This window comes from Limosilactobacillus mucosae DSM 13345 (genome assembly GCF_001436025.1).
Taxonomy (GTDB): Bacteria; Bacillota; Bacilli; order Lactobacillales; family Lactobacillaceae; genus Limosilactobacillus; species Limosilactobacillus mucosae.
Genome location: NZ_AZEQ01000012.1, coordinates 1 through 57,671 on the forward strand (window position 1 = coordinate 1; position 57,671 = coordinate 57,671).

Below are 57,671 nucleotides of genomic sequence, written 5' to 3' on the forward strand. Positions count from 1 at the left end.
TTCGATCCCCTGACTGCCCATCATGTCGCCATCGGCTGTTAGTCGGTGGCTTTTTTGTTACCCAAATCCACCCATCAAAAAAAGATCGCGTTTTAGGTGACGCGATCTTTTTTGTTTAATCTGCTAAATCTGCTGTGGTCGGAACAACCTTGGCATGTTTAAGCCGACTGATTTTATTTTCCTGGCCGGCGTTGACCTCAAACTCATCCACAAAGCCGCAGTTGGCGCAGGCCACTATGATCTGATAGCGCTGTGAATGATCCGGATTGGTTGCTTCCCAGTTGCGCTCGGCAATTACCAGCGGCTTTTGATGACACTTGCTGCAGGCGATCTTTAAACTACAATCTTCGCGAAAGGGATCACCAACCTTGCCAACCATTCCCCCACGATCCTCACCATAAACCTGATCAAAGTTATTGTAAAACATAATCTCACCTTGAATTATCAGAACTGTTCGGTAGCATGCTGGCGAGCCATTACCACTGCAATGACTACGGCCTCAACTACCAAAATCGAAACCGCACAAATAACAAATAATGGCCGATATGAAAATCTTTCAATGATCAAACCGCCAAACAACGGTCCAATTGCCTTGCCAGTCGAAGCAAAGGCGTTCAGCATTCCTTGATACTTTCCCTTATCGTCAACCGGCGACAAAAGGTTGATGATTGCGGGAATCGTCGGAAAGGCGGTTGCCTCGCCCAAAGTCAGAACAACCATTGCCAAAACAAACATCCCATAGCTTTTGGCAAACAGGAGCAGAACAAACGACAGACCGCACGTCAGAATACCAAAATAGACAAAATAATAGTCGTTGGTAATTTTTTTGGTCAGCCAGCTGATCACGGCCTGGAACAAAACGATCAAAATTCCATTGATCGTCCACAGCATACTGTACAGCGTCATTGAAATCCCCATATCCGTCATGTAAACCGACATGTTGCTTGACCATTGTCCATACATGATCCAGATGATGGCAAATGAGATAAAAAGCGTCCAGATGATCTGCGCGTTAGCAGCTGGTAGCTTGCCTTGGTGCGGGCCGAAATCGACATCGACCGTATGATGCTGCCGCGGCTTGATCGGCGTGATCTGGAAAAACATAACTACGACCAGCAGGAAAAAGGCATACATGACCACCGTAATGGCAAATAAAGGCGACACGCTGTTATGTGCCAATTGATAAAGCGGTCCGACAATCGTAGTTCCTAAAACCATGCCCAAGTTGTTGGCAAAATACAGCATGTTAAAGACGAAGCGGCCATCATGACTGCGGACACGGGTACCAAATGAGTTGACCATCGTAATGATCCAGCCATTAAAAAAGCCGATAATCGTCAGCATTACCGGATAGATCGGCCAGCCATTGCTAAAGATCAAGACCGCCATCGAAATCATCGCCAAAATCAGGCCGCCAATCATTAAATGACGCGGATTCTTTTGGTCAAACAGCAATCCTGCGATATAGCTGCCCACAACATTGGCGCCAGAATAAAAAAGCAATACGACCCCTGAAACGGTCAGCGATTGATGCAGCTGATCGTGAATATAGATCGTTGTCAACGGCCAGACAAAACTGTTGCCGATACTCCCCAAAAAAGATCCCAAAAGCAGCCACTGCAGTTTAAAGCCGGTTTTTTTCATTTATCTGCTCCTTTCCTTCTCAATAATCCTCTCTTAATTTTAGTGCGAATTTGCTGCAAGACAACAAACAAGCAGCTGCTGATCACTCAACTGCTGCTTGTCATTTAAGCCGGTTCGGTGTGTTGATAGTCAACCGCCGCGAACTTGTTATAGGCTTTGTTAAAGAGCAGCTTGACGGTTCCCCGCGGGCCGCTCCGGTTTTTTTCAATAATGATCTCGACTTCGCTAAGGCTTTGATCGGGATCATTAAAGGTTTTCTCTTCTTTTTCGTCATCATCATCGGCGCCTTCTCGTTCATAGTAGTCGGCTCGATACAAAAAGCTGACGATATCGGCATCCTGTTCGATCGATCCTGACTCACGAATATCAGAAAGCACCGGCCGCTTGTCCTGACGCTGCTCAACGCCACGCGAGAGCTGCGAAAGAGCAATTACCGGCACGCTGAGCTCCTTGGCAAGCTTCTTTAGCTGCCGCGAGATCTCAGAGACTTCCTGCTGCCGATTTTCCGGGTTGCTTCCTTCAATCAGTTGCAGATAGTCGATCACAATCAGACCCAGATTGCCGTTTTCCTTAGCCAGCCGCCGACACTTGGCGCGAATTTCCGGAACCTTGATGCCCGGCGTATCGTCAATGTAGATGTTGGCCTGCGCCAAGACACTTGAGGCAACCATAAAGTTGTTCCATTCATCCTGATTCAGCTGACCGGTTCTTAAATGATTGGCATTGATGTTTCCCTGTGCACAAAGCATCCGGTTGACCAGCGATTCAGCACCCATTTCCAGACTGAAGATCGCTACCGTTGCATCGGAGCTGGTTGCTACGTTTTGTGCGATGTTAAGCGCAAAAGCAGTCTTACCCATGGCTGGACGAGCAGCAATAATTACCAGCTCATCATCATGCAGCCCCGTTGTCATTTCATCCAATTGCGGATAACCAGTCGGCAAGCCCGTCACATCGCTTTCGTTTTTGGAAAGCTCATAGACATGATTGATCGAATCGTTTAAAACAGTATCAATGCGCTGAAAGCCGGCCCGATTGCTTGATTCAGAAACGCGCAGAATCGAGGTTTCGGCTTCATCCAACAGTTCATTGACGTTTTCTTGACCGTCATAGCTTTTTTGAACGATTTCCGTTGCCACATCAATCAGACGTCTGGCCGTTGCCTTATCGTGAACGATTTTGGCATAGTAGCCGACATTAGCCGCGGTTGGCACCGAGCCAGCCAGCTCCGCCAAATACTCAGTGCCGCCAATGTTATCTAATTGATGCTCGCTTTGCAGCTCAGACTGCATCGTCAAGACATCGATCGGCTTTTCCTGATCGTTAAGCTTAACCATCGCCGCAAAAACGATCTGATGCGCGCGCTGATAAAAGTCATTGGAGGAAACAAACTCCATTGCCTCTTCAATCGCGCCCTTTGACAAAAAGGCCGCACCCAAAACGGCTTTTTCCGCGGCCAGATCGCGCGGTGCGGTACGCGTTGAACTTAAACTGGCATTGTCCATTTATTGACGGCCTTTCATTTATTTAGCAGCCACATGCACGTCAATGGTTGCTTCAACGTCATGATGCAGTTTGATCGGCACGTGGACAAAGCCAGTTGCCTTGATTGGTGCCGGCAATTCGATCTTGCGCTTGTCGATCTTTAGGTTGAATTGATCCTCTAAAGCCTTGGCAATCTGCTTAGAAGAAACGGAGCCAAAGATGCGGCCATCAGTACCGGCTTTGGCACTCAGCTCAACTACCGTGTCTTCGCTTTCCAGTACTTCCTTTAACCGCTTGGCTTCAGCGAGTTCTTCAGCCTCATGCTTTTGAGCGGCCCGCTGCTGCCCCTTTAATTCGCTCATGGCAGCTTTGGTAGCTTCCTTGGCCAGGCCGCGCTTGATCAGGTAGTTTTGAGCGTAGCCATCTGGGACTTCTTTTAACTCACCGCGCTTGCCACGGCCACGTACGTCTTTAATAAAGATAACCTTCATAGTTTAGTACTCCTTTTCTGTTTCATCTTCTGACTGATCACCAGTCGTCAGCAGCCTGATCAGCTCAGCTTTTACCTCACTGACGGTTTTACCGGCAATCTGAGTTGCAGCATTAGCCAGATGACCGCCGCCGCCCATCTTCTCCATAATGATCTGAACGTTGATGTTGCCCATCGATCGAGCCGAGATCCCGACCTTATCGTTAGCACGCTTGGCAACAACGAATGAGGCATCGACCCCATCCATCTGCAATAAGGTGTCGGCTGCCTGCGCAACAATGACTGGATCATAGGTACGATCATCCTCACCGGCACATAACGCCATTTTATCATTATTCAAAAACTCAACGGTAGCAATCAAGTGATTTCTTTCCATAAAGCTATGGACGTTTTCTTTCATGAAATATTGAATCATCAGCCCATCTGCCCCCGCTGAGCGCAGATAGCTGGCAGCCTCGAACGTCCTGGTCCCAGCCTGCTGCGTAAACGATTTGGTATCAATTTGAATCCCCGTCAGCATGGCAGTGGCTTCCAGCTTATTTAGCGACTCGCTTTCCCGCGGCTGATACTCAAACATTTCCGTAATCAGTTCACAAGTCGAGCTGGCATAAGGTTCAATGTAGACTAAAAGCGGATTTTCAGGGAATTCCTCGCCGCGGCGGTGGTGATCGATAATGATCGTGCGGTCCGCCAAGCGCTCATAAAGCTGTGGCGAAATCGACATGCTTGGCTTGGAATGATCGACCATTACCAAAAGACTGCTGTCGGTTGCCTTATTGATTGCTTCATCTGGAGTAATGATCCGATCGCGAATGCTTTGATAGTCATTGATCTCCATCATCAAACGAGCAATATCGCTATGAACCTTCTCTTTGTCCAAAACGATCCAGCACTCGTGACCATTCATTTCAGCAATTCTTCTGATCCCCAGACAGGCCCCCAAAGAATCCATATCTGGGTTGGAATGCCCCATTACAAAGACTTGATCGGCCTGGGTCATCAATTCCTGCAGTGCCTGACTGATCATCCGAGCTCTGACGCGAGTACGCTTTTCCATTGGATTGGTACGGCCACCATAGAAACGGGCCCGGTGATCTTCTTCTCTGACCACGACCTGATCGCCACCACGACCCAGTGCCAGGTCAAGGTTGCGCTGCGCCATGTCGGCCAGTTTGATCAAATCACTTTGGCCATACGCGATCCCTACACTGAGCGTTACTGGCGAATTCTGCTTGGAGGTGTTTTCGCGAATAACGTCTAAAATCTTAAACTTCTGCTTTTCCAGTTCAACCAGCGATTGATAATGACCGATTACAAAATAGTTGTCTTCATTGATCACGCGCAGCAGCAGATGATTATCCTTTGCCCAGTGACTCAATTCCGAAGTAACGTAATTATGCAGGTTGGAGACGGCCGAATCGTTCATTCCTTGAGTCAGTTCAATGTAGTTGTCCAAATAGATATTTCCCAGGAAAATCTGCTCATGCTGATAACGCTCGCTGATCTGCTCATATTTGGTAACATCCAGCAGGTAACAGACATGATAACGGTCTTGCACTAAAAACTCAAATCGATGATCGCGCCACGAAACGACTGCTGGTCCTTTATCATGACGATGCTCATCAATCAATTTAGCCAATTCATCATCAGTCTGCGTCAATGGCTTGCCGACAACGTGCTCAAACTGAAAATAACGCGCCATATATGGATTGATCCAGCTGACGATGCCACGATGGTTCAGCATCACCATTCCAATTGGCATCTCTAAAAGCGCCTCTTGCTGGCCTCGTTGAACCTGATATGTCAGATTATTGATATATTCTTCAGTGTCAACTACCAGACGACGCAGCTGATGAGCACTGATCCAGATCCCCACAAAGGCAATTGCCAATAATACCGTTCCTAGAATCCAGCTGGTTTTAAAAGCCAGCATCAGACAGACAATCGTCATCAAAGCCAGATAGCAGAAATTCCAGCGAACTGCGTGATTCTTAATTAAAAAATTCCAATTGTTATGTCGAAAGAAATTACCCATATTTTTCTCCTATAACGACAATCTAGATATTCCTATCTTATCACAATCGGTTCGGCAACTCACCGTTCACGTTTTTCACCATTGTTTGAATAAAGGCAAAAAAAAACATGATGACACTGGCCATCATGTTTTAAATTATCAGCTGAATTAGTCTTCAGCAACGAATGGCAGCAAACCCATGATCCGTGCACGCTTGATAGCGACCGTCAGACGACGTTGGTTCTTGGCGCTGGTACCCGTTACTCGACGTGGCAAAATCTTGCCCCGTTCAGAGATGAAACGCTTCAGCAAATCAGTGTCTTTGTAGTCAATGTATTCAATGTGGTTAGCGGCGATAAAGTCGACCTTGCGACGACGACGACCGCCACGACGTTGTTGAGCCATGAAATTACCCTCCTTAAATCATGTATTTGGTTTTAAATTAAAATGGCAAATCATCTTCAGCCGTGCTGTCAGCAGACTTAGTGTCATTTGACTTTGGTGCTGCACTGGCATTCGTTGAATCAGCGGCAGGCTGGCCATTGGTTGGCAGAACGCTGTCGTTTAGATCAAACGTAGCGGCATCATTGTTTGATGGCGCAGCTGGCTGAGAATCTTCATTGCCGAATGGGAAATCATTGTGGACTGGTGTTTCTTGACCAGGCATTGGTGCATTTTCAAAGGGATTGTTGAATCCGCCTTGATTGCCAAATGATGAATTTCCCATTGGTTGAGAAGCACGACCGTTGTCAAAGCCTTGCTGATAGCCACCGCCATTATACTGTGACTGATTGTTGTTCCAGTTGCCTTGACCATTGCCAAAGTTTGACTGAGAACGACCGCCACTGTATGGCTGACCGCCATTGCGACGCGGTTCCAGCAATGCAAAGTTATCAACCTGTACTTCCGTTACGTAGACGCGCTGGCCTTGATTGTTTTCGTAGCTGCGTGTCCGTAAAGAACCGTCAATTCCTACCAAGGCACCTTTGTGGGTGAAGTTGGCAAAATTTTCGGCTGGCTTTCGCCAGATAACACAGTTGATAAAGTCGGCATCACGCTCACCTTGAGCATTCCGAAACTGACGATCAACGGCCAGCGTGAAGGAGGCCACTGATGTGCCGCCTTGAGTGTAGCGCAATTCAGCATCTCTTGTCAGACGACCGGTTAATACGACGCGATTAAGCATGGACCTCGTACTCCTCTCTAAAACTTATTCAATTTGGATTGCAACGCGACTTAGGCTTCGCGCTTAACAATCATGTGACGCAGAATGTCGTCACTGAACTTAGCCAGACGGTCAAATTCGTTCAGAGCTTCGTCACTGTCAGCAGTCAGGTTGACTACGTGGTAAGTACCTTCAGTGTACTTAGCGATTGGGTAGGCAAACCGACGCGTTGACCAATCCTTTGAATCGATGATGTTGGCACCATTGTCCGCCAGAATCTTGTCGAAGCGAGCTACCAGTTCGCTCTTAGCAGATTCTTCGATGTCTGGACGAATGATGTAAGTAATTTCATATTTGCGTGTTTCCATGAATGTTACACCTCCTTATGGACTCTGGCTCTTATTTTTAAGATTAATAAGAGCAAGGAGAGCAGACGTCTTTACGTATACTCACAGACAAAGATATTAGCATAAATAAAAATCAATTACAAGCGATTCAATCATCTAATCAAAAAAGCTGAATTGCGGCCCTCTGATTAAACTATATGCCGTAATTCAGCTTTTGCATTTTATCTTAGTTGTTTTCTGTTTCAGATGCTGCGGAATCTTCTTCAGCAGGTAAAGCATCATCTTGATCCGTCTGATCTTCCTTGGCCACTTTAGCCATCGTAGCTACCTTGGAATCATCATCCATTCGAATCAGGTGCACTCCCACGGCGGCACGACCAGTCTGTGAAACGGTCTCGATGCCAAAACGAATGATCACGCCTTTATCGGTTACCAGCATGATGTCCTCATCGCCCTTGACCGTCGTCAAACCAGCCAATGGACCATTCTTTGCCGTTACGTTGACGGTCTTGATTCCTTTACCGCCACGACCCTTAATTGGGTATTCAGCAGCTGGCGTCTGCTTACCAAAGCCATTCTCGCTGATTACGAAAACATTGCTGTCCGAATCAAGCGGTGCGGCGCCGATAACACAGTCGCCTTCCCGCAGCTTGGCTCCCCGTACACCGGCAGCCGAGCGACCCATCGAACGAACGTCTTCAGCATTGAAGCTGACTGCATAGCCAAGCCGCGTCCCCAAGATCATGTTCTGCTGACCATCAATAATGTTGACGTGAATCAGCTCATCGCCATCATGCAGCTGGATTGCCTTCAGACCATTGCTGCGAATATTACGGAAGTCATCAACTGGCGTCTTCTTGACCGTCCCCTGCTTAGTAACAAAGAACAGGAACTTGTCGGTATCATCGGCAGCGTTCGAAACGTTGATCACCGCGGTAATCTTTTCGTGATTGTCGATGCCAAGCAGGTTGATGATTGGAATTCCCTGAGCTGAACGGCCATACTCTGGAACCTCGTAGCCCTTCATAGAGAAGACCTTGCCTGAATTGGTAAAGAACAGCAGAATATCATGCGTGGAACTGGAGATCAGATGCTCGATAAAGTCATCTTTGTGTACGCCCATTCCTTTAACGCCGCGACCACCACGATTTTGCGACTTGAATTCGTCAACCGGCAGCCGCTTGATGTAGCCATTATGAGTCAGCGTGACGACGATATCTTCTTCTTCGATCAGATCCTCGTCTTCAATATCGGTAATATCGCCGACCTGCAGCTCAGTCCGACGTGGATCGCCAAACTTGCGCTGAATCTCTAACAGTTCATCGTAAATGATCTGATTGATGCGTTCTTCATGCGCCAAGATGTCTTGGTAGTCGGCAATTGCCTCGGTAAGCTTTTGATGCTCGTTTTCGATCTTTTCGCGTTCAAGTCCGGTCAGCCGCACCAGCCGCATGTCCAAAATCGCCTGAGCCTGACGATCATCCAGCGTATAGCGGTCAATCAGCTGCTCCTTGGCAATCTCGCTGGTCTGTGCCTCGCGAATGATTTTAATGATCTCGTCAATATGATCAAGGGCAATCAAAAGTCCCTGCACGATATGATCGCGACTCTGCGCTTTTTTCAGGTCAAATTCCGTCCGCCGCCGAACCACGTTGATCTGATGTTCAAGGTAGTGCTGCAGAATCTGCTTGAGGCTTAAGACTTTCGGCGCTCCGTTGACGATGGCCAGCATATTGAAATTGAAAGTCGTCTGCATCAGCGTCATCTTGTACAGATTGTTTAAGATGACCTCAGCACTGGCATCACGCCGAACGTCAATCACGATCCGCATCCCTTCACGGTCGGTTTCGTCATTGATATCGGTAATCCCCTCGATTTCTTTTTCACGAGCCAATTCGGCAATTCGCTCAATCAAGCGTGCCTTGTTGACCATGTAAGGAATCTCATGAACGACGATACGCTGACGACCATTCTTGGCCTCTTCAATGTCAACCTTGGCGCGGACAATAATCGTTCCACGTCCCGTTTCATAGGCCTTACGGATTCCAGACTTGCCCATGACTACGCCGCCTGTTGGAAAATCAGGTCCCGGCAGCACCTTCATCAACTCTTCAGTCGTAGCATCCGGATTCTGCATCAGCAGATGAATGGCGTCAATTACCTCGCCTAAGTTATGCGTGGGAATATTGGTTGCCATCCCGACAGCAATCCCAGAGGCACCATTGACCAAAAGATTAGGGAACCGAGCCGGCAAAACGGTTGGCTCCTTTTCGCTGCCATCATAGTTGTCTTGAAAGTCAACCGTATTCTTATTGATGTCACGCAGCATCTCAACGGCAATCTTGCTCATTCTGGCCTCGGTATAACGCATGGCGGCTGCCCCGTCGCCATCAACCGAGCCAAAGTTACCATGGCCGTCAACCAGCATGTAGCGATAGCTGAAGTCCTGCGCCATCCGCACTAAGCCTTCATAGATCGAGGAATCGCCATGGGGGTGAAACTTACCCATAACGTCACCAACGATACGTGCGGATTTTTTATATGGCTTGTCTGGCGTCACGCCCAGTTCATTCATCCCATAAAGGATTCGCCGCTGAACTGGTTTCAGCCCATCTCTAACGTCTGGAAGGGCCCGGGCAACGATGACGCTCATTGCATAATCCAAAAATGAATTTTTCATCAATCCAGTCAGATTGACATCGGTAATGCGCCCTGGCATATCTTGATCTGCCACGTTTTTTCCTCCTTAGCTGATTTTACAGGTCCAAGTTCTCGACAAACTTGGCATTTTCTTCAATAAACTCGCGCCGCGGACCGACTTTAGTTCCCATCAGCATTGGGAAGATCTTTTCCGCTTCAGCAGCGTCATCCAGGTCAACTCGCAGCAGATGGCGTTTTTCTGGATCCATCGTCGTTTCCCAGAGCTGTTCAGCATCCATTTCACCCAGCCCTTTGTAGCGTTGAATTACTGGCTTAGGGCTTGGCTGCAGCGTGTTCAAGACGTTTTGCAGCTCTTCGTCTGATTCGACGTACTTGACGAATTTGCCCTGCCGAACTTGATACAGTGGCGGCTGTGCAATATAGACATAGCCATTGGTGATCATTGGCTTCATATAGCGATAGAAAAGCGTCAGAAGCAGCGTCCGAATGTGCGCACCGTCCACATCGGCATCGGTCATGATGATCAGCTTGTGGTAGTTAGCCTTGGTAATGTCAAAATCACCGCCAAAACCAGTCCCTAGAGCAGTAAACAGCGAACGAATCTCATCATTGGCCAGAATGCGGTCCATCCCAGCTTTTTCAACGTTGAGGATCTTACCACGAATTGGCAGAATCGCCTGCGTCAAGCGGGAACGGCCCTGCTTGGCACTACCACCGGCCGAGTCACCCTCGACGATGAACAATTCTGAAATTTCTGGATCCTTGCTGGTGTTGTCGGCTAATTTCCCGGGTAATCTTGAAATTTCCAAGCCGCTCTTCTTACGCGTAACTTCACGAGCCCGTTTGGCGGCTACCCGCGCTTTGGAAGCCAGCATTCCCTTTTCAACGATCTTGTGCGCTGTGTCCGGATTTTCCATCAAAAAGCGCGCAAACATCTCGCTGAAGATGTGGTCGGTTGCCGTCCGTGCATCCGAGTTGCCCAACTTGGTCTTGGTCTGTCCTTCAAACTGTGGATCAGGGTGCTTGATTGAAACGACTGCCGTCAATCCTTCACGCACATCATCACCGGAAAGCGTCGTATTCCCCTTCAGCTGACCGCTCTTTCGGCCATAGTCATTGATAACGCGCGTCAAAGCGGTTTTAAAGCCGGTTTCGTGCGTTCCGCCTTCATAAGTGTGAATGTTGTTGGTAAAAGTCATCAGCGTGCTGCGGTATCCCGTCGTATACTGCAGGGAAACCTCAACCGTGATGCCCTTATCCTCGCCTTCCACATAGATTGGCGGATCAAACAGGACTTCTTGGCCTTCATTTAAGAATTCAACGTAGTGCCGAATCCCGCCTTCATAATGGAACTCTTGCCGGGTTGGCTTTTCTTCTCGCTTGTCCTCAATCGTGATCTTTAGGCCCTTGTTCAAAAAAGATAATTCACGAATTCGATCCGTCAGCGTCTTGATGTTGTAGACCGTCGTTTCACGGAAGATTTCTGGATCTGGCTTAAAGTGAACCCGGGTGCCGTGCTTTAATTCCGAGACGCCTTCTTTAACGACTTTCATCGGCGTCTTAACGTGGCCATGGTCAAAGTCCATATAGTATTCCTTGCCTTGCCGCGTTACGTAGACATCCAGCTCGGTTGACAGCGCGTTGACGACTGAGGCCCCAACCCCGTGCAGACCACCAGAAACCTTGTAGCCGCCGCTGCCAAATTTACCACCGGCATGCAGAACGGTAAAGACCGTTTCCAGTGCCGGTTTGCCGGTTTCTTTTTGAATATCGATCGGGATCCCCCGTCCGTTGTCGGTTACCGTAATGCTGTTGTCTGGTTCAACAACGACATTGATCTCATCACAAAAACCGGCCAAGGCTTCGTCAATACCATTGTCGACGATTTCCCAGACCAGGTGATGCAGCCCTTGAGCACTGGTGGAGCCAATGTACATCCCAGGGCGCTTCCGGACTGCTTCCAGCCCTTTTAAGACTTGAATCTGGCTGGCATCGTACTCACTGGCCAGTTCCGCTTTCTTTTCTGCTTCAAGTTCTTTATCGCTCACTTTTTATCCTCCTTGTCAATCGTTCCATGGGCAATCTGAAAAATCGTTGGGCGATTGATCAATTGTCGTGCTACGCCGCTTAAGCTGGTCGTTGTCAAAAACGTCTGAACCTTATCCTGAATGGCAGTCAGCAGATGGGTCTGGCGATCATCATCAAGTTCGGACAAGACGTCATCCAGCAGCAGCAATGGGTACTCGCCGGTCTGTTCATTCATCAGATCGATTTCTGCCAGCTTGACCGCTAATGCCGTTGTCCGCTGCTGTCCTTGGGAGCCAAAGCGATGCACGTCTTGATCGTTAACCAAAAAACGAATATCGTCGCGCTGTGGTCCATAAAGCGTCGTCCCCAGCTTGATCTCTTGCGACTGATGCTCGTGATACAGCTTCTGCAGCTGCTCGGCAATTTCATTTTCAGCCGTTTCTTCATCAATCATAACCTGGGAAATATATTTCAGCTTTAAGACTTCTTTTTGTTGGGAAATATGCTCATGCAGCTGAGCCGACCATGTCTCTAACCGCTTAAGCAGCTTAAAGCGCATTGCCGTTACTGCCGCGCCGCTTTCTGCCAGCTGATCGGACAAGACCTCCAACAATACCTGATCGACCTGGCTGCCATACTTCAACTGTTTCAAATATTCATTGCGCTGCTTTAAAAGACCTCTAAACTGACTGATAGCATACAGATAGCGGCTGCTCATCTGACTGAACTCCGTATCCATAAACTGACGCCGTTCCTGAGGGGCTCCTTTAACCAGTGCCAGGTCTTCTGGAGCAAATAAGACTACGTTTAGATTGCCGATATAAGTCGACAGCCGCGATTGGAAAAGATGATTAACCTTGACTCGTTTGCCACGCGTACCCAACAGCACTTCCAACGGTATCCGTCCCGTCTGCTTGATAACCGTGCCCTTAACCATGGCTTCTTTAGCCTGCCAGTTGATCAGCTCACGATCGTTAGCGGTTCGGTGGCTGCGCGTCATTGCCAAGACATAGATGGCCTCCAGCAGATTGGTCTTGCCTTGGGCGTTTTCCCCAATAAAGACATTGATGCCTGGGGAAAACTCAACTTGACGGTCCTCATAATTTCTAAAATTCCGCAGCTCGATTTCCGAAAGATACATTGATTATTCAGCTACGATCTCAACGTTTTCAATACCGCTGATCTCGATTTGATCGCCAACCCGCAGCTTGCGACCCCGACGAGCCTCTGATTCGCCGTTGACTTTGACTTCATGTTCACGCAAAAACCACTTGGCAGCTCCTCCAGTGGGAATAATGCCTTCTTCTTTCAGCAGCTGGCCAAGCGTAATGAATTCACTGCTGATTGCGACTTTTTTTGAATTTTGCATACTTTTCACCTACTTTATGCTTGCTGTTCTATTATAGCTTTTATAAGACGCAAAAACAAATTAAAGGGCATTTTTAGGCCGTATCAGCAAATCTTATCCCAATTAATCATTTTTATCTAAAACAGGTTATCTTTGCTCAGAAGGCAAATTTCAGTGATTTAAGCGCTATCTTAAACTAGTGAATGATTTATCCACCAAATTCCGCTAATTTAATCACTTTTCCACAATAAAAAAGCATCCACTGTGGATAAGTGGATGCTTTTTCAACAGTTTTATTTGAATCAGTAAGTCCGAACCGGTGTAATCAGCTGAACAAAATTGGCTTTTTCTTCAGTTGGTACCAGGGTAAATGGCCGCAGCGCCGTCGTAAATGAAATCAGAATCTTGGTTTGACCAAATGACTTTAAGGCATCACGCATATAGTCAGGGTTGAACGAGATTTCCAAGGGGTTGCCTACGATCTGGTCAGCATTGATTTCTTCTTCAACGTTACCAACATCAGCTGACGTGCCTGAAACCGTCGCAATCTTGTTTTCTGGGTTGACGCTCAGCTTAACGACATTATTGCGACTTTCGTGAGACAGCAGCGATGCCCGTTCGATCGAAGCCAACAGATCGCTGGCCGTGATCTCCAAACGTGTATCGGATGATTCTGGAATCAAGCGGCTGGTTTCTGGATAGTTGCCTTCCAGCAAGCGCGAGTAAAAATGCGTATTGCCAAAAATAAACAGGGCTTGATTTTCGGTAATCTGCATCTTAACGCCATCTTTTTCATCGGCAATCATTTTAGCCAGTTCCGTCATTGAGGCCCCTGGCAAAACGATGTCAAAATCACGATCAGCCGTTTCTGGCAACTCAACCTTGCGTTGTGCCAAACGGTGACTGTCGGTAGCCACTGCCGTTAAGATCCCATTATTTAAAGTTACGTGAATCCCAGTCAAAATTGGCCGACTTTCTTGTTTAGAAACGGCAATCCGTGTCTGGTCAATAACTTCACGCAGCATGTCAGAAGCCAGTTCAACCGTATTTTCACTTTCGACTTCTGGCAGGTGTGGATAATTGTTGGCATCCTGACCGTTGATCGTAAATTCAGCCGTCCCTGAGGTAATCCGCACCTGCAGACCATTAAAGACCTCAATCGTTGCCTGCTTGTCTGGCAGCTTTTTGATCACTTCATTAAAGAAACGAGCCGGCAAAACGATTGCCCCCGGTTCTTCAATTGACAGGCCATAGCTGCTGTCACTGGCATCCAGAGTTGATTCGATCGTAATGTCAGCATCACTGCCAGTCAAAATGACGCTATGATCAGTTACAACCATTTTCAGACCAGTCAGAATTGGAATCGTGGTTTTAGATGAGATTGCTCTTAAGACGTTGTTAAGCTGATTAATGAATGCTGGGCGATTAATGGTGAATTTCATAAATGAATCTCTCCTTGTTGCTTTATATATATTATATAAGTTTAGTAGTAGTAATAGGACCTGTGGATAATGTGGAAAAATGGCCTGGACCCAATAGCTATAAGTTTTCATAACTGTGGAAAAGCTGTGGATATCTTGGGGATAACTTTTTAGTTTTCCACAATCAAGGCTGCAGCTCCATTCTAAGGTTGCGGATGTCGTCTTGTAAATTATCATCCTCGGCCAGCTGTTTTTCAATCTTATCGATGGCATGGAGAACCGTGGTATGATCCTTGCCGCCAAATTCCTTGCCAATCTTAGGCAGTGAGCTTTCGGTCAGCTCTCGGGCAAGATACATGGCAATCTGGCGCGGAAAGACGATTTGCTTGACGCGTTTTTTTCCCACGATATCAGACTGGCGGATATTATAATAAGCCGCAACCTTTTTTTGAATCAAGTCAATCGAGATTACCGCCTCATCGGCAGATTCCATTCCCTTGAGCGTTTCATTGGCCAGTTCAATCGTGATGGGCGCGTGATGAAGCTGGGCGGCTACGCGAACTCTCAGCAGCGCGCTTTCCAACTCACGGACGTTGGTGTCAACCTTGCTGGCAATAAAGCTTAAAACGTCATTGGGAACGTTGATCTGCTCTTCTTCGGCCTTGCTGCGCAAAATGGCGGTCCGTGTTTCTAGATCTGGCGAGGTAATCTCGACTGGAACTCCCCAGACAAAGCGTGAGACCAGCCGATCAGTCAAATCGGGGATCTGCTTGGGATTTCGGTCAGCGGTCAAAACGATCTGCTTGTTGTTGTCATGCAGTGAATTGAAAGTATTGAAAAATTCCAGCTGGGTGCCTTCCTTATTGGAAAAGAACTGGACATCATCGACCAACAAAGCGTCCAGGTCACGATACTCGCGCCGGAACTGTTCTTGGTTGTTGTTTTTAATCGAATTGATGTAGTCATTGGTGAAGGTTTCGCTGGTAACGTATTTGATTTTGGCGTTGGGATTATGCCGCAGCATGTTGTTGGCAATGGCCTGCATCAAATGAGTCTTGCCAAGGCCGACACCGCCATAGATCAAGAGTGGATTATAAAGTCCGCCAGGCTGTTCAGAGGCAGCATAGGCGGAAGCATAGGCCATCTGATTGCTGCGACCTTCAACGAAAGCTTCAAATGTATATTCTGGATTTAAGGGTGTCTGTTTGGTCATGATTCCACCGGCTGGCGAAGATGGAGTCATGAGCTCTCTCTCAAGCGTGTAACGTGGCTCAATGTGAACCAGGGTTTCGTTGAACAGCAGGTCCTTGAGCTTAGCCGTCATCTCGTTTTGCCAAAAGTCCCGGTGAGATTTGGTTGGCAGCTCAATGGTCAGCTGATTGTTTTCGAGAGAAATTGCTTTGGCTGGTGCAATCAGGTTGTTGTAGGTTACGCTGCCAGTGGTCTTGCGAAACTCTTTTTGAACCGATTCCCAGAGCGAGTTTAGCTCAATCAAGTAAATTCCTCCTCATGCTAATTAAAAATCCAAAGAATATTTTAGCATTGTCTGGTAGTTTTCCACAAGGCTGTGTAAAAACTATTAACAAAATCCACAGACATGTTGATAAGTTTTCCACAAGGCTGTGGATTTGTGGAAAAAAGAAAGGAAAAATTAAGTTAATCACCGGCAATTTGTGGATAACTTTAGCGGACTAAAAGCGAAATAATCATGTTTTCATAATTATCCACAGAGCTGTTGATAACTTTTTCCACAACCTGTGGGGAACTCTTTTTGCTTTGGATAACTTTGTGGATAAATAAAAAAGTCCCCAGTTTTATTTAGGTACTTGTGGAAAAAACTGGGGATAACTGGCCGCTTTTGAGCAGTAAAAAACGCTAAAATAACGCAAGATAATCATTTATTCTTGGCGTAGGATGTGTTATACTTCAAAAGTATGTTTGAAGAGATTGTCTTTTTGGACTGTAAATAAAATAATAAATACAAGCGAGGAGGTGCACTCAATGAAGCGCACATTTCAACCAAAGAAGCGTCACCGCGCACGCGTTCACGGCTTCCGCAAGCGTATGAGCACGAGCAACGGCCGTAAGGTATTGGCTCGTCGTCGTCAAAAGGGCCGCAAAGTATTATCTGCATAAAATCGGCCACTATTTAATTAGTGGCTTTTTTTCTAAAAGGGGCCGGGGCATTCATCCACTGCATTACGTGCGGTTGTGCCTCAGTCCTTTTTGCATTTTTAAAGGTTGGAGCGAACATGCGAAAGTCATACCGAGTAAAAAAGGAAAGTGAATTTCAGCGGGTCTTTGAAACTCATGATTCCGTAGCCAATCGAAAATTTATCATCTATCAAATGCAAAAACCAGGTCAGAAGCATTTTCGGGTCGGCATCTCAGTCGGCAAGAAAATCGGTAATGCCGTACACCGCAACTGGCTGAAGCGGCGGATCCGCCAAACGCTGCTGGAGGTTAAGCCGGCAATCAAGCCTGACGTTGACTTCCTGATTATTGCGCGGCCAGCTGCTGATGGCTTGGAAATGGCAGAAGTTAAAAAGAATCTGGTTCATGCACTGAAATTGGCCCATCTGTTAAAAGAAGATTAAGAGAGGATCGCACTTTGAGAAAAGGACACAAGAAAATCCTAAGCCTGGCGGGGATTATGAGTCTGGCAGTCTTTTTGGCTGCTTGTTCCAATTCACCAATTACCAGCCACAGTACCGGCTTTTGGGATCATTACATCATCTATAACTGCTCACGGTTCATAATCTGGCTGTCCAACAATTTTGGCGGCTATGGAATGGGGATCATCATCTTTACGATTATCGTGCGGATTATCATTCTGCCATTGATGGTGTACCAGACCAAGATGTCGGTCAAGATGCAGGAATTAACGCCGCAGCTTAAGGAGATTCAAAAGAAGTATCCTGGACGCGATCGTGAATCACTGGAAAAGATGCAGGCAGCTCAACAAAAGCTTTATAAGGATGCTGGCGTGCACCCGTTTGCCTCGATGCTGCCGCTGCTGGTTCAGCTGCCAGTTATGTGGGCATTGTATCAAGCCATCTGGCGGACGCATGTTTTGCGCAGTGGGAGCTTCTTATGGCTGCAGCTGGGTCACAATGATCCATACTACGTGCTGCCGATTTTGGCGGCCCTGTTTACGTTTATCAGTTCCTGGCTGTCGATGGCCTCAATGCCGGAACAAAATGCCATGACCAGATCAATGACCTGGTTTATGCCAATCATGGTCTTTTTCATGGCATTGGGCTTTAGTTCGGCAATTACGCTTTACTGGGTAGTATCCAACGCTTTCCAGGTTCTGCAGGTACTGATCTTCCAAAATCCGTTCAAGATTCGTCGCGAACGTGAAGAAAAACAGGCTGCTGAACGTCGTCACCGCAACAAGATTGCCAAGGCTAAGCGCAAGGCCTACCGTAGCAAGCGGAAATAATTGAGCAACGAGGGCGGCTTGACCGCTCTTTTTTGATAATGATTAATGATTGAGGGGGAGCTTTATGGAAACTTTTGAGGCGCAGACAATTGATGAAGCAATCGCAGCCGCATCAGCTGCCTTTAAAGCCGATCGTGATCAATTAGACATTCAGGTTCTAGAGCAGCCGCGGCACGGCTTTCTTGGGTTTGGCCGTCGGAACGCCAAAATTCAGGCTAAATTAAAACGGCCGGTGCAGCCGCAAAAGCCAATCGAAAAAAAGCCGGCCGCTAAGTCCCGGCCAGCTAAAAAAACGGTCGTGGTCAAAACCGCCAAGCCGACAGACAAAAAACAAAACGTCAAGCCGGCAGCCGATGATTCAAATGAGCCAGATGCCTTGGAAATGGAGCGTCGTCATCAAGCCAACGTGCAGAAGATGAATCAAGCGGCCCAGGCACTTTGCGGCTATCTGAAAGACGTGCTGGCAGCGCTTGGGGTAACGGCCAAGCCTAAAATCGTCAAACTGCGGACTCATGAATTGGTCATTGATCTGCAGGCCAATAATTCGGGACGAGTCATCGGCTTTCATGGGCGACGGATCAATGCCTTGGAACAGCTAGGAACGGCCTTTTTAAGCTATCATGACGTCGATGATCCAGGGCTGATCCTGGATACGTCGAATTACCGTCAGAAACGGCAGCAGTCATTGGAAAAACTGGCTGCTCGCTGCGTCACCGAGGTAATTGCTACCGGGCAGGCCGTCTTCTTGGACCCAATGCCGGCTCGCGAACGCAAATATCTGCACCACGTCTTGGAAGACAATCCGCGGGTCAAGACCTATTCACATGGTCGCGATCCGTATCGCAGCGTCGTGGTAGCACCAAAGAATTAATTGATTGACAACCAAACGCTGAAAAACTAAAATAGCGATGTTAATTGAATTTACCGTTAGTTAGAGTAGTGAAAGTGCTTTGACCATGTTGATCCCAAAGTGGGGAGAGCGTGGACTCGGCACTTTTTTTATTGCGGCGGAAAGGAGCAGAAAATGGCAAATTCAGAATTTGATACAATTGCAGCCATCTCGACCCCAGTTGGCGAAGGGGGCATCTCAATCATTCGAATCAGCGGCGAGGAGGCCGTTGCCGTTGCCAAAAAGCTGTACCACGGCAGCAAGGATCTGGCAAAGGTGGCAACCAATACCATTAACTATGGGCATATCGTTGATCCCGACAGTGGTGCGGAAGTTGATGAGGTCATGGTTTCAATCATGCGGGCACCTCATACCTACACCAGAGAAGACGTTGTTGAAATCAACTGCCATGGCGGACTGCTGGCTACCAATCGGATTCTGCAGCTGACGCTTAGTCATGGGGCGCGACTGGCTGAACCGGGCGAGTTTACCAAACGGGCCTTTTTAAACGGTCGGCTGGATCTTTCACAGTCTGAGGCCGTGATGGATCTGATCCGCGCCAAAACCGACAAATCAATGAAGGTGGCTCTAAATCAGCTGGACGGCGATCTGTCTCGCTTGATCAAGGCTCTGCGCAAGGATATTCTGGATGTCTTGGCGCAGGTTGAGGTCAACATTGACTACCCAGAATATGACGCGGTTGAAGAAATGACGACCAAGATGCTGAAAGAAAAAGCCCAAGAGGTTCAGCAGCGTATTCAGGCACTTTTAAAAACCGCCAAACAGGGCAAGGTATTAAGAGATGGTCTGGCAACGGCAATCATTGGGCGGCCAAACGTCGGCAAGTCCAGCCTGCTCAACACGCTTCTGCATGAGGACAAGGCAATCGTAACCAACGTGGCCGGAACCACGCGTGACGTGATTGAGGAATACGTCAACGTAGAAGGCGTGCCCTTAAAGCTGATTGACACGGCTGGGATTCGCCATACTGAGGATACGGTCGAGAAAATCGGCGTTGAGCGCAGTCGCCAGGCAATCGATACGGCTGACCTGGTACTGCTCTTGATTGACAGCTCCAATGCATTGACTGATGAGGATCGAGAACTGATTAAGCTGACGGCTGGCAAGCCACGCATCGTCATCTTAAACAAAACCGACCTGCCGAACCGAATCGATCTAAACGAACTGCGTCAGCTGACGGCCGGCGATCGCGTCATCAAGACCTCGATCGTTGAGCATGAAGGAATGGAAGAATTAGGCCGTACGATCAGCCATATGTTCTTTGATGAAGGAATCGAAAGCTCGCAAAATACCGTTATGGTTACCAACGCCCGGCACATTGGACTGCTTCATCAAGCCAATGACGCCTTGAATGACGTTTTGAGCGGGATTGCAGCTGGAATGCCGGTCGACTTGGTCCAGATCGACATGACGCGGTGCTGGGAGCTGTTGGGCGAGATTACCGGCGACAGCTATCAAGACGAATTGTTGGATCAATTGTTCAGTCAGTTCTGTCTAGGAAAGTAAAGGAGAGAAAAATGCAGATTTCACAAGGTAAGCCGTTTGATGCCGGCAGCTTTGACGTAATCATCGTTGGAGCTGGTCATGCGGGATCAGAAGCGGCATTGGCGGCAGCACGCATGGGCAACAAGACGCTGCTTTTGACGATCAGTCTGGAAATGGTTGCCTTTATGCCATGCAATCCATCAGTGGGGGGACCGGCTAAGGGAATCGTAGTTCGCGAGATTGATGCCTTAGGCGGTGAAATGGGCCGTAATATCGACAAGACCTATGTTCAGATGCGGATGCTCAACACGGGGAAAGGTCCAGCCGTCCGTGCGTTGCGGGCTCAGGCTGACAAGCACGCCTATCACCGAGCCATGAAGCAGACGATGGAAGAAACGCCTAATCTGACGCTGCGGCAGGCTACCGTTGATCAGCTGGTGGTTGAAGATGGCGTCTGCAAAGGAGTCATTACCAATACCGGGGCCCGCTATTTTGCCAAGGCCGTGGTATTGGCAACGGGAACCGCGGCCCGCGGCAAGATCATCATTGGCGAGCTGATGTATGAATCTGGTCCAAACAATACGCAGTCAGCCACTAAGCTGTCTGAGAATCTGGAAGAGCTGGGCTTTGACCTGCAGCGGTTTAAGACCGGAACGCCACCACGCATCAACGGCAATACGATCGACTATTCGGTTACCGAGGAGCAGCCAGGTGACGAAAAACCGCATCATTTCAGTTTTGATACGCCGGACAGTCAATATATCGCAGTCACTGATCAGATTTCCTGCTGGCTGACCTACACCAACCCAACCACGCATCAGATCATTCGCGACAACCTTGACCGGGCGCCAATGTTTACCGGGGTGATTGAAGGGGTTGGTCCGCGCTACTGTCCTTCAATTGAAGACAAGATCGTGCGGTTTGCCGATAAGGATCGCCACCAGGTCTTCTTGGAACCAGAAGGCCGCGATACTGACGAATGGTACGTGGACGGTATGTCGACCTCGATGCCTGAAGAAATTCAAGAAAAGATGCTGCATTCCGTAAAAGGACTGGAAAATGCCAAGCTGATGCGGCCAGGCTATGCAATCGAGTATGACGTGGTTGCGCCATATCAGCTGCATCCAACTCTGGAAACCAAGCTGATCAAGAATCTGTTTACGGCTGGTCAGACCAACGGCACGTCGGGTTATGAAGAGGCAGCTGGTCAAGGGCTGATTGCGGGCATCAATGCCGGGCTGCGTGCTCAAGGCAAGGGGCCGTTCGTGCTGAAGCGCTCTGATGCTTACATTGGCGTAATGATCGATGATTTGGTAACCAAGGGAACCAAGGAACCATATCGGCTGTTGACCAGTCGTGCCGAATACCGGCTGATCCTGCGTCATGACAATGCCGACCTGCGCTTGATGGAAAAAGGCCACGCAATCGGTCTGGTTTCTGATGAGCGCCTGGCAAGAATGGAACATAAAAAGGCCTTGGTTGAAGCTGAGATTGCTCGACTCAAGAAGATTCGCATCAAGCCAACCAATGAGGCAGCCAACAATCTGATTGAGGCTCACGGCGACAATCCTTTGAAAGATGCCATCGCGGCTGCCGATTTCTTAAAACGGCCATATGTTGACTACCAGACGCTGATGAACCTGATTCCTGATCCAGATGAACCGCTCAGTCGAGAAGTAATCGAACAGGTTGAGATTCAATTGAAGTACGAGGGCTACATTAAAAAAGAAGAGGTCAAGGTTGAACGGCTGAAGCGCATGGAAGCCAAGAAGATCCCGGCTGACCTGGACTATTCGGCAATTGATGGACTGGCTACTGAAGGCCGTCAGAAGCTGGAGAAGATTCGGCCTGAAACTTTGGCGCAGGCATCGCGGATCAGTGGGGTCAATCCAGCTGACCTGGCGATTTTGAGCGTTTATCTGCGTCAAGGACGTTTAGCTAAGCTTAAGGATTAGAGAATATCTTGAAGGTGCCTTGGGTTTGGATTATCATTAAGGTTTCAGAGGGCGTTTTTTATAATCGCCGTTGACAGTATCACTAGGAAAATATGAGGATGATTTTAAAGTGAATGATCAAATTGATTTCCAGCCAATTCTGCTGGGAACGGACTTTAACTGCTATGGCATGGCACGTTCTTTTTATGAAGCCTATGGAATCAAAAGCATTGCCTATGGAGTTACGCACATGGCGCCAACTCGCTACACCAAGCTGGCTGATGTGCATGTAATTGAAGGCTTTAACGAAGATCCAGGCTTTATCAAATCAATGCGTGAGATTGCCAAGAACTTAAAGCCGGATAAAAAATACCTGCTGCTGTCCTGTGGGGATGGCTACACGGAACTGATCGCCAAGCACTTAGACGAGCTGAAGCAATGGTTTGTCTGCCCATATGTTGACTATGACATGTTCCAAAAACTGGGGACCAAAGAAACTTTTTACGCTGCTGCGGAAAAGTATGGCCTGCCTTATCCAAAGACCAAGCTGATTGAAGCGGCTGAATTTACGAAGCCAAAAGAAATTGAGCTGCCATTTGATTTTCCGATTGCCTTGAAGCCTTCCGACAGTATCGCCTGGCTGGACATTCATTTTGCTGATCGTAAAAAGGCCTATGTCTTGGACACGCGGGCTCAGTTTGATAAGCTGCTGCCTGAAATTGCTCAAGCCGGCTATACCGGAAAGCTGATCGCCCAGGACTTCATTCCCGGCGATGATTCCAACATGCGCGTGGTAAATGCCTATGTTGGTCAAGATCACAAGGTACGCATGATCTGCCTTGGTCATCCCCTACTGGAAGATCCATCGCCAGTGGCAGTCGGCAACTATATGGTGATCATTCCAGAAAAGAACATGGAAATCTACCAAACGATTCAAAAGTTCTTGGAAGAAATCAATTACGTCGGGTTTGCGGATTTTGACATGAAGTACGACCGGCGCGATGGCAAATTCAAGATTTTTGAGATCAATCTGCGTCAGGGCCGCAGCAGCTACTACTGCACTTTAAACGGCTACAATCTGGCTAAGTATGTGGTTGATGATGCCATCTACCATCGTCCATATGACCATACCGATTATGCAGACGGTAACAAGCTGTGGCTGAGCGTTCCTAAGAAAGTCTTCTACAAGTACGCTAAGGAAGGCCCAGATAAGGAGCGTGCCAAGCAGATGCTTGAATCAGGCAACTGGGGTACGACGGCCTTTGACAAGCATGATACGCTCAAGCAGCGGCTGCTGATGCACTACGCCTTTTCGTTAATGCCTAAGAAGTACAAGGAATACTTCGTGCAGCGCTAATTTAGTCAAGAACATAGGAGAGTCATTATGTGTGGAATTGTTGCATTTGTGGATAATGAAAAGCCACAAGTCAAAGAAAGCCTGATTCAAAAAATGATGGACCGGATCATCCACCGTGGTCCCGATGATGCCGGCCAATTCGTCGATGAACACGCGGCTTTGGGACATCGGCGCTTGAGTTTCGTTGACGTTAAGAGCGGTAAACAGCCGATCTTTAATGAAAACGAAAACCTGGCCATTTTATTTAATGGTGAAATCTACAACTTCCAGCCGCTGCGCGAGGAATTGATTGCTGCCGGCCACCATTTCTCGACCAAGACGGACACGGAAGTCATTCTGCATGGCTATGAGCAATGGGGTGATGACGTCTGCAAGAAGCTGCGGGGGATGTTTGCCTTTGTCATCTGGAACCGGCAAACCCAAGAAATGTTTGGGGCCCGCGATCACTTCGGCATCAAGCCGCTGTATTACGCCAAGATGAATGGGACGTTCTTTGTCGGTTCAGAAATCAAGGCCTTCTTGGAACACCCTAATTTCGACAAGCAGCTGAACAAAGAGGCCCTCAAGCCATATCTGACGTTCCAGTATCCAATTACCCGGGAAACGTTCTTTAAGGGCGTCTACAAACTGCCAGAAGGTCATTCGTTCCACTACACCAAGGATGGTCAGTTCTCAATGACCGAATACTGGGATGAAGACTTTGAACCAGCCGATGAAACCTTTGATCAAGCCGTTGATCGGATCGAGGCTGCCGTTACCGAATCAGTCAAGGCGCACTCTTTTGCTGACCAAGGCATTAAAGTTGGTTCATTTCTTTCGGCTGGGGTTGACTCCAGCTACGTTACGGCTATGATGCGACCTGACAACACGTTCTCAATCGGCTTTGACAGTACCTATGATGAAACCAAGGAAGCACGGGAACTGGCGGCTAAGCTGAATCTTAAGAACACGGATGCCAAGCTGACTAACGAGGAAGCCTTCCATACATTCCCATTGATTCAATACTATCTGGACGAGCCCGACTCCAACCCATCAGTCGTGCCATTGTACTTCTTGACCAAGCTGGCTAAGGACAATGGCTACAAGGCAATGCTTTCTGGTGAAGGTGCCGATGAGCTGTTTGCCGGCTACATTGATTATGGCTTCTATACCAAGTCCAAGCTGATTCGCTGGATTACCGATCAGCTGAAGAAAAAGCCGCGGCAAAAGCGCTATGAGATTGCCGAAAAGATCAAGAACAAGCATTTCCATGGTCAGGCGCACATGTATGCCAACCTGGCGCCAGCTCGCGATACCTTTATCGGTGAGGCCTACATCTTCAGTCCAGAACAGGCTCAAAGCATTCTGCAGCCTGAATTTGACTGTGGTCCAACGGTCAAGCAGATCGTTGACCCATACTATGACAAGGTTGAAGACAAAGATATTGATGAGGTTGCCAAAAAGCAGTACCTGGATCTGCACTGCTTTATGCCAGGTGATATTCTGCTGAAGGCCGATAAGATGAGTATGGCCAACTCGCTGGAACTGCGGGTGCCTTTGCTGGACCGGGAAATGATGAAGGTTGCTCAGACCACGCCAACCAAGTACCTGTTCAACGCTAAGGGTACCAAGTGGGCTTTCCGGATGGCGGCCAACCGTCACCTGCCAGAAGAATGGGCAACGCGGCCTAAGATGGGCTTCCCAACGCCAATTCGGGCCTGGCTGCGTGAAGACAAGTACTACCAAGAAGTTCGCGAATTGTTCAGCCAGGATTTTGTCAAAGAGTTCTTTGATCAAGACAAGATCTTGAAGATGGCCGAAGACAACTTCCAAGGCAAGACGGACGACCGGCGCAAGATCTGGACCGTCTACACGTTCTTGGTCTGGTACAAGCTGTACTTTATCGACAACTTCAAACCGGATGAATCGGCAATTGATCAAACCAAGCAAAAGGCGGCGAACTAAATGCTGACGGTTAAACAGACGGTAGCTGCTCTCAAGGAACGGGGCCTGTTTAAGGAAATTATCGTTGACGGTCAGTGGCTGTATGACGTACCGGAAAAAATTGCCGATCTGGAGTTCAAGCAGCTTTCGTATGACTCGCGTGCAATTGAGCCGCAGACGCTTTTTATCTGCAAGGGTCAGCGCTTTAATCCGCAATATCTGGTGGATGCAGTCAAAAAAGGCGCCACGGCTTGCCTGACTCAGCAGGTGTATGATGAGGAGCTGGCTGGTCAGACTGTCTGGCAGCTTGTCGTTACTGATGTCCAAAAAGCCATGGCAACAGTCGCGCGGTCGTTTTATGGCGATCCGGAAAAAGAACTGACGCTGGTCGGCTTTACCGGTACCAAGGGCAAGACGACCTCAGTCTACTTTACGCGGCATATTTTGGCGCATGTCTTTGACAATCAGGTGGCGCAGCTGTCATCGATTGCCGAGTGTCTGGATGGTAAAAACTTTATCGAATCGCACCTGACTACGCCTGAGTCATTGGATCTGTACCGGATGATGCGTCAAGCCGTTGATAACGGTATGAAGTATCTGGTGATGGAGGTTTCCAGTCAGGCCTACAAGAAGTCGCGCGTTGATGGACTGCATTTTGACATTGGTGTCTTCTTGAATATTTCGCGTGATCATATCAGTCCTGTTGAGCATCCAAGCTTTGATGACTATCTTTGGTGCAAGAGCCAGCTGGTAAAAAATGCCGATAAAGTAATCATCAACCGCGAGATTCCTTACTTTGAGCTGCTGGCCCAAAAGACGCGTGCGTTTGGCAACCAGCTGATTACCTATGGCAGCGATCAATCAGATGCCGATTATCGCTTTACCTTAGGCGAGCATGGTCATTTCCAGGTTGCCTCGTTCAATGACCAGCTGCCGGCAGTTGCAGGCGATTTTCGGGTCATGCTGCCGGGATCGTTTAACTGCAGCAATGCAACGGCCGCATTGGCAGTCGCCGCGCAGCTAAGCGATAAAACCAGTGAGTTTGCGGCGGGACTTTTAGAAACCAAGGTACCGGGCCGCATGGAGATCTTAAAGAACGAAAAAGGCTATGTAGCTTGTGTTGACTACGCTCATAACTACCTGAGCATGAGTGAGAGCTTTAAGTTCTTAAAGCATGAGTATCCAGACGGCCGCTTGATCGTGGTTACCGGTTCAGTGGGCAGCAAAGCTGAGTCACGGCGCCAGGATATCGGTCGCGCACTGTCAGAGTATGCTGACGTGGCCATCCTGACTGAAGATGACAACTACTTTGAGGATCCCAAAAAGATTATTCAGGCAATTCGCGATCATATCGTGGATCCCCACGTTGAGGTTCATGAGATTCTTAACCGTGAAGAGGCCATTAAAACTGCCTTTCAGATGGCGCGGCCAGGTGATGTCATGTTTATGGCTGCCAAGGGGCGGGAGCAGTTCCTGCGCGAAAATGGCCATGACAAGCCTTATGTCGGCGATTACCAGCTGACAGAGCAGTTGATGAAAGCGTATAATTAAATATGACTGTTAGGGAAGTCGATACTTTGACAGTTAATTGAAGATAAGGTCCAGTCTGCGGTGCGTTTGCAGACTGGACCTTATTGTCGTTTTTTTAAGACATCTTAAAAGCAAGTTCTTGATGCTTTCGTTGGGATTTCGCATTTTTTTCATAATCTTGTGTCAGAATACGAAACATGATCGAAAGACAATGAACGTTTAAATGAAAGGTGGGGGGAGAAATGCTGACGCTTAATCAAGCTGCCAACATTTTAAAACAGGATCAATTGCTGCGTGAAATCGTAATCGGTGATGATTGGCGCTTCGAGGTTCCAGCCAATCTCAAAGATCGCAGGCTCCAATTCTTATCTTATGATTCGCGCCGTATTGCACCTGATACGCTGTTTATGTGCAAAGGACTAAACTTCAACGAAAAATATCTGGAGGACGCAATTGATAAGGGAGCCGTTGCCTGTGTGACTGAAAACGTCTATGCCGGCAAAGACCAGAAGCAAGTCGTGCAGCTGGTGGTCAATGACGTTCAAAAGGCAATGGCTCTATTGGCGCGCGAGTTTTACAACAACCCGCAACAGGAACTGAAAGTGATTGGGTTTACTGGGACCAAGGGAAAAACGACTTCGGTATACTTTGCCCGCCATTTGATGAATGAGGTTTTTGATCATAAGGTAGCCCAATTATCCTCAATTGCTGAATGTCTTGATGGCGAGCATTTTGAAGAAGCTCATTTAACGACGCCAGAGTCACTGGACCTGTTCCGGATGATGCGTCAGGCTGCCGATAATGGCATGCAGTATCTGATTATGGAGGTTTCCAGTCAGGCCTATAAGAAGTCAAGAGTCTATGGTCTGCATTTTGATATTGGTGTCTTTTTAAATATTGCTGCCGACCACATTAGTCCGGTAGAACACCCAAGTTTTGAAGACTATCTGTACTGTAAGAGTCAGCTGATGATCAACTCATCCAAGGTGATCATCAATCGTGAGTGTCCTTATTATGATCTGCTGGCTCAAAAAGCGCTGGCTGCTGGCAATCAGGTAATCTCATTTGGCAGCAGTCAGTCCAATGCCGACTATCGCTATGTAGTTGATTCGCCGCATGAGTTTCACGTAGCTACGTTCAGCAGTCAGCAGCCGCAGTTGACTGGCCGCTTTAAGATCAATATCCCAGGTACGTTCAATGACAGCAATGCCTTGGCCGCGCTGGTCGTAGGGCGGCAGTTCAGTGATGATACGGCGGCTTTTGTCAAGGGACTGGAAGAAACCACCGTTCCTGGCCGCATGGAAATGCTGAGCAATCAGCGGGGACTATTGGCCTGCGTTGACTATGCTCATAACTATCTGAGCCTGAATGAAAGCTTCAAATACATGAAAAACACTTATCCCAATGGCCGTTTGATCGTAGTGATCGGTGCGGCTGGTGGTAAGGCTGAGTCGCGCCGTAAGGATATTGGCGAGGCGCTGGCCAAATATGCTGACGTGGCCATTCTAACCAGCGAAGACAATTTCTTTGAGGATCCGCATAAGATCGATGAAGAAATCAAAGCGCACATTGACAATCCTGATGTTGAGGTACATATCAACGTTGACCGTGCCAAAGCCATTCAAGACGCGTTTAACATGGCATGTCCTGGCGACGTCATGTTTATGGCTGCCAAGGGACGCGAGCAGTTTATGCATGAAAAAGGCCGCGATATTCCATATGTTGGTGACTATCAGCTGACCCAAAAATTGATGCGTGAATATGATGAATAAGTTGTTAGTTGCTGGTAAAGTGTATTAAAATTGCCGTTAGAAAACTAATCTGGGAGCAATTTTGATGAAAGCTTTTAAAGAATTAATGAGTTGGATCGTGCCGATTGCGATTGGTCTGCTGCTGGCATTGCTGATCAAGCAGTTTGCTTTTCAGTTTGTCCGGGTTGATGGTCCATCCATGCAGCCTAATCTGCAAAACAACGAGCGTGTGGTCTGCTTAAAGCAAGCCAAGATCCATCGCGGCAGCGTAGTGGTTTTTGATGCCAATGGCGTTGATCCGCAAGTTTCAGTAAAGACTGAGTACGTAAAGCGGGTTATTGGCCTGCCAGGCGATACGGTTGAGGCCAAAAACGGCAATCTTTACGTTAACGGCAAAAAGGTTGATCAAAGCTACATCAGCAAGAGCGAGCGTTCCAGCGGTACCGGAACCTGGACTTTGCACAGTATTTCCCAGGAAAACAGCTGGGTGCTGCATAATGGGGCCTATAAGGTGCCAAAAGGCGAGTACTTTGTCTTGGGTGATCACCGCAGCGTCTCTAACGACAGTCGCTACTGGGGATTCGTACCTAAGAGCAAGATCGTCGGCGTCGTCAAGGTAGGTTTCTGGAATCGTACGCAGCCGGCTAAAAACAATATCAATCAGCAATGGAAGCATTTCTTTGCCGATAACTAACCATGAGCAGCGTTCTTTAGCGAGGGCGCTGCTTTTGAGTTGCCGATGATTTTGCTTTAGAATAATTGACAAAAGACTGTAAGTGAGGAAGGTTCAACATGTCAGAGTTTGAAAAGTTAACGTTGCAGCAGCTGCAGGGCTACGAAGCCGATTTTAAAAAGCGACCAGATGCTGCTGTAATTACGCGGGCCGTGATGAAAAACGGCATCAAGGCAACCAGCGAGGACCAAAACGTCAGTCAGCGCAGCCACCGCGTTTTTTCGTATGAAGTCAAGACGGGCAAGGTATCCAATCAGCGGCATAGCGGTCGCTGCTGGTCGTTTGCCACGCTGAACACGCTGCGGCATCTTTTCGCCAGCCAGTACAACTTCAAGGATTTTGAATTATCGCAGAATTATTTATTTTTCTGGGATCGTGTTGAACGGGCCAATATGTTTTTGCAAAATATCATTGCTACGGCCGCACTGCCATTTCATGATCGGCTAGTCGATTTTTATGTGGCGTTTGCGGAAAATGATGGTGGGCAGTGGGCCAATGCTGCCTCAATCATTGAAAAATATGGCGTCGTACCGGAATATGTAATGCCTGACACCTACAATACCAAGAATACTGACGATATTGCCGGGGTAATGAAGGATCTGATGCATAAAGACGCGTTGGTACTGCGGAAGATGATCAATGAGCAGCATGCTGATCGGGCTGCGGTTCAGCAGGTCAAAGAAAAGATGGTCAGTGAGGTCTATCGGCTGGCCGTTTATGCTTTTGGGATGCCGCCTAAGCAGTTTGATCTGGAATATCAGGATGATGATCATCAGCTGCACCGGCAGGCCAATCTGTCGCCATTGGAGTTCTTCCATCAATATTGGAATCTGAATCTGCGTGACTATGTAGTTTTGACCAACGCGCCGGATCATAAGTTCAATCAGGTCTACTCAATGCCACAGCAGGAAAATGTCGTTGGCGGAATCCCACTGCAATTCGTCAACGTGCCGTTTGAAGAACTGCAGAACAGCGCGGTCAAGCAGCTGAAAGCAGGAGAAACCGTTTGGGTCGGCAATGACGTCTTACAGCAGATGGATCGCAAGCGGGGCATTATGGATGCTGAGCTGTACAAAACAGAAGCGCTTTTGGGCATTGATTACGTTATGGACAAAAAAGAACGGTTGGAAACCAGACAGGCCTGCGTTTCTCATGCCATGACGCTGACTGGATTTAATGAGGCTGATGGTCAGATTGATCGTTGGAAGATTGAGAATTCATGGGGTGAGGAAAATGGCGAAAAAGGCTATTTCGTCATGACGCAAAAATGGTTTGAAGACTATACCTATGAAGCCGTGATCAACAAGCACTACCTTAGCCCCGAACTGCTGCAGCTGACTGGGCAGCGGCCGGTTCAACTGACGGCTTGGGATTCGCTGCAGTAAAAAACAGCCCTGATCAGAATTTGATCAGGGCTGTTTGCTTGTCAAGAAATGCCTAAAGATTAGGATCCATCTTGAAGGTCAGCTTGGAGAGTTCAGCTCCCTTGGTCAGCAGGTCAAACAGGTGCTGCTGTGCACGGGTATTAAAATGCTTGGCAATATCATGATTCTGTGAGGTCAGATAGCTAGTCAGTCGTTGCCCGTCAAGCTGACTGATCTGATCGTCGACGGCTTTGATCTTGCGTCTTGCCCAGGCTTGCAGCTCATCTTGAAAGTCCAGATTGTCCTTGGCAAATTCAGCATAATGGCTTTCAACGACGCTGGCCAGGGCCTCATTTAGCCAATAAGCATTGTTCAGATCCATTTTTTCTGGAAACTCGCGGTATGAGGCATCGGTATCATCGGCGTTGGCAAAGAAGGGCACATAGGCGCAAAAAGTCGGGACGCCGAACTCAACCCACTGAATGGTCTGTGCATCACCATATGCATCATTGCGCGCCTGCAGAATATGCGACTGTGCCGTACGGGAAAGCGCGATGGAACGGTAGCGCCGCCGCTGTTCTAAAGTACCGCTGCCCAGGGGATCATAAGGTGTTTCATTGTAGTGTGATTTTAAAACGTATTGAATATCTTCAACGCTGATTTTATGATCGGGCTTGCGAATAAAAGGCATATCGGCTGACTCGGGCGTTTGATCCTTGGTCAGACTGGGACTCAGATAATGCTGGGCAAACCAGACGCGGGGCGTATTATAGTGGTGGTCCTGTTTGGTATTGGTGCCGAAGATGTGCCGAAAGTTCCAGCGCTCATCATCGGGATTGAGATGGTTCTTTTCCACAAACAGTCGAATGCCATCTGCCCAGGCGAAATTCCGGCTGTCGCCAAAGTCGATGTCTTCAATGGCAATTTGATTGGCCGCCACGGCATAGCAGTCATCAGGAATACGCACGGCAACCCAGTAGTGGCCAGTAGCAATTTCCATGTACCAGACCTCATCTTGATCAATGAACTGAATGCCGTTGCCTTCCGCTGAACCGTATTTGGCAATCAATCGTCCCAAATAATCAACTCCTTCGCGTGCCGAGTGGATATAGGGCAAAACCAGGGTTGTCAGCGAATCTTCGGCCAGACCGTTTTTGACGTATGGATCATAGGCCAGCACCTTTGGATTGGCATAGACAGATTCCGTGGCACTTTCGCCAACGCCAGCCTCGTTAAAGCCATCCTCTTCGTTGGGCCCCTGCGTCTGGTCAACGCTTGGCGTGGCCGTATAGCGCATACTGTCAGCTGGCAGCGGTACGGTCAATTGATTATAAGCTGAGACATAGGCTGCCTGGCGATTCTTGACGGCCGGCCGAACCAGGAAGCGTTTGGGCTCAATTGCCTTGACGCGATCCTCATTGCGCGAGATAAAAGTAGAGCCATCAGTTGAAGCATGCTTGCCGACCATCATTGACGTGCAGGCTGAATTTTTGAAACGATTCCATGGAGACATTTGATTCGCGACCTTTCTGATTTGAAATTTTCCCTATTATAACGCGTTTGATTCTAAAATGATGAAAGATCCATCTTGTCATTCAAGCGGCGAAAAAAAGCGCTTAATGAGGCTGAGAAGATAATAAAAAGCTGTCTGGCATCTGCCAAACAGCTTTTTTGATTAGTCTTCGCGTGAGTAGGTAGCAATGTCGTGCAGAATTTCATCCATGAAGGCATCTACAGTCATGCCGTTTTGATCTTTTTCACCATACTTACGAACGGAAACTGAGTCGTTGGCCATTTCATCTTCACCGACAACCAGCGTGTATGGAACTTTTTGCGTTTGAGCTTCCCGAATCTTGTAGCCCATCTTTTCGTTGCGGTGATCAACCTTAGCCCGAATCTGAGCGGCCTTGAACTTCTTAGCCAGTTCGTCAGCGTAGGCACCGTGCTTTTCATCAGAAACTGGGATGATTACGACTTGTTCAGGTGACAGCCAGGTTGGGAAGGCACCCTTGTAGATTTCCGTCAGGTAGGCTACGAAACGTTCCATCGTACCAACAACCCCACGGTGAATCATAACTGGCCGGTGCTGCTTGCCGTCTTCACCAACGTAGTGCAGATCAAACTTTTCAGGCAGCATGAAGTCCAGTTGAATCGTGGACATCGTTTCTTCGTTGCCCAGGGCCGTCTTGGTTTGAATGTCCAGCTTTGGACCGTAGAAGGCAGCCTCACCTTCAGCTTCGTAGTAGTCCAGACCCAGTGAGTCCATGGCAGCCTTCAGCATGGATTGCGAACGTTCCCACATTTCATCGTTGGCAAAGTACTTTTCCGTGTTCTTAGGGTCACGGTATGACAGACGGAACGTGTAGTCGGTAATGTCAAAGTCTTTGTAGACGTCCATGATCAGTTTCAGAATCTTGGCAAATTCGTCTTGAATCTGTTCCAGAGCAACGAACGTGTGGCCATCATTCAGCGTCATTTCCCGTACCCGCTGCAGACCGGAAAGCGCGCCAGACTTTTCGTAGCGGTGCATCATACCCAGTTCGGCAATCCGCAGTGGCAGTTCACGGTAGGAGCGAATGTGGTGCTTGTAGACTTGAATGTGGCTTGGGCAGTTCATTGGCCGCAGTTCAAGCATTTCGCCATCACCCATGTCCATTGGCGGGAACATGTCTTCGCGGTAGTGAGCCCAGTGACCAGAAGTCTTGTAGGCGTCCAGGTTCATCAAGACTGGCGTGTAGACGTGCTCATAGCCGTCAGCCAGTTCCTTGTCAATGATGTAGCGTTCAATCGTCCGGCGAATCGTTGCTCCCTTAGGCATCCAGTATGGCAGACCGGCACCAACCTTAGGATCAACGAAGAACAGATCCAGTTGGTTCCCAATGACACGGTGGTCGCGTTCCTTAGCTTCTTGACGAGCCTTCAGATCAGCTTCCAGATCGTCTTTTTTGTAGAAGGCCGTTCCATAGATCCGCTGCAGCATTGGGTTGGATGACATACCCTTCCAGTAGGCGCCAGCCACGCTGAGCAGCTTGTAGTTCTTAACCAGGTTGGCATATACCAGAACCGGTGCATTGGCAACTGCCAGCACGCCATCCAGATCGTACATGGCTACCTTGCCGTCCTTAGCGTTTTCGTTGATCAGTTCGGTTGAGAATGGGTCGTCCTTGACGCTGGCCAGGGCTTCTTCAACGCTGAGCTCTTTAAACTCAACCTTGGCTTCGGACTTGGCAATTGCCTTGATGGCAGCTTCCAGTTGTGGCAGTTCGTCAGCGGAAACCTGCTGTTCGTCTTTGTCAGAGTCAACGTAAAAACCGTCTTCTTCAGCAACGTCGGCACCCAGACGAATGCCGGCAAATTCTTTTTGCAGAGCCGCTTTCAGCATCAGAGCGGACAGTTGACGCAGGGCGTCCAAACTTTCTTTTGAGTCGCGGTCAATCTTGTTGACTGAGCCATCGACGTTCATAACAGCAACTTGAGCCATGTAAAATCTCTCCTTTGTGGTAATAAAAAACGTCCCTTTGATTGTTTTTAGCAATCAAAGGGACGTTGGTTGATAACATAATCAGCGTGGTTCCACCCTAATTTACGGCGCACTAATGGCGTCGCCTCATAAGTGTGGTAACGGGCACGACCCGACTGACCTTATCTCGGCCAGTGACAATTCAAAAAGGTGGTACGCTGATGTGCTTGGTCAACGGTACTTCCAGCCAAGGTACCGACTCCCTGGATAACCAGCCGCATCAGGCATGTCCTTTGTCATTAGTTTGAATTATATGCACCTGACAAGAGCGTGTCAAGACCGTTTTATAAATCCTGGCTATTGTGCAGCATCTGACTGCTTAGGTCCGCCACCATCGCCAGGAACTGGTGCGGATTGCGTGTTGCTGTTGGCAGTAGTTGAACTGCCGTTGCTGCTGCCACTGTTACCAGAGTTACCGTAGTTTCCGCCGCCTTGATAGCTGCTGTTGCCGTTGCCAGCCGTCTGATTATTGTTGTTGGCAGTCGTCTGACTGGATGAGCTGGCCGTTGGAGCAGATGATGAATTCGTCGTAGTATTTGGTACGTAATAGGAATCCTGATCATTGGTGTCGTAATTGGCTTCATAAGATGAGCTGGAAGAAGAATGCTTCTTTTTGTGACTGCTGGACTTCTTTGAGCTGCTGGATTTTTTCTTAGAAGAAGTGGAGACGGTCGTATCACTGGAGTTATCGGTCACAGGGTCCTGCTGCTTGATGGCAAAGACGATGACCATGACGACCAAGACTGCCAAAAGGATTCCCAGGGCAATTTTAAATGGGCGATGGCTAGTTTTTTTATTTTTTGGCTGCTTGTTTTTGCCTGATTTAGAACCTAAGCCAGTTATTTTAGCGGCAGTTGCCTGACCATTGCGAGCGCCCAGTCGTTCCTGACTGCGGCTGGAACGCGTGTCATTGCTGATTGGCTGAGCGTTCATGCTGGAACGCGTACCATTAGTGGTTGGCTGAGCTTTGATATTCAGATCGGCATTGCTCTGTGATGAGCGCTTGGCTTGCTTATCAAGCTTAAACGTTGGCGCAGCTTCTTTTTTAGCCGTACGGTCGGCTTTTTTATCGAAGAAGAAATGCGTCTTTTTTTCTGGGCGCTTGTTTGGTTGATCGTATAGTTCAACTCGGGTTGGGCGCCGCTTTTCTTTATTATCGTGGTTGTCCAAAATATTCACCTCAAAATTATTTTGGCCGCGCAGTCAGCATAACGCGGCTGATGCCTAAACACAGGCTATTATACACCAAAAATATCAAAAACCGCTCGAACCAAGGCGTTCAAACGGTTTTTTATTGATAAATTAAAATATTTGTTTTATTAATCTTGACTGGCTGGTTTTTGACCATCCTTATGTTCCCAAGGATGATGGATACCTTCTGCAATCAAGCGCTGGTTACCCTTGTACATGTCGTAGATCGTCCAAGCTAACAGCAGGAGGATAACGATGATGGTAATCCAGGCCAGCAGATCAGACGTGCTCTTTTGCCAGATGCCAAAGCCTTCGAAAGTACTTGGCAGATTGTAGAGGTTCAGGAATGTCAGCGAAATAACTGACAGCCAACCACAGACCTTAACCCAGCCAGAGTTTTTGAACTCACCCATTTCATCCTTGCTGTCGGTCATCAAAAGCAGTGGCAGCATTGAGAATGGCAAGGCAAAGGCCAAGAAGACCTGTGAGTTTTCCATCAGCATGTTCAACGCAGCGTGTTGCTGAATGGCATTGTCCTTAGCCGTCATCGCCACACACAGCAGTACTGGTACAACGGAGATTAAACGGGTAACCAGCCGCCGAGCCCATAATGGCATCTTCATGTGAACAAAACCTTCCATGATAACCTGACCAGTCAAGGTACCGGTAATCGTAGAATTTTGCCCAGAAGCCAACAGCGCAACTGCAAACAGTGTTGACAGCAGACCGGACTTGGCTACTGAGATCAGAATCGGGTTGCTCAGCATTGACGTGTTGCTTAATGCCTCATACAGACCAAAGAAAGAAGTATCCTTAACCGTACCAGATTTAAATACGGCAACCCCCATGATCAAAAGCAGACAGTTAACTAAGAAAGCAGCTGATAATTGGATGTTGGAGTCCCAAGCGGTAAAACGGATCGTCTGCTTGATGTCCTCAGCATTGGTGTGGTCGATCTTACGTGTTTGTGAAATTGCGGAGTGCAGGTAAAGGTTATGTGGCATAACGGTTGCCCCGATAATTCCCAAAGAGCCAGACAAAGGCGTGATGCCTAGTCGTTCTGGACTTGTTGCAACGGCAGCCGATGAAGGCAGCAGACCAGCAAAAGCAGCGCCCCAGTTTGGATCGGATAGTGCAACTTCATAAACAAAGACGAACAGGATAACTAAAATCAAGCAGACAACAATTGCTTCAATCTTGCGGAAACCGATTTTAGTCAACAGCAGCAGAACCAAGACGTCCAATACTGTGATGAAGACCGCTGGAATCAATGAAATATGGAATAAAAGGTTTAGGGCGATTGCCGCACCAATAACTTCGGCAATATCAGTTGCCATAATTGCAAGCTCGGTCATAATCCACAAAACGATACCGAGCGCCTTCCCTGTACGAGCTCGAATGGCTTGGGCCAAGTCCATTTCACTCACGATCCCAAGTTTGGCAGCCATGTATTGAAGCAGCATCGCAATCAAACTTGAAATCAGGATGGTCGTCATTAAGGTATAACCGAATGCCTGACCACCAGTGATCGAAGTAGACCAGTTACCAGGATCCATGTAGCCGACAGCAACCAATGCGCCAGGTCCGGAATAAGCTAAAAGTGTCTTCCAGAAACCTTTACCTTTAGGAACTTCAACGGTGCCGTTGATTTCTTCAAGTGATTTGCCGTTAGCATACTCGATCAGTTTGTGCTTGCGGCGTTGGTCATTCGTGTTGTTATCCACGGTAAACCCACCTTTCTTAATTGAAAATTTGCATTACCCAATAAAAAACGTTTAATGCAATAAAACACCTTTGTTAGGCTAACATAAAAATTAAAGTCCTGCAATGGAAGAATGCCTATCTAACGGTATTTTACAGCAATTTTACATTGGCAATCAAATGATAGCGATCTTGATATGCTTAATATTGAAACGCTTACGATTTTTTGTCGCGAAAAATTCAAAAAAATTAACTACTAAAAATCAAGCGTTATCGTATAGTTAAACGATCGCTTAATGTCAAACGATTATCAAAAATAGTGATAACCGGTTGACATATGTTTGAGATCTGGATTATACTATTGGCAAAATTTAAATTAATGTTTTCACAAAGAAAGAGGTATAAATCGATGAAGGCACTTGTATTACAAGGTATTAAGGATCTTGCCGTTCAAGAATATGACGTTCCTGAAATCAAGCCAGATGAAGTTTTGATTCACACGGCCTACGCTGGTATCTGTGGTACTGATAAGGCACTGTACGCTGGTCTGCCAGGCTCTGCTTCAGCCGTTCCCCCAATCGTACTGGGTCACGAAAACTCTGGTGTCGTAGCCAAGGTTGGGGATGCCGTTACCAATGTCAAGGTTGGCGACCGCGTGACCGTTGACCCTAACATCTACTGTGGTCAATGCAAGTACTGCCGCACCTCACGTCCAGAACTGTGTGAACACCTGGATGCAGTTGGGGTTACCCGTGACGGTGGTTTTGAGGAGTACTTTACTGCGCCTGCCAAGGTTGTCTACCAAGTTCCTGACAACGTTTCATTAAAGGCAGCTGCCGTTGTTGAACCAATTTCTTGTGCAATGCATGGTGTTGACCTGCTGACGACGCACCCATACCAAAAAGCCCTGGTTCTGGGGGATGGCTTTGAAGGTCAGCTGTTTGCACAGATTCTGAAGGCGCGTGGTATTCATGAAGTAACGCTGGCTGGCCGTTCTGATGAAAAGCTGGCTAACAACCGTGAACACTTTGGCGTTAAGACGATCAACACGACCAAGGAAGAAATTCCAGCCGATGCGTTTGACATTGTCGTTGAAGCCGTTGGTCTGCCACAGACGCAGGAACAATGCCTGGCAGCCGCTGCTAAGGGTGCTCAAGTACTGATGTTTGGTGTTGGTAACCCTGACGCTAAGTTCTCCGTCAACACTTACGATGTCTTCAAGAAGCAACTGACGATTCAAGGTGCCTTCATCAACCCATACACGTTTGAAGACTCAATTGCCCTGCTGGCTAGCGGCAAGGTTGATCCATTGCCACTGTTCTCTCACGAACTGGCATTTAATGAAGTTGAAGACTTTGTCAGCGGCAAGTTGGGCAAGGTTTCCAAAGCCGTTGTCAAGGTTGGTGGCGAAGAAGCCTAACTCCTTTAGATAAAATGTTCAAAACGGTCGTCAAAATGACGGCTGTTTTTTTATCTCTTAAAGTTGACACGGTGTCACTATCGCGGTATGATCGCATGGTAGATGACACGGTGTCACTTGATAAGGGGGAATTCAAATGCCAACCAGTACTTTTGAAAATCTAAATCATGAAAAACAGCAAAAAATCGAGCAGGCGCTGCTGCATGAGTTCAGCGAGCATTCACTGGCAACGGCACAGGTCGCACGGATCGTTAAAGAGGCTGGAATTGCTCGTGGTGCATTCTATAAGTATTTTGCCGACTTAAAAGATGCTTATCAGTATCTGTATGCCAAGGCAATGCGAGATATTCACCAAAACGTGGCAACTGCGCCGCATCAGTTGATGAGTGCTCAGGATTATTTTGAACAGACGCGTGAATTCGTCCAAAAAGTCCATGGTAGCCGCTATTATGATCTGATCAAGCTTCATCTGCGGTGTAACGAAGGAATGCTGCCAATGCGTCCAATTGCAAAAATTCCTGCTTTGCAGTGGACCATCATGACGATCAATCATGAGGCAATCAAGGAGTGTCTGAATTTTCCTACTGAACAGACAATGATTTTACAGCGCTTGTTGCAGGCTCTGCAGCGCTTATTAGAAAACGAAGGTGATTAAAATGTTTCTGGCCATTAAGGAAATTCGTCATGAGAAGTTAAGGTATGGTCTGATTATTGGCATGATTGTCTTGATCGGCTATTTGATGTTTATGCTGATGGGCATGATGCTGGGGCTGGCCAATGAAAATACGGCCGCAATCGATTCATGGGACGCTAAGAGCGTGGTTTTAAACAAAAATTCTAATATCAGCCTGAGTCAGTCGCTGATCGCCAAGCAGGATCTGCCTAATCTGAATGGTCACCAGGCATTAGTCGGCCAGACGCCGGCAGTAATTGAAAGAGCCAAGGGAGCGACTGACAAGCAGACGATTCAGTTTGTTGGTCTGGACAGCTCGCAGTTTATCTACCAAAAGAAAATGAAGCTCAGCAGCGGTCACAAGCCGCATGGCAAAAATCAGGTCGTGCTCGATGAAGGATTAAAGAGCAAAGGCTATCTGTTGGGCGATCAGATCACGCTTAACGGCAGCACGCAAAAATATCGGGTCGTGGGTTTTGCCAAAGATGCCAAGCTGAATATCGCCTCAATCGTCTATGGCAGCCTGACAACCTGGCAAACGCTTAAAGGAACGGGTGATCAGTTCGCGACCAGCGGAATTTTTTCTGATCAGAAACAGACGGTCAAAAACAAAAATCTCAAGCAATACTCCATCGGTACCTTTATTGACAAACTGCCCGGCTATGCAGCGCAGAATATGACCTTTGAGTTTATGATCGCCTTTTTGATGGTGATCTCGCTGATCGTTATCACCGTTTTCCTATATATTCTGACGATGCAAAAGATTCCCAACTATGCAGTCTTAAGAGCACAGGGAATTCCGGCGGCTTATCTGATCGGGGCAACGATTGGTCAAGCAGTGATCTTGATGGTCAGCGGTACGCTTGGCGCATTGCTGCTGATGATAGTTTCCAAGGCAGCAATGCCAAGTTTGGTGCCAATGCTGATCAATTGGCCGCTGACTGGGATCTTGAGCCTGGCATTGGTTGTATTAGGCGTTGCCGGCTCATTGCTGCCGGTCCGCATGATCAGCCGAATTGACCCCTTAGATGCAATGAGATAGAGGTGAGCAGGATGACGGCAATTGAATTAAAAAACATTAACAAAGACTATGGGACGGGCATCAGCAAGGTTCAGGTGCTTTCAGACGTCAGCTTCAAGGCGCACAGTGGCGAACTAAGCCTGGTTTTAGGGCCCTCTGGATCAGGCAAGAGTACTTTTTTGACGATTGCTGGTGGCTTGCAGCGGCCAACCAGCGGGCAGGTGTTGATTGATGGTCAAGACATCAGTCGATTTTCTGAAAAGCAGCGAGACGAGATTCGCTTAAATCAAATCGGGTTTGTACTGCAGTCTTATAATCTGCTTTCCTACCTGAGCGTTGCGGATCAGTTTGCCCTGGTTGATCGTGTTCATAAAGGAAATCTTAGTCCGGATCGGCTTGAGAAACTGCTGCAGGAACTGGGGATCGATCAGCTGGTTAACAAATTCCCCGATGAGCTTTCAGGCGGACAGAATCAGCGGGTCGCCATTGCCCGTGCGCTGTATACCGATCCGGCAATTATCCTGGCTGATGAGCCAACGGCCGCCTTGGATAGTGAGCGGGTCAAGGTCGTAGGACGCTTGATGAAAGAAAGGGCCAAGCAGTATGACAAGGCAGTGGTCGTTGTTACTCATGATTTGCGTTTAAAGGATTTTGCCGATCGCATCTATCAGATTATGGATGGCAAGATGACCGAGCAGCCGTTGAATGCTTAGATAACTGCTGATTTTATATTAAGAGACTGGGAAAAAAGTCTCAAAACTAAAGAATCGCTAGGAACCACGTTGCTGAAAACGTTGATTTCTAGCGATTTTTAATATTACTATTCTCTAAAATTCATCTGAAAATATAGTTTTTTCCCATCCTCTTTTGACTTTACAGGCTGACAAGAATAATTGCCCGAATAGACTGGATCTTTTACAATTTGAGAGACAGTTTTTGAAGACAGCAGAATGTAAGGAGTTTTTTATGGCATATTTGGAGCTTCATGATATCCATAAGTCATATTTCCTGGGAAAAGAAGAGTTTCCGGTTCTAAAAGGGATCAATCTTGAATTTGAACGGGGAGAATTTGTCTCAATCCTTGGAGAATCTGGGGGCGGCAAATCGACGCTGATGAACATCATTGGCGGACTGGATCGTGAATTTGATGGTGAAGTCATTGTTGATGGTCAAAAGCTGGATCATCGACAGGAAAAACAGATGGATAACTACCGGCGGGCAACGATTGGCTATATCTACCAAGCCTATAACCTGATCGCGCATCTAACGGTTTTAGAAAACGTGCTGATTTCTTTGGATATGACGGATCTAACGGCAGAAGACCGCAAAAAGCGTGCAGTATCGCTGTTAGAAAAAGTTGGCCTGAAAGATCAGCTGCGTAAATATCCGCATCAGCTATCCGGCGGTCAGAAACAGCGCGTTGCCATTGCTCGAGCCTTAGCCAGCGATCCGCAAGTCATTATCGCTGATGAGCCGACTGGAGCCCTGGATCGGCAGAATACGCAGGAAGTATTGGAATTGTTGGACAGCATTGCTAAAGACGGCAAGCTCGTGATCGCGGTAACCCACTCTCAAGACGTTGCCAACCACGGGACACGGATCGTTCATTTGGCAGATGGCGTTATTGATGGCGATCAGCGCTTGCGGCCAGCCTATGATCTGCCGCAGGACCCCACGCAGCTTAATTCGCGTCCGTTATCGGCATTGGCCAGCTTTAAGACGGCTTTTAAGCATTTTAAATATAATTTTTGGCGCAACTCGCTGATTATGCTGGGAACGGCGATCGGTTTGTTTGCCGTGCTGCTGTTCAGTGGTCTGGGCAATGGCGTCAACGGCTACATTGAAAATCAGATCAATTCGCTAGCTAATCCACAGGTTATTACGGTTCTGCGCAATACCAACGGCAAAAAGATGAATCAGGATCAGCTGCAGGCTTCAATGCAGAACATGGCAGCCAATCCACAGGCAATGTTTTTGAAAAATCAAGACTTGAACCGCTTGAAAAATATTACCGACGTAGCAAAGGTTCAGCCGGGGTACTCGATTGCAGCTTATAAGATAAACTATCAAGACAAGGTGCAAAGCGGTACCAACCTTAACAGCTGGAGCAAGGCCTATACCACGAATTCAATCAAAAAAGGTCACGTACCGCATGCCAATCAGATTGTTTTAAATAAGCAGCAGGCGATTCAGCTGGCCGGCGCAAAACATTATCAGCGCTTGTTGAATCAAACCGTGACGATCACGTTTAACTGGGTCAATGCTGATGGTCAACCAACGCAGTCAACGCGGGCCGTGAAGGTAGTCGGCTTTACTTCGGGAGTTTCGGCAACCACGGCGATGAGCTATCAGACAATCAAGAGCATGCTCAGTGAAAGCGGCGCGTCAACGCAGCCCAACTATGCTGCCGTCAGCGTGAAATCGCTGGACCAGGTTGATAAGACGGCGACTAAGATCAATAATCTGCGAGATGCAAAGACCAACAAGCGAATTTTAGGCGCAATTACGGTTGGCTCGATGCTTAAGACGGTCAATACCTACGTTCAGCTGGCAACGATCGTCTTGGCAGCCATTGCCGGGATTTCCTTATTGGTATCGGCTTTGATGATTATTGTAACCATGTATATGTCGGTTTCAGAACGAACCAAGGAGATCGGCGTGCTGCGGGCATTGGGTGAACGCAAGGTGGACATTAGGCGTCTGTTTACCGCTGAATCACTGTTTATCGGCTTTTTCGCGGCAATTTTGGCTTTGGTCCTGGCGTATGGCGCGCAGCTGATCTTGAATCATGAGCTGTACCACTTGATCAAGTACGATATCGTTCAGATTTCACTGGGCAACGTCTTGTTTGCTTTGGTCAGCGCCTTGCTGATTGCTTTTCTGGCGGCTCTATTGCCAGCTCGGCGTGCCGCTAGATTAAATCCAATCAAGGCGCTGGCAACTGATTGATTGCATAATATTCAAGCACCAGCTGAAAAAAAGCCGGATAAAAACGGCAGACTGGCTTTTAAGTACTTTCAATTCATAGTATTATAAAACCAGTGAATTATTATGCATGTTGGAGGGGTACAATGGATCGTAAAGAAAGACGTCAATTGATTCAAGAACTGGTAACGCAGCAACGGATCAACACGCAGCATGATTTGTTGGCAATGTTGGCTGAGCATGGCATTGATGCTACCCAAGCCACGATTTCTCGCGATATTCACGCTCTGAACATCGTCAAGGTTAGCGATCAGCATGGACATACCTACTATTCAATCCTGCATACCCATGCGGATGAATATCAGCGGCTGTTTGATGGCATCAGTCACAACGTTGAGAAGGTCACCAACGTTCAATTCATCAATGTTATTCAAACGACATTGAACTCCAATTATGCAACCGTACTGGCGGGCCTGTTCGATAATGCGCAGCTTCCGGAAGTCGTTGGTACGCTTGCCGGTAATGATACGCTTTTGACCATCAGCAAAAATAATGAAGATGCTCAGGCAATCAATCGTTTGATTAAAGAGCACATGACCGAAGACTAAAAAAGCGCACTGGATTTTTTCCAGTGCGTTTTTTTATGATGATTTAACGATTTTTTCAGCATGACTGACGACATCGGCAATCAAAGTCATGACTTTAGGATCCTGTAAATGATAGATGATGGTCTTGCCATGCCGAATCTGCTTAACCAGCCCATATTTGCGCAGTAGCTGCAGTTGATGAGAAACAGCTGACTGTTCCCAGTTTAAGGCTTTGCTGATTTCGGAAACGCTCATTGAATGTTGAATCAGCAGATACAGCAGCTGCAGTCGTTTGGGATGTCCTAAGAGCTTGAACAAACGGCTGATTTCATCCAGGTCTTCGATTTCCATTGAACGGTAATTGATCACAACACCACTTACTTTCTTGGTAACGATGTACTAAATGTTATGCTTTCAATAATAGGTCGCTGCCATTTAAAATTCAAGCAGCGCAAACGGCGTGTCAAACGTTAGACATGATTTTGGTAAAACAGCCAGACGGAAACGAATCCGACTGGCTGTTAAGCTTCAAATACGATGAATTTACAGGCTCAGCTTTTGACCAACGAAAATGACGTTTGGATCGCTGATGCCGTTTTGCTTGGCCAGCGTCTGCCAGTTTAAGCCATTGGCCAAAGCGATGCCGTAAAGCGTGTCGCCGGACTTGACCGTGTAGCTGCCGTTGCTGTTGGTTGAAGAAGCAGCTTGAGAACTGGCGGCAGTTGCCGTTGCGCTGACCTTGATTACCTGACCCACGTAAATGTCATTTGGGTTGCTGATGCTGTTTGTTGAGGCCAGTGCCTGATAGGTCGTCCCGTATTTGGCAGCGATGGCAGACAATGTGTCGCCAGCCTTGACCGTGTAGGAAGCGGCAGTCGTTACAGTACTGTTTGCTGAAGAACTGGTTGAGCTGCTGGTCGAGGCATTTGAGCTGACTTTAAGGACTTGACCGACATAAATCAAGTTGGGATTGCTCAATGAGTTCAGTGAAGCCAGCGTGCTGCTGGAAGTACTGTAGCGAGATGCAATGGCAGACAGCGTATCGCCAGCCTTAACGGTATACGTACCGACAGTCGTTGCAGCAGTCGACGATGATGACGATGACGAGTTGGTTGTCTGGCTGTTTTTAAGCTTCAAGACTTGACCAACATAGATCAGATTTGGATTGCTCAGCTGGTTAAGCGAAACGATCTGGTTAACCGTCGTATTATACTGGCTGGCAATTCCAGACAGCGTGTCGCCTGATTTAACGGTGTAGCTGGCAGATGATGTTTCCGTATTCGTCGTAGTAGAACTGGACTGACCAGAGGAGCTGGAGTTTGAGTTGCTGCTCTGGTTGACCAGCAGGCGCTGTCCGACATAAATCAGGTTCGGATTAGAAATGCTGTTCAACTGTGCCAGCTTGCTGGAAGTCGTGGAGAACTTCAAGGCAATCCCAGACAGCGTGTCGCCGCTTTGAACGGTGTAGTAGCCGTTGGAGCTGTCGGCATTGCCGCTGTTGGAGTAGTTGTAGTCATTCTTGTTGTTGATAACGGGCTGCTTGCCAGAAAAGGCGATGTTGTCAAGCTGAGTCAGATTGTACATCTCTACCAGCTTGATCAAAGATGAGGCATATGATGGATCGGTAGCATAGCCGTCTGATTGCAGCTTGCGCGCTACGCTGGCATAGGACTGATCGCCCAGCAGATTGGCGTAGCGGCTGTTGCTGTAAAGGAAGTTGCCGTGATCTTCAACGGATTCAGAGTTGTTGGCGTATTTACGGAAGTTGTCATAGATGTAGTAGCTTTGACCATTGTAGACTTCCCGCGTCTGCATCGTAACATACTGACCGTTGTAGCTGCCTTTGATCCCAAACAGGTTGTGAGCTTGTGTGGAAAGCGCTGATTGTCCCCAACCGCTTTCCAAGATAGCCTGGGCAACGGTAACTGAAGGCAGAACGCCATACTTGGTCCAGCCGTTGATGGCACCTTGCGCTACACTTTCGATGAAGTTTTGCGACTTGGCATTACTGCTGAAGTAAAGCGAGCTCAAGTCGACCTGATTGCTGGCAGTGTCGGTATTGGCAGCCGCTAAAGTTGTAGTTGCGGCGGCTACTTGGCTGGCACTGGATGCAGCATCACTGGTCTGAGTGGCAGCCGCGCTTTGAACCGCATTGTTGGAACTATCAGCGCTGACGCTGGATGCAGCAGCCGTAGCTGATTCAGCAGCTGAGCTGGTTTGAATGGCGATGCTGGCAACGGCACTGGCAGCTGAAGCAGAACTTTCAGAAGTCGCTTGAGCACTAGCGGTACTTTCGGCACTGGCCTGGCTGGCGCTGGATGCGGCAGCGCTGGTCTGACTGGCTGCTGAGCTGTCAGCTGCAGAACTGCTGTCAGAATCTTGACTGGCATCCGAGCCATTGGCACTGCCAGAGACCGTAATCTGATGAGTGGTTTGATCAGTCTGATCGGCGTGGGCAACTGAGCCGGCCGCCGTCAGCATGGTTAAAGCGGCGATGCTGGCAAAGACCCATTGCCGGCCGCTCTTGTACATCTTATAATGCTGATGCGTTTCGTCGATGATTGGATTTTTCATACGTGAGCATACTCCTTTAAAAAACTAGCTGATCAGTGGTTAAGTCGGCTATATATTTAGAAATTATATTTTTTAATAATTCGTTAAGAATAGCAACTAATTAAAAAGTAGCATTCACAACGGGTTACGTCAATTGATTTTTAAATGAAAACGACCAAAATCTACTATAAATTAATAGACTTTTATGCTTGAGAAATTTCTTCACTGATCGCACTATTAAACAAAGAATTACTTTTTGACTATTAAAAGTGTGAAAATAAGATTTAAGAGCCGCGAAAGCGATTCAAATCTTTTTGATAAACGATTGACAAAAGAAACTAAAACAAGTTAAAATAATTCTCGATGAAATTGATAAACGTTTATCAAAATCTCTGTTGAGAACGTTAAATACAACTTTTAGGGGAAAACAACATGGACAACAAAAAGTCGATTGTGACGAAACTGGCTTTTCTGTCGGTTTCTTTCATGGTGACCAGTGCGTACGCGATTCAGGGATCGCTGCCACAGTTGAAGGCGGCTTTGCATATCACGCAAACGCAGTCTGAATACCTGGTTACCACACCATCTTTTGCCGTTATGATCTTTGTGGTACTTTCACCGCTGCTGCAGTCTTGGTTCCACATTTCTGACAAGAAGATCATCATGCTGGGGGTCTTCATCGTTGGCCTGGCTGGGCTGGTACCAATGTTTGTCAGCAACTATGGCATCGTCTTGGCATCGCGATTGGTCTTAGGGGCTGGTTATGGTCTCTATAACTCGCAGGCCATTTCAATGATCTCAGTTTGGTATGAAGGTAATGAGCGAGCTCAAATGCTGGGCTGGCGGGCGGCTGCCGAACAGATCGGTCAAGCTACGACCCTGTTTATTGCCGGCCTGCTGCTGAGTTCATTTGGCTGGCGGCAGTCATTTTTGGTCTACGCACTGGCCTTCTTGGTTCTGCTTTTCTTTGCTGCCCGCGTTCCAGACGACAGCAAGGTAGAAGCAGCTGAGGAAAAGGAAGAAAAACAGGAAGCAGAATTGAAAGAAGCCGTTGAAGGCGAAGACAAGGGCAAGATCAGTCCAGTCGTCTATCTGCTCATCTTATTTGCCTTCCTGCTGGTTGTTGACTATGTTGGCATGGAAAATCGTTTCTCTGGGGTAGCGGTTGCCATTAAAGGTGCCAGCTACACTGGATCTTCCAACTTCTTGTCGTTGATGCTGATTGGAGCAACGCTGGGTGGTTTGTTCTACGGCTCAATCAAGAAGGTCATGGGATTTGGGACGGTTTACTTTGGTCTGATTCTGATGGCCATCTCGAACTTCTTGTTTGCCTATGGTGCCAGTCACCGCAGTTTCGTGATGCTGGTCATTGGTCTGCTTTTGATTGGGTTCCCATTACAGCTGGTCTCTCCTTTGATTTTTAACCTGCTGCCTGATCTTGCGCCTGCTAATCGGCAACCGCTGATTACCTCGATGATTCTGATCGGTTTTAACTTTGGGGCCTTCTTCTCACCAACGATTGCTGAATGGACCAACCACATTATGGGACAGCCGCAAGCTGGGTTGAGCCTGGCAGCACCATTCGTACCATATGGAATCGGCCTGCTGGTGATTGCCTTGGTTATCTTTATTGCTACTCGTCGTCAAGCTAAGAAAAACTAATTTATTTTTTGGAGGATTAAACATGCCAATTAAGAACAAAGCCATGCTGATCACCTACTCTGACTCGCTGGCTAAAAACATCAAGGAAACGCATGAAGTCTTGAACGAATACATCGGTTCAGCAATCGGTGGCGTTCACCTGCTGCCATTCTTCCCATCAACTGGTGACCGTGGCTTTGCACCTTATGACTACACGGTTGTTGATCCAGCTTTTGGTAACTGGGCTGACGTTGAAGCATTGGGTGAAGAATACTACCTGATGTTTGACTTCATGATCAACCACATTTCCAAGAAGTCGGTTATGTACCAAGACTTCAAGAAGAACCATGACGACTCCAAGTACAACGACTTCTTCATTCGTTGGGAAAAGTTCTGGGCAGCTGCTGGTCCAGATCGTCCTACCAAAGAAGACGTTGACTTGATCTACAAGCGTAAGGACAAGGCACCAATGCAGGAAATCAAGTTTGACGATGGTTCCGTTGAACACCTGTGGAACACGTTTGGTGAAGAACAGATCGACATCAACGTTAAGAGCAAGGTAGCTCAAGAATTCTTCAAGCAGACGCTGACCGACATGGTTAAGCACGGTGCCGACCTGATTCGTCTGGACGCCTTTGCCTACGCCGTTAAGAAGATCGGTACCAATGACTTCTTCGTTGAACCAGAAATCTGGGATCTGTTGAATGAAGTACGTGAGATCCTGGCTCCTTACAACGCAGAAATCCTGCCAGAAATTCACGAACACTACACGATTCCTGAAAAGATCTCTCAACACGGCTACTTTGTATATGACTTCGCTCTGCCAATGACGACGCTGTACACGCTGTACTCTGGCAAGACCAACCGCCTGGCTAAGTGGTTGAAGATGAGTCCAATGAAGCAGTTCACGACGCTGGACACTCATGATGGGATCGGGGTCGTTGACGCGCGCGACATCTTGACCGATGAAGAAATCGACTATGCTTCCAACGAACTTTACAAGGTTGGTGCCAACGTTAAGCGCAAGTACTCTTCAGCTGCCTACAACAACCTGGACATCTACCAGATCAACTCAACGTACTACTCCGCATTGGGTGATGACGACCGTGCATACCTGCTGGCACGTGCCTTCCAAGTATTCGCCCCTGGTATCCCAATGGTTTACTACGTTGGTCTGCTGGCTGGCTCCAATGACCTGGAACTGTTGGAAAAGACTAAGGAAGGCCGGAACATCAACCGTCACTACTACACTAAAGAAGAAGTGGCCAAGGAAGTTCAGCGTCCAGTCGTTGCCAACCTGCTGAAGCTGCTGAGCTGGCGCAACGAATTTGCTGCCTTTGATCTGGATGGCTCGATTGACATTCAAACGCCAACCGAAACGACGATTACGATTACTCGTAAGGACAAGGAAGGTCAAAACGTAGCAGTTCTGGAAGCCGACGCAGCTAACAAGACGTTTACGATTACGGCCAATGGCGAAAAGGTCATGGAACAAAACTAATTAAAGGTCTGTTTCAGCAGATCTGCCGAATAGTTCACAAAAATCGCATGAGCTTAAAGCTGATGCGATTTTTTTATTTTAAAAATGACGAATTGTCGTAAATTGGTCTATAATAGTGTGACAATCATTTCAACGAGGTCAAGAATATGGTAGCTAAACTAAAAGATGTCGCCAAGCTGGCGGGCGTTTCAGTCACGACGGTTTCCCGCGTCATCAACAACTATGGATCGCTAAGCGAAAAAACCATTAACAAGGTGCATGAGGCAATGCGTGAGCTGAACTATCAGCCCAATGCTCTGGCGCGAGCGATGCAGGGGAAGCCATCCAAATTTATCGGCCTGATCTTCCCGAACATTATTAACCCGTTCTATGCGGAATTGGTAAATGATCTGGAATATCGTCTGTTTGCTAAGGGCTATAAAACGATTATTGCCTCATCAGCCCAAAATCCAGATATCGAGCATGATTACCTGGCGATGCTGATGGCGAACCAGGTCGATGGCATTATTTCAGGCTCGCATAATCTTGGAATTGAGGAATATCAGCGAATCAAGGCTCCAATCGTATCGTTTGACCGCTATCTGGCTGACAATATTCCAATCGTGTCGGCTGACAGCTATCGTGGCGGAAAGATGGCTGCTGAGTACCTGATTGCTAAAAACGTCAGCCATCCAGCAATTCTGATTGATGAGGATACCTCGGTCTCGCCAACGCTTAATCGAGTCCAAGGGGCAATTGACTGTTTTTCTGCCCACCAAATTGAGTATGTGCCGCTGGATGCCAGGAAAACGAATCTTGAAACGACATTTCCTGGAGAATATGATGGCGTGATGGCAACCAATGACGTTGATGCCTTAAAGATCATGCGCCTGGCGGTACGGGCCGGCAAACGAATCAATGAGGACTTCCACGTTACAGGGTATGATGGCTCCAAGATGATTTGCGAGCTGACGCCAGAATTGCCAACGGTTCGACAGCCGACTGCCGAGTTGGCAGACCTGCTGATCGATACATTGATGGAACGCATCAAGAATCCAGATGCCAAGCTGACGCCTGCGCCATTAGCGGTGGCTTTTCATTATCCAGAAGACAGATAAACGAAAATTGGGGCGTAATTGCTCGATTTTGAAGTTTTACGGCCGTTCAACGAAGAATTGGATGATTTATGTGTAAATAAAAAACGCGCCTGCTAAGACGCGTTTTTTATTTATTAGTGCTTGGCCTGCATGAAGCGCCGCAAGAGACTGGCTTCCTCGTCAGTAGCGAGATCGCTTTGTGACTTGATATCATGCACGCGCTCAACCGACAATTGGCTGCCAAATGCGATTTGGTTGTCGGTCATTGCGTGGACCCGTTCGAATTCGATGATTTCTGCTGCAAGACTGTTGACTGGTTCGCTCATTAAAACTTTCTCCCTTCCTGGTCATCATTCATAATGACGATGGCTGTATACGTACGATATTACAATATTTATTGTAAACTTTTCTTTTCGTAGATGCTAGAAGGCTTGAATAATCTTTACGATTCCAATCACGATCAAGTAGAAAGAAATCAGCCAAACCATGGTGATTGCCGAAAGCATCGGCGAGAAGAGCAGAACTACCCCGATGATCAGTCCCAGAATGTCGAGAATGAACAAAAGCCAGTAGTAGCCAACGTTTAGCTGATGGAAGAAACCGGCAATCGTTAATTCATTGGCTGAGCTGATAATGAACCAGAGCGCGAAGACTACGGCGATGACGGTAGTGCCGAAGTTTTGATATACCAAAAAGACGATCCCCAAGATAATGTCTAAAATACCGGTACCGAGCAGCCAACCGGAACGATAGCCGAGCCACTCCTGCATCTTACTGCGGGCCCAGAGCTCGTAGATCCCCAACAGCAGCAAGCCAACGCCAACTAAGATACAGAGCAGGTGCAGCGATTTGTCTGGGTGCATGATTGAAACGCAGCCCAGTACCACCAATACGATTCCCAAAATTAAACTGGCCCAGTCAAAACGCTTTTTGTATCCGTCCATTTCCATAATCATTACCCCCTTAGCGATCGGAATGCAAACACATCATGGATAATTGCAAAAATATAAAGAGACAATAACTAATCAAATGTTAACTACACTAGCCACATCACCACTTTTATGGGTGAAAGCGTTTTTATTTATACTTCTATTGTAACTTATTTTATTAATAACGGCATGAGAAATAAGGAACAATTGCCGCGATGTGTTACAATTTATGTATAGATTTTTATGTTGTCTGACGCACGAATACGGTCATTGATTTAGGAGCAAAAAATTATGAATTGGAACTGGTTGGGATGGCTGCTTTGGATCGCGGCCATTGTTTTTATGATCTGGGTTACTCACTACATCCGCGTCAAGCAACTGATGCTGATTGCCAAGACGAAGCGCCGTTTTGACAAAAAATTGTTTGCACGTTATGTAGTGCTGGTCGTCTTGGCGATTGGATGGCTGGGCGGAATGGCGTATCTGTCGTTTTTCCGGCGTGTTCCCTACGATGATACTCAAGCCGTTAAGATAACGACTGAATATGAAGCATTGCAGCTGAACAGTCAAGACAATGATTACTACTATGTGATTGCCAAACATGCTCAAGGCGGCACGCGGCCGATCGTTTCCTACACCTACTGGACAGATAATGCCAAAATGACGACTGACGCGCGAGGCACTACGATTGTTGACAGTGATCGCCTGGTTACTGGTCAGGCAGCCGGCTATCCTTGGAATATGAAAAAGCTGAAGTCCTATGACTCAAAAACGGGTCATGCTTTCGTTGCCGTAATGACGATCAAATATCGCAATACGGTCTTAAACGGGATGGGCGTTCGCTGCGGCAAGCTGGCTGATACGCATACGCTGATCAGAATTCCGGCTGCCAACATGGTTGATCAAAAAAAGTAAATAAATAAGTGGGTTTGTCAAGGCAAATCAACTGATTACATGATATAGTAAAAGGTGGATGCTAAAATTGCGACAGTGCAATGGCGAGCACACGATAAAAGGCGATGAACGACGCCTCGATCGCGAAGATTTGAACGATCAAAAGCTCACGGTACGCGTGGCCAAGTTCAGTAATTAATAAAAGGAGTACTTAGTACAATGATTCAAACGATTGATTTGAAAAAGGGCATGGTTTTTGAACGTGGCGGCAAGCTGCTGAAAGTTTTGCAAATCAACCACCACAAGCCAGGCAAGGGTAACACGTTGATGCAAATGGACATCCAAGACGTTCGGACTGGCTCCATTGTGCACACGACGATGCGTCCTTCCGAAAAGGTTGAACAAGTCAACGTGGACAAGAAGAATGCTCAATACCTGTACGATGAAGGCAACACGGCGGTCTTCATGGACATGGAAACCTACGAACAATATGAAATCAGTGATGAACAGCTGACTGAAGAAAAGAAGTACTTGGTTGAAAACATGCAAGTGCAAATGGACTTTGTTGGCAGCGAACTGGTTGGTATTGAACTGCCAACGACGGTCGTTCTGACGGTTGAACACACGGAACCAATGATCAAGGGTGCAACGATTGATGGCGGTGGCAAGCCTGCTACGATGAGCACGGGTCTGGTTGTCAACGTGCCAGCCTTCATCAAGAACGGTGACCAAATCATCGTCAACACGATGGATGGCAGCTACAAGTCACGGGCCTAACTAATAAAAAACGATTCGTCAAAACGGCGAATCGTTTTTTATTTGGGTAAAGAAGCGCGGTTAATGACCTTGGCCGCGATTAAAACTAATCCTGATTATCAGCCAGCGCATGCTCATCAATCCAATAAGTTCCCATATCATCGGCAATGACGACGCGACCGGCATGCTGGCGACCTTCGTTTTGAGTAAGCCCGATTTTGTTGAAGGCAAACGTAACGGTTAGATGGGCTTTGACGGCAATTCCCATGACCGCGCCAGTATCAGTGTTGATTCCAGAAGGCATATCAACGGCGACGCGAAAAGCCTTTGTATCATTCATGGCTTTGATAACGTCGACGTAGTGTCCAGCAACCGGCCGATCAATGCCAATACCAAAGATTGCATCCACGATCAGTGAGGCCTCATCCAAAATGCTCAAGTCGCTGGTTTGAGGGATGCGATAGTATTGGCAGATATGGGCTTGAACCTGGTGCTCTTGGGAGGCGTGATCAGGATTGCCAACGTTGAGAATCGTCACTCGGGCACCGGCAATCTTCAGCAAGCGGGCGACGGCCAGACCATCGCCGCCGTTATTGCCGCTGCCGGCGACAACGACAACATGGCTTAAATAGATCGGCAGGGCATTGAGAATCTCGTCGCGAACGGCCAGCGCAGCTCGTTCCATCAAAACTAATGAAGGAATGCCGATGTGATTGATGGTGTAGCTGTCGCAGCGTTTCATCTGGGCTGCGGTAACGATTGGTTTTTCCATAAAAACTACCTCCAAAATTGGTTTTCTTTTAGCCTACCACTTTATTGAACCAACCTAAAAGCGGTACACTAAACATACTTAGACAAAAGAAGGTGAGCCTATGGATTTAAATGCATACCTGCCATATTTCAAAAGCATGATTGATCGTAAAATTGGCTGGACCATCAGCAATCCAGAAGATGGCATCGTACGTGTTGGCTATCCGCTGTATGACAAACCGATGCTGGAATTTACGCGCAAGTTCCGTGCCAGTGCGGAATATGACCCCCATTACCGCAAGACTTTAAAGGCTAATCGAATTAAGCCACGCGTTGATGAAGCAACCATTGCGCAAGTCTTAAAGTTAGATGATGTCAGCTTGATTGGCGCGATGATCTCTTTAATCGTGGACTGGGAAGAAGTTGAGGAAGGAACCTGGGCTCAGGCGCTGCAGTCCGGTGAATTGTATCGTTTGACCAAGCGTTTGGCAGAACTGACCAGTCAGCGTCCACAGCTAGAAAAGTAGAGGGAATTTGATGAGCAAAAAAGATCAATATCCGGTCAGTCGCTATACGGGGCTGCCGGTCGAAGACGATGGCAATGGCAGCTATCAGCTGCATTATGATGCCAATGGTCAGATCAGGCTGCATACCTGGCGGACGGGGAAACACACCAAAGGAAGATTTCGGCGGATTGGTCAATTGATGCTGACGGAAAACGGCTTGATGGTCATGATCGTTAAAAGCGAACCGATGGCATTCAAGGATCGTCACAGCGAGGTGCCGCTGGGACGATTCCTTTCAGCGAATGTTGATTCAGCAACGCTGGCCAAGGGACTGACCATTTTGGATCAGCAGTCATAAGACAAGGCGCAATCGTAATGGCAACGATTGCGCCTTTTATGGTAAACAGCGTTAAAATAGTTATAAATTCAGCTCTTGTTTGATAAGCTCGGCTAAGATGATTCCTTGGTTATGCTGCCGATCTTTTGCGCCATAAAGCAGAATCACGTTATCGGTCTGCAGATGTTTTTTGACGCTTGCCAATAAGTCTAAATAAGCAGGATTGCTGGCTAGTTCTTGCAAGTAGCGTTCCTTGAATTCGGCAAATCTAGCGGGCTCATGATTGAACCATTTGCGCAGTTCTTCGCTGGGGGCGGCTTCTTTAGCCCATTCATCCAGGTGGGCGTTAACTTTAGAGATGCCGCGGGGCCAGCGCCGATCGATCAGAATGCGCCAGCCATCAAGATCAGCGGGCTTATCATAGATGCGTTCTAGTTTTAATTTCAATTCCTGTCACCTCTTGGAAAAATAAATCATAAGACCATTAAAGCACTTTTCAAAAGGATGGTTTCGAATGCTTTCAGAATATCAAAAATTTTTTACGGCCCGCCCAACCCCACAGATCGCCAAGGACCTTTTAGGACGGCTTTTGGTTTTCCATGGTCGCAAAGGCGATGTTGGCGGCTGGATCGTTGAAACCGAAGCTTATGTCGGCGAGCAGGATTCAGCATCGCATGCTTTTGGGGGACGGCGAACTGACTATTCAGAGTCGCTCTATGGCATGCCTGGTAATCTTTATATTTATCAGATTCGCTCACATTACTGTGTCGATATTGTAGTTCAAGACCCAGAAGAGCCGCAGGGCATTTTGATTCGCGCGCTGGAGCCGGCGTTGGGCATTGAGCAGATGATTGAGAATCGTGGCCAGGATGGCTTTAACTTAACCAATGGACCAGGCAAGCTGATGCAGGCGCTTGGCGTGCAGTCGCGGTCAATGGATGGTCAGCCGATGGAGCATGCCGCGCTGCAGGTTGACTTAAGCACTGAACGGCGGATTCCTGCAAAAATCATTGCCGGACCACGAATTGGGGTTAATGCGCAAGGAAAGGATGCCTTGAAAGACTACCGCTTTATCGTGGCCGGCAATCCATATGTCTCAAAGATGAAACGCCGTGATGCAGATGATTTAACGCATGGTTGGAGATGATTTAAATGTCGCTTAGCTATCAACAAATGAAGATTGCAGTACCATTGGTGATCAAGGCTGGCAACGTGCCCAGTATCGTTGGTGAGGCCGGCATCGGCAAGTCGGCGCTGGTTGAGGAAATTGCCGCGTCAATGGGGGCGAAGCTTTATACGACGGTTGTCAGTCTATCGGAAAAAGGGGACCTGGCAATTCCGGTGCCGCCGTTGACGGAGCGCTCATTTGTGACCACTCAGCATTATGGCACGCTGGCGAATGTTCAGTTTGGCTATTCAGAGACGCTGGTGGCAATCGTCAAGCAGGCTGAAGCACACCCTGACCAGCCGATTATCTGGTTTTTGGATGAGTTTAATCGTGGTACGCAGGCCGTGCAAAGCGAATTGATGAACCTGGTTCTGCAGCGGCAGGTCAACTCGCTGAAATTGCCGGATCAGGTACATATCGTCATTGCCGAAAATCCAGACAGTACGATGGAAAATTTTGCTGACAGCGACTATGGCGTAACGGCTGGGGATGCTGCCATTCGGGACCGGACCGTGCGCTTGGTCATGAAAGCCGCGATTGATGACTGGCTTTTGTGGGCACAGCAGCTTCAATCAGATGGTCAGCCGCGGATTCATGAATTGGTTGCCAAGTATATTCGGCTGCATCCTAATCTTTTGGCGCCAGCCGATCATGAAAAGGACCTTTATCCAACACCGCGAGCCTGGGCCCGGGTTTCTGGCAATCTACGGCAGCTGGAACAATTAGATGAAGAGACGCAGACAACGCTAGCGGCTGATCTGTTCAGTGGTGATCTGGGATCGGAAGTCGGGGCTGCTTTTGCCAAATTTGTTGCGCAGCATGGTCAGCAGCTATCGGTTGCTGATTTGATCGACCATTCAACGCAGCTGCAGTTTGTTGCTGAAGTGGATCGATTAACAGCAGTAAGACAATGGGTTAAGGAATTGACCAAGTATCCAATCACGCAGTACCCGGCTCAGTTTAAGAACTGCCTGTACGCACTGAGTCCTGATGGCCGGTTTGCCGTAGTTCAGGATCTGGGGGAACAAGCAGCAGCTGCTGAACAGATTAAGGCACTCTATCAGGCTGCCAATGAAAATCCTGGCGGCGATCAAGAACAGCTGTATCGGCTCTTGGAACAGATTACGGTTGAAGCTGGTGATTAGATGACTGATTTGAATGAAACAGCAAGACAGCGGCTGACTAAGGCCGTCGTCAATCTGTTGACAACGCAGCGGCTAAGCGGTGAGGTGCTGCTTGAGATGCCGCGGACCAGAAATCAGGATCTGGATGCACCAATTGGCTTGGCATGGCAGCATAATCAGCTGGTCTTGGAATATAATGACCGCCAGTTGAATGAGCTGACAGCCGATCAATTAGGCGTCAGACTGCAGCATGAGGTTCTGCATGCAATCTGGCAGCACCCATTACGATACGTCAGCAGTACGCATCCGCGTAGAGTGGCCTTAGCAACGGATATTGCCGTCAATCAATATTTAAAAACGCCG

51 protein-coding genes and 1 pseudogene (1 of these 52 running past the window's edge) are annotated in these 57,671 nt (G+C 47.8%); 28 read left to right on the forward strand and 24 right to left on the reverse strand.

Annotation, left to right across the window (positions count from 1 at the left end; all coding sequences use genetic code 11):
• Window positions 1-115 precede the first annotated feature (115 nt).
• The 14 genes and pseudogenes from FC47_RS06265 to dnaA all read right to left on the reverse strand — a co-directional run bounded on the left by FC47_RS06265 (window position 116) and on the right by dnaA (window position 16,098).
• Window positions 116-427, reverse strand: a complete 312-nt coding sequence (locus FC47_RS06265) for a hypothetical protein (protein ID WP_056968418.1) — start codon at window positions 425-427, stop codon at window positions 116-118.
• Window positions 428-444: 17 nt separating this feature from the next.
• Window positions 445-1,644 (reverse strand): MDR family MFS transporter, encoded by a 1,200-nt coding sequence (locus tag FC47_RS06270; protein WP_056968419.1) that lies wholly within the window; start codon window positions 1,642-1,644, stop codon window positions 445-447.
• A gap of 104 nt (window positions 1,645-1,748) precedes the next feature.
• Window positions 1,749-3,149: a replicative DNA helicase gene (gene dnaB / locus FC47_RS06275; RefSeq protein WP_006500884.1), complete on the reverse strand. Its 1,401-nt coding sequence runs from the start codon at window positions 3,147-3,149 to the stop codon at window positions 1,749-1,751.
• Between the two features lie 18 nt (window positions 3,150-3,167).
• Window positions 3,168-3,620, reverse strand: coding sequence for a 50S ribosomal protein L9 (gene rplI / locus FC47_RS06280; RefSeq protein WP_006500883.1), 453 nt, complete (start codon window positions 3,618-3,620; stop codon window positions 3,168-3,170).
• 3 nt (window positions 3,621-3,623) lie between these two features.
• Complete coding sequence (locus FC47_RS06285) at window positions 3,624-5,654, reverse strand: DHH family phosphoesterase (RefSeq protein ID WP_056968420.1); 2,031 nt, start codon at window positions 5,652-5,654, stop codon at window positions 3,624-3,626.
• Between the two features lie 147 nt (window positions 5,655-5,801).
• Window positions 5,802-6,038, reverse strand: a complete 237-nt coding sequence (gene rpsR, locus FC47_RS06290; RefSeq protein WP_006500881.1) for a 30S ribosomal protein S18 — start codon at window positions 6,036-6,038, stop codon at window positions 5,802-5,804.
• 139 nt (window positions 6,039-6,177) lie between these two features.
• Window positions 6,178-6,819: pseudogene (ssb, locus tag FC47_RS10440) on the reverse strand (single-stranded DNA-binding protein); the annotation flags it as partial.
• Window positions 6,820-6,869: 50 nt separating this feature from the next.
• Window positions 6,870-7,166, reverse strand: a complete 297-nt coding sequence (gene rpsF, locus FC47_RS06300; RefSeq protein WP_048345664.1) for a 30S ribosomal protein S6 — start codon at window positions 7,164-7,166, stop codon at window positions 6,870-6,872.
• A gap of 205 nt (window positions 7,167-7,371) precedes the next feature.
• Entirely contained in the window at window positions 7,372-9,879 is a 2,508-nt protein-coding gene (gene gyrA, locus FC47_RS06305; protein WP_056968421.1) for a DNA gyrase subunit A, read from the reverse strand.
• A 22-nt stretch (window positions 9,880-9,901) separates the two neighbouring features.
• Window positions 9,902-11,854 carry a DNA topoisomerase (ATP-hydrolyzing) subunit B gene (gyrB, locus tag FC47_RS06310; RefSeq protein WP_056968422.1) on the reverse strand — a complete coding sequence of 651 codons (1,953 nt, stop codon included), beginning with the start codon at window positions 11,852-11,854 and terminating at the stop codon, window positions 9,902-9,904.
• Window positions 11,851-12,975 carry a DNA replication/repair protein RecF gene (gene recF, locus FC47_RS06315; RefSeq protein WP_056968423.1) on the reverse strand — a complete coding sequence of 375 codons (1,125 nt, stop codon included), beginning with the start codon at window positions 12,973-12,975 and terminating at the stop codon, window positions 11,851-11,853. The genes gyrB and recF overlap by 4 nt, the downstream gene beginning before the upstream one ends.
• Before the next feature lie 3 nt (window positions 12,976-12,978).
• Window positions 12,979-13,203, reverse strand: coding sequence for a S4 domain-containing protein YaaA (gene yaaA / locus FC47_RS06320; protein WP_006500875.1), 225 nt, complete (start codon window positions 13,201-13,203; stop codon window positions 12,979-12,981).
• Window positions 13,204-13,484: 281 nt separating this feature from the next.
• On the reverse strand, window positions 13,485-14,624 hold the full coding sequence (dnaN, locus tag FC47_RS06325) for a DNA polymerase III subunit beta (RefSeq protein ID WP_006500874.1): 1,140 nt from the start codon (window positions 14,622-14,624) through the stop codon (window positions 13,485-13,487).
• A gap of 163 nt (window positions 14,625-14,787) precedes the next feature.
• Window positions 14,788-16,098 (reverse strand): chromosomal replication initiator protein DnaA, encoded by a 1,311-nt coding sequence (dnaA, locus tag FC47_RS06330; RefSeq protein ID WP_006500873.1) that lies wholly within the window; start codon window positions 16,096-16,098, stop codon window positions 14,788-14,790.
• A gap of 506 nt (window positions 16,099-16,604) precedes the next feature.
• Between dnaA and rpmH the strand changes: the two genes are divergently transcribed.
• The 12 genes from rpmH (at window position 16,605) to FC47_RS06390 (ending at window position 31,056) form a co-directional block, all read left to right on the forward strand.
• Window positions 16,605-16,739: a 50S ribosomal protein L34 gene (rpmH, locus tag FC47_RS06335; RefSeq protein WP_003665227.1), complete on the forward strand. Its 135-nt coding sequence runs from the start codon at window positions 16,605-16,607 to the stop codon at window positions 16,737-16,739.
• Window positions 16,740-16,855: 116 nt separating this feature from the next.
• The gene (gene rnpA, locus FC47_RS06340; RefSeq protein WP_006500872.1) at window positions 16,856-17,200 is read left to right on the forward strand and encodes a ribonuclease P protein component; all 345 of its coding nucleotides are present in this window, start codon (window positions 16,856-16,858) and stop codon (window positions 17,198-17,200) included.
• A gap of 14 nt (window positions 17,201-17,214) precedes the next feature.
• Window positions 17,215-18,048, forward strand: coding sequence for a YidC/Oxa1 family membrane protein insertase (locus FC47_RS06345; RefSeq protein ID WP_039946161.1), 834 nt, complete (start codon window positions 17,215-17,217; stop codon window positions 18,046-18,048).
• Between the two features lie 64 nt (window positions 18,049-18,112).
• Window positions 18,113-18,919 carry an RNA-binding cell elongation regulator Jag/EloR gene (gene jag, locus FC47_RS06350; RefSeq protein ID WP_056968424.1) on the forward strand — a complete coding sequence of 269 codons (807 nt, stop codon included), beginning with the start codon at window positions 18,113-18,115 and terminating at the stop codon, window positions 18,917-18,919.
• 153 nt (window positions 18,920-19,072) lie between these two features.
• On the forward strand, window positions 19,073-20,464 hold the full coding sequence (gene mnmE, locus FC47_RS06355; protein WP_056968425.1) for a tRNA uridine-5-carboxymethylaminomethyl(34) synthesis GTPase MnmE: 1,392 nt from the start codon (window positions 19,073-19,075) through the stop codon (window positions 20,462-20,464).
• Window positions 20,465-20,475: 11 nt separating this feature from the next.
• On the forward strand, window positions 20,476-22,398 hold the full coding sequence (gene mnmG, locus FC47_RS06360) for a tRNA uridine-5-carboxymethylaminomethyl(34) synthesis enzyme MnmG (protein WP_056968426.1): 1,923 nt from the start codon (window positions 20,476-20,478) through the stop codon (window positions 22,396-22,398).
• 109 nt (window positions 22,399-22,507) lie between these two features.
• On the forward strand, window positions 22,508-23,734 hold the full coding sequence (locus FC47_RS06365) for a carboxylate--amine ligase (RefSeq protein WP_006500867.1): 1,227 nt from the start codon (window positions 22,508-22,510) through the stop codon (window positions 23,732-23,734).
• Window positions 23,735-23,761: 27 nt separating this feature from the next.
• Window positions 23,762-25,678 (forward strand): asparagine synthase (glutamine-hydrolyzing), encoded by a 1,917-nt coding sequence (gene asnB / locus FC47_RS06370; protein ID WP_048345673.1) that lies wholly within the window; start codon window positions 23,762-23,764, stop codon window positions 25,676-25,678.
• Window positions 25,679-27,208 carry a UDP-N-acetylmuramyl-tripeptide synthetase gene (gene murE, locus FC47_RS06375; RefSeq protein ID WP_006500865.1) on the forward strand — a complete coding sequence of 510 codons (1,530 nt, stop codon included), beginning with the start codon at window positions 25,679-25,681 and terminating at the stop codon, window positions 27,206-27,208.
• A gap of 221 nt (window positions 27,209-27,429) precedes the next feature.
• On the forward strand, window positions 27,430-28,959 hold the full coding sequence (gene murE / locus FC47_RS06380; RefSeq protein ID WP_056968427.1) for a UDP-N-acetylmuramyl-tripeptide synthetase: 1,530 nt from the start codon (window positions 27,430-27,432) through the stop codon (window positions 28,957-28,959).
• A gap of 64 nt (window positions 28,960-29,023) precedes the next feature.
• Window positions 29,024-29,632, forward strand: coding sequence for a signal peptidase I (lepB, locus tag FC47_RS06385; RefSeq protein WP_006500863.1), 609 nt, complete (start codon window positions 29,024-29,026; stop codon window positions 29,630-29,632).
• 98 nt (window positions 29,633-29,730) lie between these two features.
• Window positions 29,731-31,056: a C1 family peptidase gene (locus FC47_RS06390; RefSeq protein WP_006500862.1), complete on the forward strand. Its 1,326-nt coding sequence runs from the start codon at window positions 29,731-29,733 to the stop codon at window positions 31,054-31,056.
• A 52-nt stretch (window positions 31,057-31,108) separates the two neighbouring features.
• On the opposite strand, the gene FC47_RS06395 is transcribed toward FC47_RS06390, so the two are convergent.
• The 4 genes from FC47_RS06395 to FC47_RS06410 form a co-directional block, all read right to left on the reverse strand.
• Entirely contained in the window at window positions 31,109-32,548 is a 1,440-nt protein-coding gene (locus tag FC47_RS06395) for a C69 family dipeptidase (RefSeq protein WP_056968428.1), read from the reverse strand.
• A gap of 162 nt (window positions 32,549-32,710) precedes the next feature.
• Window positions 32,711-34,516: a threonine--tRNA ligase gene (gene thrS / locus FC47_RS06400; RefSeq protein WP_033934542.1), complete on the reverse strand. Its 1,806-nt coding sequence runs from the start codon at window positions 34,514-34,516 to the stop codon at window positions 32,711-32,713.
• Window positions 34,517-34,852: 336 nt separating this feature from the next.
• Entirely contained in the window at window positions 34,853-35,725 is an 873-nt protein-coding gene (locus FC47_RS06405) for a hypothetical protein (protein ID WP_056968429.1), read from the reverse strand.
• A 149-nt stretch (window positions 35,726-35,874) separates the two neighbouring features.
• Entirely contained in the window at window positions 35,875-37,470 is a 1,596-nt protein-coding gene (locus FC47_RS06410; protein ID WP_235803999.1) for an Nramp family divalent metal transporter, read from the reverse strand.
• A gap of 386 nt (window positions 37,471-37,856) precedes the next feature.
• Here FC47_RS06410 and FC47_RS06415 point away from each other — a divergent pair, with 386 nt between their 5' ends.
• The 6 genes from FC47_RS06415 (at window position 37,857) to FC47_RS06440 (ending at window position 44,094) form a co-directional block, all read left to right on the forward strand.
• Complete coding sequence (locus FC47_RS06415; protein WP_006500856.1) at window positions 37,857-38,867, forward strand: zinc-dependent alcohol dehydrogenase family protein; 1,011 nt, start codon at window positions 37,857-37,859, stop codon at window positions 38,865-38,867.
• Window positions 38,868-39,003: 136 nt separating this feature from the next.
• Window positions 39,004-39,522, forward strand: coding sequence for a TetR/AcrR family transcriptional regulator (locus FC47_RS06420; RefSeq protein WP_006500855.1), 519 nt, complete (start codon window positions 39,004-39,006; stop codon window positions 39,520-39,522).
• A gap of 1 nt (window position 39,523) precedes the next feature.
• The gene (locus tag FC47_RS06425) at window positions 39,524-40,582 is read left to right on the forward strand and encodes an ABC transporter permease (RefSeq protein WP_056968431.1); all 1,059 of its coding nucleotides are present in this window, start codon (window positions 39,524-39,526) and stop codon (window positions 40,580-40,582) included.
• An 11-nt stretch (window positions 40,583-40,593) separates the two neighbouring features.
• Complete coding sequence (locus tag FC47_RS06430; protein WP_056968432.1) at window positions 40,594-41,274, forward strand: ABC transporter ATP-binding protein; 681 nt, start codon at window positions 40,594-40,596, stop codon at window positions 41,272-41,274.
• A 253-nt stretch (window positions 41,275-41,527) separates the two neighbouring features.
• Window positions 41,528-43,510 carry an ABC transporter ATP-binding protein/permease gene (locus FC47_RS06435; protein WP_056968433.1) on the forward strand — a complete coding sequence of 661 codons (1,983 nt, stop codon included), beginning with the start codon at window positions 41,528-41,530 and terminating at the stop codon, window positions 43,508-43,510.
• Between the two features lie 122 nt (window positions 43,511-43,632).
• Window positions 43,633-44,094, forward strand: coding sequence for an arginine repressor (locus FC47_RS06440; protein WP_006500851.1), 462 nt, complete (start codon window positions 43,633-43,635; stop codon window positions 44,092-44,094).
• A gap of 33 nt (window positions 44,095-44,127) precedes the next feature.
• On the opposite strand, the gene FC47_RS06445 is transcribed toward FC47_RS06440, so the two are convergent.
• Window positions 44,128-44,424, reverse strand: a complete 297-nt coding sequence (locus FC47_RS06445) for an ArsR/SmtB family transcription factor (RefSeq protein WP_045025473.1) — start codon at window positions 44,422-44,424, stop codon at window positions 44,128-44,130.
• Between the two features lie 192 nt (window positions 44,425-44,616).
• Window positions 44,617-46,647 carry a LysM peptidoglycan-binding domain-containing protein gene (locus FC47_RS06450; protein ID WP_056968434.1) on the reverse strand — a complete coding sequence of 677 codons (2,031 nt, stop codon included), beginning with the start codon at window positions 46,645-46,647 and terminating at the stop codon, window positions 44,617-44,619.
• 411 nt (window positions 46,648-47,058) lie between these two features.
• Between FC47_RS06450 and FC47_RS06455 the strand changes: the two genes are divergently transcribed.
• The 3 genes from FC47_RS06455 (at window position 47,059) to FC47_RS06465 (ending at window position 50,865) form a co-directional block, all read left to right on the forward strand.
• Complete coding sequence (locus FC47_RS06455; protein WP_033934537.1) at window positions 47,059-48,288, forward strand: MFS transporter; 1,230 nt, start codon at window positions 47,059-47,061, stop codon at window positions 48,286-48,288.
• Window positions 48,289-48,310: 22 nt separating this feature from the next.
• A complete protein-coding gene (gene gtfA / locus FC47_RS06460; protein WP_006500847.1) occupies window positions 48,311-49,768 on the forward strand; it encodes a sucrose phosphorylase in 1,458 nt (485 codons plus the stop codon).
• A gap of 146 nt (window positions 49,769-49,914) precedes the next feature.
• Window positions 49,915-50,865, forward strand: coding sequence for a LacI family DNA-binding transcriptional regulator (locus FC47_RS06465; protein ID WP_056968435.1), 951 nt, complete (start codon window positions 49,915-49,917; stop codon window positions 50,863-50,865).
• A 113-nt stretch (window positions 50,866-50,978) separates the two neighbouring features.
• Here FC47_RS06465 and FC47_RS06470 read toward each other — a convergent pair whose 3' ends face one another.
• The gene (locus FC47_RS06470) at window positions 50,979-51,170 is read right to left on the reverse strand and encodes an LBP_cg2779 family protein (protein WP_006500845.1); all 192 of its coding nucleotides are present in this window, start codon (window positions 51,168-51,170) and stop codon (window positions 50,979-50,981) included.
• 96 nt (window positions 51,171-51,266) lie between these two features.
• Window positions 51,267-51,800, reverse strand: coding sequence for an HdeD family acid-resistance protein (locus FC47_RS06475; RefSeq protein ID WP_081036751.1), 534 nt, complete (start codon window positions 51,798-51,800; stop codon window positions 51,267-51,269).
• Window positions 51,801-52,064: 264 nt separating this feature from the next.
• Here FC47_RS06475 and FC47_RS06480 point away from each other — a divergent pair, with 264 nt between their 5' ends.
• The gene (locus FC47_RS06480) at window positions 52,065-52,688 is read left to right on the forward strand and encodes an LVIS_2131 family protein (protein WP_056968436.1); all 624 of its coding nucleotides are present in this window, start codon (window positions 52,065-52,067) and stop codon (window positions 52,686-52,688) included.
• A 198-nt stretch (window positions 52,689-52,886) separates the two neighbouring features.
• Window positions 52,887-53,444, forward strand: coding sequence for an elongation factor P (efp, locus tag FC47_RS06485; RefSeq protein ID WP_006500841.1), 558 nt, complete (start codon window positions 52,887-52,889; stop codon window positions 53,442-53,444).
• An 85-nt stretch (window positions 53,445-53,529) separates the two neighbouring features.
• Here the strand turns inward: efp and FC47_RS06490 are convergent, their stop codons facing one another.
• Entirely contained in the window at window positions 53,530-54,195 is a 666-nt protein-coding gene (locus FC47_RS06490) for an NAD(P)H-hydrate epimerase (RefSeq protein WP_033934533.1), read from the reverse strand.
• 100 nt (window positions 54,196-54,295) lie between these two features.
• Between FC47_RS06490 and FC47_RS06495 the strand changes: the two genes are divergently transcribed.
• Window positions 54,296-54,700, forward strand: coding sequence for a DUF6508 domain-containing protein (locus FC47_RS06495; RefSeq protein ID WP_006500839.1), 405 nt, complete (start codon window positions 54,296-54,298; stop codon window positions 54,698-54,700).
• A 10-nt stretch (window positions 54,701-54,710) separates the two neighbouring features.
• The gene (locus FC47_RS06500) at window positions 54,711-55,037 is read left to right on the forward strand and encodes a DUF7671 family protein (protein ID WP_056968437.1); all 327 of its coding nucleotides are present in this window, start codon (window positions 54,711-54,713) and stop codon (window positions 55,035-55,037) included.
• Between the two features lie 60 nt (window positions 55,038-55,097).
• Here FC47_RS06500 and FC47_RS06505 read toward each other — a convergent pair whose 3' ends face one another.
• Window positions 55,098-55,463 carry a DUF488 domain-containing protein gene (locus FC47_RS06505; protein WP_006500837.1) on the reverse strand — a complete coding sequence of 122 codons (366 nt, stop codon included), beginning with the start codon at window positions 55,461-55,463 and terminating at the stop codon, window positions 55,098-55,100.
• 67 nt (window positions 55,464-55,530) lie between these two features.
• Between FC47_RS06505 and FC47_RS06510 the strand changes: the two genes are divergently transcribed.
• The 3 genes in view from FC47_RS06510 to FC47_RS06520 are tightly spaced (at most 5 nt apart) and all read left to right on the forward strand, a layout consistent with a single transcriptional unit that may run on beyond the window.
• Complete coding sequence (locus FC47_RS06510) at window positions 55,531-56,163, forward strand: DNA-3-methyladenine glycosylase (RefSeq protein WP_033934532.1); 633 nt, start codon at window positions 55,531-55,533, stop codon at window positions 56,161-56,163.
• Window positions 56,164-56,168: 5 nt separating this feature from the next.
• A complete protein-coding gene (locus FC47_RS06515; RefSeq protein ID WP_006500835.1) occupies window positions 56,169-57,329 on the forward strand; it encodes an ATP-binding protein in 1,161 nt (386 codons plus the stop codon).
• Window positions 57,330-57,671: the 5' end (the start) of a vWA domain-containing protein gene (locus tag FC47_RS06520; RefSeq protein WP_033934530.1), read on the forward strand. It continues 921 nt past the right edge of the window; the window shows 342 of its 1,263 coding nt (coding positions 1-342); the start codon lies at window positions 57,330-57,332; its stop codon lies off the right edge, out of view.

What these genes read in the sequence shown, in the direction of transcription:
- rnpA (WP_006500872.1), top strand. Translation starts at nt 16,856, where the DNA reads ATGCGAAAGTCATACCGAGTAAAAAAGGAAAGTGAATTTCAGCGGGTC.
- asnB (WP_048345673.1), top strand. Translation starts at nt 23,762, where the DNA reads ATGTGTGGAATTGTTGCATTTGTGGATAATGAAAAGCCACAAGTCAAA.
- rpsF (WP_048345664.1), bottom strand. Translation starts at nt 7,166, where the DNA reads ATGGAAACACGCAAATATGAAATTACTTACATCATTCGTCCAGACATC.
- jag (WP_056968424.1), top strand. Translation starts at nt 18,113, where the DNA reads ATGGAAACTTTTGAGGCGCAGACAATTGATGAAGCAATCGCAGCCGCA.
- gtfA (WP_006500847.1), top strand. Translation starts at nt 48,311, where the DNA reads ATGCCAATTAAGAACAAAGCCATGCTGATCACCTACTCTGACTCGCTG.
- murE (WP_006500865.1), top strand. Translation starts at nt 25,679, where the DNA reads ATGCTGACGGTTAAACAGACGGTAGCTGCTCTCAAGGAACGGGGCCTG.
- FC47_RS06420 (WP_006500855.1), top strand. Translation starts at nt 39,004, where the DNA reads ATGCCAACCAGTACTTTTGAAAATCTAAATCATGAAAAACAGCAAAAA.
- yaaA (WP_006500875.1), bottom strand. Translation starts at nt 13,203, where the DNA reads ATGCAAAATTCAAAAAAAGTCGCAATCAGCAGTGAATTCATTACGCTT.
- FC47_RS06445 (WP_045025473.1), bottom strand. Translation starts at nt 44,424, where the DNA reads ATGGAAATCGAAGACCTGGATGAAATCAGCCGTTTGTTCAAGCTCTTA.
- FC47_RS06465 (WP_056968435.1), top strand. Translation starts at nt 49,915, where the DNA reads ATGGTAGCTAAACTAAAAGATGTCGCCAAGCTGGCGGGCGTTTCAGTC.
- thrS (WP_033934542.1), bottom strand. Translation starts at nt 34,516, where the DNA reads ATGGCTCAAGTTGCTGTTATGAACGTCGATGGCTCAGTCAACAAGATT.
- rplI (WP_006500883.1), bottom strand. Translation starts at nt 3,620, where the DNA reads ATGAAGGTTATCTTTATTAAAGACGTACGTGGCCGTGGCAAGCGCGGT.
- FC47_RS06475 (WP_081036751.1), bottom strand. Translation starts at nt 51,800, where the DNA reads ATGATTATGGAAATGGACGGATACAAAAAGCGTTTTGACTGGGCCAGT.
- dnaB (WP_006500884.1), bottom strand. Translation starts at nt 3,149, where the DNA reads ATGGACAATGCCAGTTTAAGTTCAACGCGTACCGCACCGCGCGATCTG.
- FC47_RS06265 (WP_056968418.1), bottom strand. Translation starts at nt 427, where the DNA reads ATGTTTTACAATAACTTTGATCAGGTTTATGGTGAGGATCGTGGGGGA.
- murE (WP_056968427.1), top strand. Translation starts at nt 27,430, where the DNA reads ATGCTGACGCTTAATCAAGCTGCCAACATTTTAAAACAGGATCAATTG.
- rpsR (WP_006500881.1), bottom strand. Translation starts at nt 6,038, where the DNA reads ATGGCTCAACAACGTCGTGGCGGTCGTCGTCGTCGCAAGGTCGACTTT.
- FC47_RS06500 (WP_056968437.1), top strand. Translation starts at nt 54,711, where the DNA reads ATGAGCAAAAAAGATCAATATCCGGTCAGTCGCTATACGGGGCTGCCG.
- FC47_RS06470 (WP_006500845.1), bottom strand. Translation starts at nt 51,170, where the DNA reads ATGAGCGAACCAGTCAACAGTCTTGCAGCAGAAATCATCGAATTCGAA.
- FC47_RS06450 (WP_056968434.1), bottom strand. Translation starts at nt 46,647, where the DNA reads ATGAAAAATCCAATCATCGACGAAACGCATCAGCATTATAAGATGTAC.
- FC47_RS06415 (WP_006500856.1), top strand. Translation starts at nt 37,857, where the DNA reads ATGAAGGCACTTGTATTACAAGGTATTAAGGATCTTGCCGTTCAAGAA.
- FC47_RS06440 (WP_006500851.1), top strand. Translation starts at nt 43,633, where the DNA reads ATGGATCGTAAAGAAAGACGTCAATTGATTCAAGAACTGGTAACGCAG.
- FC47_RS06425 (WP_056968431.1), top strand. Translation starts at nt 39,524, where the DNA reads ATGTTTCTGGCCATTAAGGAAATTCGTCATGAGAAGTTAAGGTATGGT.
- FC47_RS06480 (WP_056968436.1), top strand. Translation starts at nt 52,065, where the DNA reads ATGAATTGGAACTGGTTGGGATGGCTGCTTTGGATCGCGGCCATTGTT.
- mnmG (WP_056968426.1), top strand. Translation starts at nt 20,476, where the DNA reads ATGCAGATTTCACAAGGTAAGCCGTTTGATGCCGGCAGCTTTGACGTA.
- recF (WP_056968423.1), bottom strand. Translation starts at nt 12,975, where the DNA reads ATGTATCTTTCGGAAATCGAGCTGCGGAATTTTAGAAATTATGAGGAC.
- FC47_RS06515 (WP_006500835.1), top strand. Translation starts at nt 56,169, where the DNA reads ATGTCGCTTAGCTATCAACAAATGAAGATTGCAGTACCATTGGTGATC.
- efp (WP_006500841.1), top strand. Translation starts at nt 52,887, where the DNA reads ATGATTCAAACGATTGATTTGAAAAAGGGCATGGTTTTTGAACGTGGC.
- FC47_RS06490 (WP_033934533.1), bottom strand. Translation starts at nt 54,195, where the DNA reads ATGGAAAAACCAATCGTTACCGCAGCCCAGATGAAACGCTGCGACAGC.
- FC47_RS06285 (WP_056968420.1), bottom strand. Translation starts at nt 5,654, where the DNA reads ATGGGTAATTTCTTTCGACATAACAATTGGAATTTTTTAATTAAGAAT.
- FC47_RS06510 (WP_033934532.1), top strand. Translation starts at nt 55,531, where the DNA reads ATGCTTTCAGAATATCAAAAATTTTTTACGGCCCGCCCAACCCCACAG.
- lepB (WP_006500863.1), top strand. Translation starts at nt 29,024, where the DNA reads ATGAAAGCTTTTAAAGAATTAATGAGTTGGATCGTGCCGATTGCGATT.
- rpmH (WP_003665227.1), top strand. Translation starts at nt 16,605, where the DNA reads ATGAAGCGCACATTTCAACCAAAGAAGCGTCACCGCGCACGCGTTCAC.
- FC47_RS06435 (WP_056968433.1), top strand. Translation starts at nt 41,528, where the DNA reads ATGGCATATTTGGAGCTTCATGATATCCATAAGTCATATTTCCTGGGA.
- FC47_RS06395 (WP_056968428.1), bottom strand. Translation starts at nt 32,548, where the DNA reads ATGTCTCCATGGAATCGTTTCAAAAATTCAGCCTGCACGTCAATGATG.
- FC47_RS06390 (WP_006500862.1), top strand. Translation starts at nt 29,731, where the DNA reads ATGTCAGAGTTTGAAAAGTTAACGTTGCAGCAGCTGCAGGGCTACGAA.
- FC47_RS06495 (WP_006500839.1), top strand. Translation starts at nt 54,296, where the DNA reads ATGGATTTAAATGCATACCTGCCATATTTCAAAAGCATGATTGATCGT.
- FC47_RS06455 (WP_033934537.1), top strand. Translation starts at nt 47,059, where the DNA reads ATGGACAACAAAAAGTCGATTGTGACGAAACTGGCTTTTCTGTCGGTT.
- dnaN (WP_006500874.1), bottom strand. Translation starts at nt 14,624, where the DNA reads ATGAAATTCACCATTAATCGCCCAGCATTCATTAATCAGCTTAACAAC.
- FC47_RS06270 (WP_056968419.1), bottom strand. Translation starts at nt 1,644, where the DNA reads ATGAAAAAAACCGGCTTTAAACTGCAGTGGCTGCTTTTGGGATCTTTT.
- mnmE (WP_056968425.1), top strand. Translation starts at nt 19,073, where the DNA reads ATGGCAAATTCAGAATTTGATACAATTGCAGCCATCTCGACCCCAGTT.
- FC47_RS06430 (WP_056968432.1), top strand. Translation starts at nt 40,594, where the DNA reads ATGACGGCAATTGAATTAAAAAACATTAACAAAGACTATGGGACGGGC.